Source organism: Butyrivibrio sp. AE3009 (genome assembly GCF_000420845.1).
Lineage (GTDB): Bacteria > Bacillota > Clostridia > Lachnospirales > Lachnospiraceae > Butyrivibrio.
Genome location: NZ_ATVS01000007.1, coordinates 57,672 through 115,342, shown reverse-complemented (window position 1 = coordinate 115,342; position 57,671 = coordinate 57,672). Strand labels below are relative to the sequence as shown.

Sequence of the window (57,671 nt, the reverse complement as noted above, 5' to 3'; positions counted from 1 at the left end):
TAGATGCACATCACAACGCACAAAAGAAATACTCCCGCAAAAATAAATTTGCCCGATATTCCTGCACTGTCTTTTATGCCCTTTGCTTCTTTAGGCTCTCCTCTTCCCCACAGCGTAATGCCGGCAAATGCAATGACTGTGCCAATGAAAAGAGTGATGAACAATATCCTCCAGTCTCCGCCTATTCCAAGATAATATTTAACGAAAAGAGGTGCCACAAAAGCTCCGAGCGCATACATTGCTGTCATGAATCCGATCTTGCGGCCACCTGTCACGGGATAATACTCAGCAAGTGCTGCGATCGCGATAAACTGAAGAGCGCTGGTTGTAAGTCCCAGGAAGAATATTCCTCCTATGAACACAGCCTGCAGAGAGCTGGTAAATACAAAAAGCGCAGCCATCGCCTGAATGCCCATCATTATAAGAAGGCATCGTATCTTGTTGGTTCTGTCAGCCCAGCTTCCAAGTATTATCGGAGCCAGCATGGTAGCCGTCAGCTCCACGGAAGCAAATATTCCCTTGGAACTCTCGGTAAGATCATAGACCTTTCCGATGGTATAGAGGCTTGCCTGGTAGCCTCCCGCCTCAAAGCCGTTGATGAAGATAATGAAAAACAAAAATAGCCACAACAGATCCGGGGTCTTTTTCATTTTGGACATCTCCTCATTATATGAAACTTTTTGATATAATGGTCATGTATACATTTTATCATGTTTTTGACGCAAATAAGTAAAGGAATAGCTGTAATTATGTTTAATATACAAGAAATTAATAGCCTTGATATCCCGGCTCTGGAGGTGTACTCAAAAATCCCCGAAAGGCAGCTTCTGACCATTAATGAACCTGCCCCCGGTATTTTTATCGCCGAGAGCATGAAGGTCCTGGAAAGGGCCCTTGACGCCGGATATGAGCCCATATCTATGCTGGTATGTGACAGCAATCTGGAGGAACTTACAGACGGAAATTCAGACCTGTCCGTCAAGCTCCTGGAAGCTGCCAAAAAGCTTACCGACAGCCTTCCTGTCTACGTAGCGGATGAAAAGACTCTGGACCTTCTCACAGGTTATCACCTAACAGGCGGTTGCCTCTGTGCCATGAAGAGAAAACAAATGCCCGCTCCCGGTGATATCCTCAAGGACGCAAGGCGTATCGTAATCCTTGAGAATGTCATGAATCCCACCAATGTAGGTGCAATCTTCCGTTCTGCGGCAGCTCTTTCCATGGATGCGGTGCTACTTACCCACTCCTGCGCAGATCCCCTGTACAGAAGATGCATAAGGGTCAGCATGGGAAATGTGTTCCTGATCCCCTGGACCTTCATTGATTCCAAGAATATGTACTGGCCCGGACAGGGAATGGAATATCTGCATTCCCTTGGCTATAAAACAGCGGCTATGGCCCTTAGAAAAGAATCCGTCTATATTGACGACGACTCTCTCAAAAAAGAAGAAAAGCTCGCCCTTATAATGGGAAGCGAAGGAGACGGACTCCTATCCGAAACCATTGATAAGAGCGATCACGTGGTAAAAATACCCATGGCCCCCGGCGTTGATTCCCTTAATGTGGCGGCAGCCAGCGCCCTGGCCTTTTGGGAGATATCAAAAAGACCTTCCCCGTAATATACGAGGAAGGTCCTTATTTATTGGTTCCTGCATCAGTTAATTGTAAATCTCAGCAGGTTGTCATTGATGGTATCAACAGCATCCGATACGGAGGAAGCGGCATTTGCAACAAGCTCTGAACTGGAAGCAACGCCCTTGGCAGCCTCAGTAACTTTATCCACATTCTCAGCGATCTCCTGAGTGGATGCGGACTGCTCTTCGGATACGGAAGCCATGTTGGTGGCAACATCGTTAACCTTCTGCATCTCCTGTGCCATATTGATAAGAATATCGTTGGCATCGGAGAGCTGTTTGGTGATCTCTTCGAAGGTGGTAGCTGCCACATTGACAGTCTCCGCACTGTTGTTGATAAGAGTTGTATTGGTCTCGGATTTCTCGGACAGCATCTGTACCTTCTGAGACATATCCTTGATGATCTCACCGATCTGGTTGGTGGCATCAGCAGAGTTCTGAGCCAGGGCTCCAATCTCGGAAGCAACAACCGCAAAGCCTTTTCCTGCTTCTCCGGCTCTTGCAGCCTCGATGGAAGCATTGAGGGACAGAAGGTTGGTCTGTGAGGAAATGGAATTGATAAGGTCTATGATCTGGGTGATCTTGTCCGCAGCCTCATCAACGTTAGTTACCGCATCAGCCATATCCTTCATGGATTCAACGATATCCGTCATGCCGTTGGCAACGTTGGACATATCCTTCTGACCGGAGCCAGCCTTTTTAACCAGATCGTTCATGGAGTTCTCTATCTGCTGTTCCTGCTCCGTTACATTGGAGACAGTCTCTGCAAGGACAGTGGCGTTCTCTGCAACCTCAGTTACGGCTCTCGCCATATTATCAATATTCTCTCTGATCTGTGTCATGCTTACAGACTGATTGTTTGCAGCCTCTTCCAGATCCTCGGCAGTACTCTTGGAGGTCTGGGCATCTCCACGGAGCTTGCCTGACACATCCTTGATCTCAGTTAGGGAGTCACGCATTCCGTCGATAAATTCGCCCATAGCCCGGTTCATATATGCGATCTCGTCATCGCCCTTAGCGGTGATATTGACGGTGAAGTCACCACCTGAGATCTTTTCAATATTGTTGGTAAGAGTAGTTACAGGCTTCTTGATCATCTTGTGCAGTGACTGGGCAATTATGAGGATAACCACTATTACTGACACAACCGTAACTATGAGAAGGACGCCAATAAGTTTCTGAAGAACTGCAAGAACCTCTTTTTGCTTGGCATAGAGAACTACACTCCAGTCAGTTCCGCTGACACCTGAGGTTACTACATACCACTTTTCGCCGCCTGCAACGATGGGTTTTACTATTTCGATCTCATCCTCCCCCTGAGCTGCAACAAACTCGCCTATGGATACGATAAGAGGATTATCGGTAACTTCAGATATGTTCTTGCCGCAAAGACTGGGATCATCTTTAAAGGAAAGGATAAGTCCGCTCTTTGTGATCATCATGGCACCACCTGACTGATATACAGCTACTTCATTCAGTTGTTTCTGTGTGTTTGCCATAAAAAGGTCCGCAGCAAAGCAACCCTCACGTCCATCCTTGAGGTGTACATGTCTGATAACGGTAGCGCAGAGTTCACCGGTAACAGCATCAAAATAGGGCTGATCGTAATAATAGAACCAGGAGTTATCATAACCTACAGCCTCCACATACCAGCCGTGGGAAGTGACATCCTCCATAACATAATCCGGCGAACTGGGATAAATAAAGGTCTCGTCGTTGAGGGCCAGATAAGCTCCCGTAGGAATCAGACCATATCTTCCGACGGTTCCGGCCATATATTCCATTATCTCCTCGTTGCTGGCGAAGTCGTTCTGTTCAACCGCATCGGCAACAGCATTCAGATAATAGAATGTAGATGTAAGCTCCTTGTTCACCTTGGCGGCACTGGCACTTACCTGATTGGTCAGAGATGTATCGATCAGATCCTTGACCATGCCGTAGCCAAAGATTATAACCAAACCCTCGGCAATAAGGATGCTTGCCACCAGAAGTGTGACAAACAGAATCGAAATCCTTACACTTATAGCTTTTGTGGCTCTTTTCTTTCCATTACTTCCTTCATTACTCATTACTGAAATACCCTCCTATTTTAGCAATTCAACGCCTATATATACCAAATTGCATTAATTTAATAACGCCAATGTGAATATTCCCTAACCAGTATATTAAATTTGAATTACTTTTTTATGACTCTATTTCACGAATAATTGACTCATAATCCCTTTTTTCAAAGAAAGCCTTCAACCTCTCGTATTTATCCTGCTCTCCTGCAGGGATAATATAATCGCCAAGGTCCCTGAATATGCCTTCCATACAGACCTCGTTCTCTACCCTTGCGCTGTCAAGGAGAGCCTCATAGGCGCTCTCCAGAATGATCTCATCAGCCTCGGGCTTTTGATCCGATTCAAAATAAGGTGCCAGCTTATCCAGAAATTCCAGATAATCGCTCATCATGCTGTCATGATGCTCTTTTATATATTCTATATCCTTTGCTTTGCCTGCATCCTCCAACAGTCTTGCCTTCTCAGACAGTCCCATGATTCCCACAAGCTTGGCTGAGCTCTTAAGGGCATGAACCTTGATCGTATAGTTCTCATAGTCTTCGCTTTCATAGAAGCCCTTAATGGCAGTGCTGTTCTCCTCGATTGATTCATAGAATATCTTAAGTACAGCCAGGAATGAATCCTCAGAACCGCTGTTGGTCAGCGCGGTCTTTACATCAAGACCCTCAATATCTTCATACCACTTATGTTCAGCTGCAGAAGGTTCCTCATATACCTCCTGAGTTACAGCATCGCTGCCGCTCTCCTCTTCCTCTTCTTCACTTGCGTAAGAGGCATCCGAAAGGCTTCTCGGATCCTTCTCATCCGGTATCATCGACTCGAAGTGATAGGGCTTGTCTCCCTTGTCCATATAGAGAAGGCCAAAGGTTCCGATACCGGAATTAACGGCAATGGCTGCGGAAGCTTTCTGGAACAGAATATGCTTGAATTTGAATCTTGCCTTTACTTCCTCAGCTATCCAGTTGAGTTCCTTATGGCTCATACCTACATATGCAATAAGCAGCATATCAAGATCGGGGTCAGCAGTCTTAGGCAGGATTCTTCTGATATACTTGCGTATGCAGTCTTCCTTTTCACCAAGGAACACCCAGCCCATGCTAAAGACACTCTTCTTAATCTGAAGAAGGGGATGCATATTGAGCGTAGACATGATCTTATGTATCCTCTCGGACATATAGCCGCCCCTGACCATTAATCTCGTCTCGGTTACGAAGAAGCTGCAGTGCATCTTGGTCTTAACGGCCTCCAGTTCTTCGATAATGCGCTCCACAGACTGATTCTGCTGCGCCATCTGGTGAGCCAGCATTACAAGAAAGCCCATGGCACTCGAGAGAACTCCCGAGTCAAAAACGGTTACATTGTCAAACTGCCTTGCCGCCTTGGAAGCATTGTGATACTCCTCGCTCATACTGGGCGTTATGGAAATATGAACGATATGATGAGCCTTCTGAAGCCTTCCTGCAAAGAACTCCTCAAAATCCTTGGTCTTGGGAGGCTCAGACCACACCTTGCCCTCCGACGAATACATATAGTAAAGAAGCTCATCGGTATCGGCTTCCACATTGTCATAGAAGGTTCCCGCATCGGTATGAACCAGGAAGGAAATGATATCAAGCTGCATCTCCCGTACAAGGCTCAGCGGCAGGTCGCACAAACTGCTGGTGGTAATAAGAACCGGCACCTTTCTCCTGTAACCCTTAGAGGTATTGAGCACTTCAGTGGACAGATTGATGGCATTCCTTCTTACGATCTTTTCCTCGGGAAGAAGTGACAGGAGGCTTTCCTCCAGCTGCTTACCGGATACAGGCTTAAGAAGATACCCGTCAAAGCCGCTTCTTGCATACAATTCTTTATTCTCGCCGCCCGCATTGGCTGTAAGTATCACGACAGGAGTATTGTTGTTGATCTCCTCTTTTTGCTTACGAAGCCTTATCATGCAGTCGATACCGTCCATGCCGGGCATCAGATGATCCATGAATATCACATCATAGCGTGTGCTTCCGGTCATATACAGAGCCTGCTCTCCGCTGCCAGCAAGGTCAATCTGAACCTTGGTATCCGCAAGAAGCTTTCTCTCCACCTCAAGGTTCATCTCATTGTCATCCACAATAAGAATTCGTGCCTGAGGTGCGGTAAAGCTGCTCTCATACTTCTGAGTGCCTACGCCATTTCCGAAATTGGAGATACTGATATCGCCGATGGGAGCTTCATTGGTAACTCCCTGCCACAGTGAAACCGTGAAGGTAGCGCCCTGGCTGTACACACTGTTGACGCTTATGGTTCCGTCCATCAGATCCACCAGCTGCTTAACGATGGAAAGGCCCAGCCCCGTTCCTTCGATATGTCTGTTCTTTTCCTCATCCACTCTCTTGAAGGCATCAAAAAGATAGGGCAAAGCCTCCTGTTTGATACCCATTCCGGTATCCGTTACAGAGAAGATCAGATGAGTCTTGTCATCTCCGAATAGCTCCTGCTCCACATGGAGAGTGACAGAACCCTCGCTTGTATACTTAACTGCGTTATTCAAAAGATTGATAAGAATCTGCTTTATTCTTACTTCATCACCGTAGAGCTCAGACGGAATCGAAGGGTCGATATCCACCTCAAATTTCAGACCCTTTTGCTCGGCCCTCAGCCATATCATATTTACGATCTCGGATACGAGAGCGGACATGCTGTAATTAACGGGTACAATGTCCATCTTGCCTGCCTCTATCTTACTGAGGTCAAGGATATCGTTAACAAGGGCAAGGAGCATTCTTCCTGAACCCTGAATATTGGCAGCATCCTTTTTGATCTCATCCGAAGCATCATCCTGGCGCAGTATGATCTCGTTAAGGCCTAGGATTGAATTGATAGGAGTTCTGATCTCATGGCTCATACTGGAGAAGAACTGGTTCTGACTGCGGTTAAGTTCCTCTGCTCTCTCCGCCTGCTGCTGAGCCTTTTTGCTCTCCATGCTGAAGATCAGCTTCTGATACCTTAGCATCGCAAAGGTCGACAGACCTACCAGAATAACCGATACCAAAGAGTCTATCGCAAACATCTGAGGAGAGTGCCTCACCACCAGATTGGGAAAATGGAACCAGATGGCATACTCAGCGATGGTAGTGGCTGTAATACAGAGCATCATTACCAGTCTGAAACCTCCTGTCAGGGACATACCTATAAACATATAGCTGAAGATTACCCAGAAGACACCGCCTCCCTGAGGTCCTCCTCCAAAGAAGAAGATTATCGGAAGAACGATAAATACCAGTTCAACAGCCTGTGCAACAGCTCCCTGCAGCAGTCTGCCCGAATACACACTGTATCCTGTTGCTATTGGAACCGCCACGATCATAACAGCCAGAGCAACAACCTCAACAATGTTCTCACCACCCAGAATATCGAAGATAAAGGCTATGATCATGGCTATATCGCCCAAGGTGGCAAGCATGACCATGGTTCTTTCTTCGTAGCTGATGGAGGGGTCATTTAATTTTTCAGAAAGGAGTCTGAACAGTTTTCTCATGGCATACTCCTTTCCTCATACCTGACATTCTTGGGAGGAAGAATTCTCTTCATGACCCTTTCGAATTCCATGATATCAATGGGCTTGGCGATGAAGCCATCGAAGCCCTCATTCAGGAACATCTCTTTGGCGCCGCTGACAGCATTGGCAGTAAGGGCAACGATAAGGATGTTTCTGTCCTTTTCCCGAGCCATCTGTTTGAGCCTCTTCATGGCCTCAACTCCGTCCATCTCGGGCATCATATGATCCATGAAGATAATGTCGTAGGTCTTATCTCTGAATTTATCCAAAGACTCCTGTCCGCTGGCGGCGGTTTCAGTGATCATGCCATAATCCCTGAAGGTTCCGGTAGCGACAACCAGGTTCATTGGTTCGTCGTCAACAATAAGAGCCCTTACGCCGTCAAACATAGGCCTCTTCTGTCTCTCATCAAATATTGCATTAAGTTCACCGGTACTTCCGTTAAGGACCTTGGTGACGGGAAGTCCATACAAAGGCTTGGGCATAAGAACTATATTACTGCCCTTAGGTGTATTGAAGGTTCTGTTCACTGCAACCGCAACCACTGTATCTCTCGCTGCAACTTCGTCAAAATATGCAGCATTTCGGCGGTATTCCTCTTCGCCCATGAAGATATGGGATACCTCTACCCTGCTCATAAGGTTCCTGATTTCCTCCACAGAATATGCGGAATAGAGATTAATCTTAAGACCGGATGCAAGATTCACTGCCATCTGACGATAGAAATCTCTTACAGCAGAAACCTTGTATTTATTGGGAAGCATATGGAATATAACATTCTTAAAGCGATCTCTGTTGGCGCTGAGGCAGTTAGATGCATTATCAACTTCCTGTGGCACGCAGAGTCTGACAGTGGTGCCTGTCTTGGCATCACTGTTGATAGTAACGAAGCCGTTCATGGCATGGGCAAAGCCATAGACAACACTAAGCCCCAGACCTATGCCGCCGCTTGATCTGTTTCTCTCTTTGTCGGCCTGATAGAGTCCCTGGGAAACGAAGGACATATCATGGCCCGTCATGCCCTTACCGGTATCGGTAACTTCAATGGTAAGATTGACACCGTACTCTCTTTTGGTGGAGCTGATCTTTACGTAGATACCGCCCTTGTTGGTGAATTTCACAGCGTTATCTATAAGGTGACGCAGCATCTTGTGGAGCTTTTTGATGTCACCCTTCATGGAAATGGGCACCTTGGGATCAAGGTCGATGACCATCTCCAGCTTTTCTTTGCCCTCACGGATAATGTAATTGGACAGCACATCATTTACAAGGGAGGTGATCATATATTTGTCTTTTTCGATATATACGTTGCCGTTCTTGATCTCGGTATAATCCTGGATATCCTCTATCTGCCTGGATAGGCGAAGGCCCGCATCCCTGATGGCAAGCACGTCCTCAGTGGTCTCGTTTTTAAGGATCAGGCTGGAGATACCATTGACAACGTTAACGGGAGTTCTGAGTTCGTGGGAAATATTAACTAGAAAGTCGTCCATATCCGAGAGGGAATTCTGCATCATCTTTTCATCCCCCTCTATGACCTCAAGAAGCCTCTTCCTGTCTATCATTATCCATCTGCAGACATAGTGCACGGAGAGGACCATGATGGAATGAAGTACCACCTTGGATATATTCAGCAAATTGAGTTCAACGGTGTGATAATAGGCAGCAAGAATGATCTGGACAAAAAGAACCAGTCCATACTGTATAAGAGTAAAGTTAAGAACAGTCACACTTCCCAAAAGGGAAAGCGCCACCGTCAGAAGCACATTTGCTATAGCAATATCAAAAAAGCAGGAATTGTGGATACCATGGAAGATTGCAGTGGCAAAGCTGAGCATGAGGATCACGTTCTCTCTCATGCTCTCCCGGCCGTACTGCGACAGATGCATTACCCACAGAGTGATCATTCCAAACACAAGGAGCGGTGGAACCCAGAACTCCCACATCTGAAGTGCACTCTCAATGGTAACGCCAACAATGCATATTGTTAGGATTATTATGATCTTTGTATGAATACCGGTGCGGTTCTTCATGATCTCACCTAAAAAACGATACAAAACACACAACTGCGCATAATAAATTATACGTTTTTAAGATAAAATAATCACGATTTCTCCACTTTTTTCATGATTTTCATAATATTTTAATGAAATGATTTACAGCGTAATTGTGCCATTTATCTCGGGCAGAATGATTTTCCCCGCATGAGAAGACACCAACTGTTCGGGTCTGAAGCTGTGAAGCGGAACAAGGACCGCAGGCTCTATCACATCAACGGTGTGACGAAGATAATAAGGCTCCGCATGGCCGCCAAGGCCGCATCTTAAATAGTTTATCCCCAGGTTATCAAGGAGGCTGTAGAACTTGGCAAAGGAAGGATCATAGTCGCCAAGGGGTGCCCCGTCCATATGAAGATACAGGGAAATTACACTGTCCAGCTCAAAGAGCTCATAGACATGCTTGTAGTCCTGCTGAAGCACATACTTCTCAGGGTTTTCCAGCAGCATTTTTCTGATGACAACAGGCCTGTTCTTAAGAAGAGGCGCCTTGAGCTCCCCGCCCTCAGGAAGGTATACGGCGAAGTTATCTTCGGGATAAAAGGCTGCCACATAGTCGGCCTGCTCAGGCTCAAGCACCATGGTTCTTCCGCACTCAGCCAGAACTTCAATGAACCTGTGGATCCTCTCAACATTTCTGTTGTAGTTATTAATAACAAGGAGCTTCTCTTCTTCAAGAGCATGATTTTTGAACTCCTCAAGGAGAGTTGACTCGGTATGGTCTCTTACAGGTCCTTCAAGAGACAGCATGTCCACATCAGCGAAACTGATGGTGACGCCTTCGCTGATCATCAGATCCGCGCCCTTGCATTTCTCGGCAAAGGCTGCGCTTATCTCAGGATGATAGCCGTGGTATCTGTAATCTCCGGTATAGCAGATTTTTTTCCCATCTGCTTCGATCAGAAAACCGCAGGCTCCGATGACATCGTGGTCCACCTGCACACAGGTTACCTTGATATCTCCTACGGTGACAGATGCGTCATAATCTATGGGAAGAACCTTTTCATGCTCTCTTATCTCCAGCTCTCCCATTACTCCCATCTCGTGATATAGCCGTGCAGAATCAGCACTCATATACACAGGAACGCCTTGGTCAAGGGCTCCCAGACCACCCATGTGGTCGATATGCATATGAGAAATGATTATGAATATCTCTTTATCCGTTTCGCCATAGGCCTTAACCCCGAGCTTATGTGCAGTCTCAGGCTCATAGATGCCGTCGATGGCATTAAGTACCCCGAGCCTTACATAGTCATAGGCTTCGTTTCCCGGACGGAGCCTGACCTTATCATCTATTCTGTCCGCATAAGCAAATCCGAAATCAAAGAGGCAGATAGTGGTCTCTGTTTCCACTGCCACAACCGTTCCGCCTATTTCCCTAAGTCCACTTATAAAAGTAAGTTTAGCCATAACACACCTCAAAAAGGAGAAAAAAGGCCGCCCGCCACATGGCAGGCAGCCCCAACTTTCATTTAATTCAATTGATCAGAAATGTATTAATACTGAGCGTTGATTGCTTCAACGATAGTGTCAAGCCACTTCTGAGCGTCTGCCTTGTCATAAACAAGCTGCTCAACAGTTGAAGGAACTGTGCTTCTGATATCATTTGATGCATCAAATGTAGGTGAGAAGAAGAAGTCCTTGGACTGCTCGTAGCAAGCCTTAGCGCAAACGTTCTCATCCATGTATGCCTTGTAAGCATCTGTCTCGTAAGCAGATGTTCTGATAGGAAGGTAACCTGTTCCTACAGCCCACTCTACTACAGCGTCTGTGCTTGTGATGTACTTGAGGTACTCCCAAGCTGCAAGCTGCTTGTTAGAATCCTGTGAGAACATAACGATGTTTGTACCAGCCATGTTAGCTGCCTTAGCAACGTTTCCGGGGATAGGAGCTACTCCAAGATCCCAGCCCTCAGCCTTGATGTAAGAAACACCGGCTGAAGATCCGATGTAAGAAGCGATCATCTGGTTGCTGAGAACATTTGAGAAGTATCCGTCCTCACCAACAAGACGAGCATAGCCATTGTTGTAAAGGTTTGAAAGGTACTCGCAGGTCTCAAGACCCTTCTCATCGTTGAAAAGAGCGCCTGTAGCATCTACGTAGTCACTTCCGTTCTGGTGAAGAGAAGCCTCAACAGCACCTGCAAGATCATCGTAACCGATGAAAGCGATGTTCTTGGAATCCATAACTGTCTTAGCAGCAGCCTCTACATCAGCCCAAGTCTGAGGAACTTCGATTCCGAGCTCATCGAACATTGTCTTGTTGTAGAAAAGAACATAAGTTGACTTGTTGTAAGGAACAGCGTGGATGAAGCCGAACTCTGAGCACTCATCACGATAAGCTGAAACGATGTCATCCCAGTTATCGAAATCAGTTGCTACGAAATCATCAAGCTTAACTACCTTGTCGATGTAAGGTGTAAGCCAGTTGTTGTAAGCCTGAGCAAGATCAGGAAGAGCATCAGCAGCAGCTGAAGCCTGAAGCTTGGTCTGAAGGTCGCCGTATGCACCCTGGTTTACAAGTGTAACCTTGATGCCATACTCGTTGTTTGCATTGAACTCATCTGTGATCTGTGTAAGAACAGTCTCAAGATTGCCGTTCATAGCGTGCCAGAAAGTAATCTCTGTTGCTTCGATTGACTTAGCCTCAGCAGCAGGAGCTTCCTCTGTAGCAGCAGCCTCTGTTGTTGCCTCTGTTGTTGCAGGAGCCTCAGTAGCAGGTGTCTCTGCAGGAGCCTCTGTTGTTGCGGGAGCTGTCTCACCACATCCAACCATCATGGATGCAGCCATAGCCATAGCAAGTACGCCGGCACCAAATTTTTTCAGTTTCATAATACTATTCTCCTTCCTTTCCGCATCGCGGATGTAAAAAAAATATCTTCTAAGGCATAATTGCCCTTAGATCAAAATAACCCCAATATCATCCCTTAAGTCCGCTTCTTGTAACACCTTCGATGATGTACTTTCTAAGGAACAGATAGATGATGATGATAGGCATAACCAGCATACAGGATGCGGCCATGATAAGCTCTGTGGAAGAGCCTGCCTCAGTCTGGAAACGAACAAGTCCGTTGGAAAGAACTCTCATCTCCTGTGAGTTTGTAACAAGCAGTGGCCACAGGAATGCGTTCCAGCTACTGATGATGTTCAGGATCGCAATTGAGAAAATGGCCGATTTGTTCATGGGTACCATGATCTTGATCATATATTTGAAATCAGAGCACTTGTCAACCTTGGCTGCAAGGTAAAGTGACTCAGGTACCTGCATGAAGAAACGTGTCAGCAGATAAATGTAAAAGGCACTTGAGATCCAAGGTACGATCATGGCCTTGTAGGAATCGATCCACTTGAGCTTGATGATAGTCTCATAGTTGGTGATGATAAGCATCTCGCCGGGGATCATCAGTGTTGCAAGGAAAAGAGAGAACACTGTCTTCTTGCCGGGGAAATTAAGTCTTGAAAATGCGAAGGCTGACAGCACTGTAGTTACCAGTACGCCGCAGGTGGTGCACAGTGTAACGATCAGTGTGTTCACAAAATATCTTGCAAAAGGTGCTGCTGCCCAGGCCTCCTTGTAGTTAACCCACTGAGGAGTCTCCGGAAACAGCGCAGGCGGAATTGCAACCAGTTCGCTGGGTGTCTTAAGTGAAGATGAGATCATCCATACGAAGGGCAATATAGTAAAAACAGATCCCAGGATCAGTACTGCAAACTTCAGTACTGTCCCGATAATATTTCCAATATTTCTCTTATTATTCATAGCTATACCCTCTTTTATTTCTTATTGCCACCGGTTACACGAAGCTGAACCCTGGTGAAGATAAGAATAATTATGAACAGGACAACACTGCCTGCAGCAGCAACGCCGTACTTGTAGCTGTTGTAGAACTTATCGTAAATGTAGTAAACGATAGTCATTGCCTTGTTGGCGGGGCCGGCTTTTCCCTGGAACAGTGAGAATACCTCGTTGTACACCTTGAAGGCACCGATCATTCCGATAACGCTGGAATAAACGATCATGGGTGCAAGCTGAGGAACCGTGATCTTGGTAAATACTCTAAACTTGGGTGTAGAGTCAATTCTTGCTGCCCTGTAGAGATCCTCGGGAATAGTCTGAAGACCAGCCAGGAAAATAAGAATATTGAAGGCCATGCTCTTCCAGATAGCGAAAATGATAAGAGCAGGCATAGCATACTGCGGAAGATTAAGCCACTGAATAGGCTCAATTCCGATAAGTCCCAGCATGAAGTTGATGAGACCGTAATTACTGTTGAACATCCATCTCCATACGATACCGATGGCGATTACGCTGGTAACGTAAGGAAGGAAATAGATTGTCTGGAAAAGTGCCTTGGTCTTCTTGCAGCTGTTGATAAGAACCGCAATGATAAGTGAAAGCATGATGGATACAGGCACAACGCACACAACGTAGATTGTGGTGTTCTTAAGTGACATAGCAAAATCAGGATCGGCAAACAGCGCCTTGTAGTTATCAAAGCCGATTGACTTGTAGCTGCCGTTGATAATGCTGTAATCCCCCAAAAAGCTCATAACGATGGCTCTTATAAGAGGATATATTGTGAAGCAGATCATAATGATCATGGACGGAAGGAGATATAAATATCCCTTTGCACTCTTTTTATCCATTATAATAACTCCCTTCCCTTGGATCAGAATCTGCCGATGAGCTTCTCCTGGTCATCAAATACCAGGATATGGCCTTCACGAACAGAAGTCTTAACAGAATCACCTTCTGCTACCTGCATGTAAGAATGAACGAGGATACGTACAACCTTCTCACCAAGCTTGGAGAAAAGAAGGAGGTCACGTCCTGTCATACGAAGGTTGTCCACCTTGAAGGAATTGCCGTTATCATCGATGTAGAAGGACTCAGGTCTGATTCCTGCATGATAATGTCCGTCAGCGAGCTTGGCGCCTGTTCTGAGAACCATACCGCCTGAGGAGATAACGCCGTCATTAACGTCAACTTCGATATTGTTGATCTCGGGTGTTCCGAGGAAGTTTGCTACGAATTCGTTGGCAGGATTGAGGTACATGGTCTGAGGAACCTCATACTGCTGAAGCACACCTTCCTTCATAACTGCAATACGATCGGAGATACTCATAGCCTCTTCCTGGTCGTGGGTTACGAAGATGGTTGTGATCTTAACTTCCTGCTGGATACGTCTGATCTCTTCTCTTGTTGCTACACGAAGCTTAGCATCAAGGTTGGATAAGGGTTCGTCCAGAAGAAGTACCTGGGGTTTCTTGACAAGTGCTCTTGCGATGGCAACTCTCTGCTGCTGACCGCCTGAAAGCTCACTGGGCTTTCTCTTCATGTACTGGTCGATCTTAACGACCTTGGCGATCTCAAGAGCCATCTCCCTTGCAGGAGCCTTCTTGATTCCGCGGTTGATAAGCGGAAATGTGATATTATCCTCTACAGTCATATGAGGATAAAGAGCATAATTCTGAAATACAAGACCGATTTCACGATCCTCGGGAGCAATGGAAGTTACATCCTTGTCGCCGAAATAGATCTTACCCTGTGTAGGGGTAGTAAGACCCGAAAGCATAAAAAGTGTGGTTGACTTACCACAGCCGGAGGGTCCCAGAAGGCCCACCAATTCACCGTCTTTTACAGTAAGATTCATGTGATCTACCGCATTAAGACTACCATAAGTTTTTGTTAGATTTTCAATTCTGATATCCATGCTTTACCTACCCAATCTAATAAAAAAATGTTTCTCCGAAACGCAGACAGCTTTTTATTATACTATAACAAATCGAAATATCAAATGTTTTTTTTTATAAAAATTTAACAATTAAAATAGGACCGGTCTATATGCCGACCGGCCCTTAAAAATTCAATAGTTTCCTTATATATCAAGCAGTTTCGCTCTTCATACCCGTGTAAAGCTGATAATACTTCTGACCCTTGGCAATAAGCTCGTCGTGGGTTCCCTGCTCGATTATCCTTCCCTGTTCCAAAACGATAATACAATCGCTATTTCGTACAGTTGAAAGTCTGTGTGCAATGACGAAGGTGGTTCTGCCCTTCATAAGCTTGTCCATACCGTCCTGAACGATCTTCTCTGTTCTGGTATCGATGGAGGAAGTAGCCTCATCCAGGATAAGAACCGGAGGATCTGCAATGGCCGCCCTTGCAATTGCAAGGAGCTGGCGCTGACCCTGTGACAGATTGGCTCCGTCACCGGTGAGCATGGTGTTGTAGCCGTCAGGGAGCCTCTTGATGAAGCTGTGGGCATTGGCAAGCTTGGCTGCTGCCTTGACCTCTTCGTCTGTGGCATTCAGCTTACCGTAGCGGATATTCTCCATAACCGTGCCGGTAAAAAGATGTGTATCCTGAAGAACGATACCAAGGGACCTTCTAAGGTCTGCCTTCTTGATCTTGTTGACGTTGATATTATCGTACCTGATCTTACCGTCCTGAATGTCGTAGAATCTGTTGATCAGGTTGGTGATCGTGGTCTTACCCGCACCGGTGGAGCCTACAAAAGCAATCTTCTGACCGGGAAGCGCATGGAGCACGATGTCATGAAGAACCATCTTCTCATCCGTATAGCCGAAGTCAACGCCGTTGAAGGTAACATCACCTTCCATGGGCTGGTAGGTGGTTGTATCGCTGGCTTTGTGATAATGCTTCCAGGCCCAGTGTCCTGTGTGGTGGTCTGCCTCAACGATCTCACCGTTCTTCTCCTCAGAATCAACCAGCATTACATAGCCTTCATCGGTCTCAGGCTGCTCATCCAGGAGCTTGAAGATACGCTCTGCTCCGGCAAGAGCCATGATGATCGAGTTGAACTGCATGCTGACCTGGTTGATGGGCATTGAGAAGTTCTTGTTGAAGGTAAGGAAGCTGGCCAGTGCACCGACCGAGAGTCCGAAGGTCACATTTCCCGACAGTGCGATGGCACCGCCCACAATAGCACAGATTACATAGCTGGTATTGCCAAGCTGTGCATTGATGGGACCAAGGGCTCCGGAATAGGCATTGGCCTTGAACGCACTCTTGTACAGCTCCTCGTTGAGCTCATCGAACTTAACGACGGCTTCGCTCTCATGATTGAAGACCTTGACTACCTTCTGTCCTGTCATCATCTCCTCGATATAGCCGTTGAGAGCACCGATATTCTTCTGCTGAGCAACGAAGTTCTTACCGGAAGCCTTGGTGGCCTTGGCTGAACAGAACAACATAACTGCAACCATTACAAGGGTTACGATGGTAAGAGGTATGCTCAGAACCAGCATTGATGCCAGAACGCTGACAATCGTGATTGCTGAGTTCAGCATCTGAGGTATACTCTGACTTATCATCTGACGGAGAGTATCGATATCGTTGGTGTAGATCGACATGATATCTCCGTGGGCATGAGTGTCAAAATACTTGATTGGAAGGCTCTCCATGTGCTCGAAGAGATCCTCACGAAGTCTCTTAAGTGTGCCCTGGTTAATGAAGATCATTGTATAGGACTGAATAAATGCAGCAAGTACGCCTGTTCCGTAGAATATGGCAACTCTCGCCATGGCCTTGAGAAGCTCGCTGTAATCATTGCTTCCCGAATCAAGCATAGGCTTGATATAGCCGTCTATAAGTGTCTTGGTAAAAAGGGTTCCCTGTACGCTTGAAAATACTGTTACAAAGATACAAAGAACAATAATTATCATATGAACGGGATAGAATTTAAACACATATCCCATGATTCTCGCAAAAAGCTTGCCGGGGTTCTCTACCTTGGGACGGGGCATTCCCTGCCTTGGTCTTCCGGGGCCCGGTTTAACCTGTTTTTCTTCTGCCATTTCTTTTCTCCTTTACTCTCAGCCTGCCTGGTCGAAATCTGCATCTCCGGAAGCTCCGGTCTGTGACTCGTATACTTCTCTGTAGATCTCATTGGTCTTAAGAAGCTCCTCATGGGTTCCGAAGCCGTTTACACAGCCGTCGTCCATTACAATGATGCGGTCGCAGTTCTGAACTGAACTGATACGCTGAGCGATAATAAGCTTGGTGGTTCTGGGAATCTCCTCGGCAAAGGCCTTCCTGATCTTGGCATCCGTTGCTGTATCAACAGCGCTGGTGGAATCGTCCAGGATAAGGATCTTGGGCTTTTTGAGAAGGGCTCTTGCGATACATAGACGCTGCCTCTGTCCGCCGGATACATTGGTTCCGCCCTGCTCTATCTCGGTGTTGTAGCCATCCGGCATTCTCTCAATGAATTCGTCGGCGCAGGCCATTCTGCAGGCTCTCTTGCACTCCTCCTCGGTGGCGTTCTTGTCACCCCAACGGAGGTTGTCAAGAATAGTTCCGGAGAAAAGAACGTTTTTCTGAAGTACAACGGATACCTGATCTCGCAGGGTCTCCATGTCATAGTCCCTTACGTCCACACCGCCGACCTTGATGCTGCCCCCCGTAACATCGTAGAGTCTGCTGATAAGGTTAACCAGCGAAGACTTGGCAGAACCGGTTCCTCCGATGATTCCGATGGTCTCTCCCGATTTGATATCAAGGTTAATATCCTTAAGAACAGGCTCCTCGGAGGTTGTATTGTAGGCAAAATCCACATGCTCAAAGGAAATGCTGCCGTCCTTAACTTCCTTGACAGCGCCATCCTTGTTGGTGATGGTGGCCTTCTCCTCGATAACCTCTGCGATACGCTTGCCGCTGGCCTGAGCCATTGTCAGCATTACGAAGATCATACCAAGCATCATGAGATTCATGAGGATGGTCATGCAGTAGGTAAGAAGACTCATAAGTCCGCCGGTGGTAAGCTCATTTGAAACTATCATATGAGCACCGAACCAGCTCACCAGAAGGATACAGATATATACAGTTCCTGACATTACGGGACTTATCATAACAAGGTTCTTCTCCGCCTTAACGAACATGTGATAGATGTTAAGGGCAGCCTTCTTGAACTTGTCATTCTCATATTCTTCACGGACATAGGCCTTGACCACGCGGATTGCGGATACGTTCTCCTGTACGCTCTCATTGAGCTTGTCGTACTTCTCAAATACCTGCTTGAAATACTTGGTGGCCGTGTTCATGATGATCACCATAAGAACCGACAGGAACAGAACTGCCACCAGATAGATGCTGGCAAGTCTGGGACTGATGGTAAAGGCTGCAACCATGGCGATAATAAGGGATGCAGGCGCTCTCATGGCCATTCTGAGGGTCATCATGTAGGCGTTCTGAATATTGGTTACGTCTGTTGTAAGTCTTGTTACAAGACCTGAAGTTGAAAATTTGTCGATATTGGCAAAGGAGAAGGTCTGAATGTTGTCAAACATAGCCTTCCTGAGGTTCTTGGCAAAACCTGTGGATGCCTGTGAACCGTAATAGGCTCCGCCAAGTCCGGCAAAAAGTCCGAGCAAAGCGATGACGATCATCATTGCTCCAACCCTGAAGATGACGCCCATGCTTCCTCCGTTTGGATTGTTAAATCCGATACCGTCATCCACGATCTTGGCCATAAGAATAGGGATTATCATCTCGCAGATAACCTCCAGGACCATGAAAAGGGGCGTAAGGAAGGAGGCAAGCTTGTATTCCTTTACCTGTTTTAAAAGTGTTTTTAGCATAGATTCTCTCCTGAATTGTTATTCACTCTTGTTAAGATCATCGCAGTTCATAGTTTCTTCCCGAAGTTCCTTCATGTTGTCTATGACCTTGTCAAGGAGCCTTCTAAGCTCCGTAACTTCTTCCGTGGTCATGCCCTCGGTCAGGTATGAATCGGTGTATCTTTTTCTCTCCTTGTTGTGCTTCACAAATTTCTCGCCCTTAGGAGTCAGAGCGATATTCCTGTATTTTCTGTTGTCAGGATCAACCACTACCTTCAGCATCTCCTTTTCCTCGAGTCTCTTAAGAAGACCGATGGTGGTGGGATGCTTGATGTGCAGAGCCTTGGATATGTCCTTCTGGGTGACCTTCTGATTCCTCTTCTCCCACACGTAGGATATAAGCATCAGCTGGGAAAAGGTCATATCGTCCTCCTTCAGCTGTCTATTGATAATGGCAGCGAAGGATTCATGGATAAGCTTGAACTTGAAGCTCGTGGGCTCATGCTCTCTGTCTCTGAAGAATTGCCTTGGATCTTCTTCGCAGTTCATGTCTCACCTCTCATTCGTGACAATTATATATATGTAGCATGATACATATTCCATGATAGGTAGCTAACTACATATTGTCAAGTTAAAATTTTCTTAAGCGAATCCTTAGCTGATTTGACAAACACTGCGGCAGCGGTTAGACTTCTGAAATTATAGAAAGGACCTGAATATGATCATATTTTTCGATATAGACGGAACACTATGGGATTACAAGAACTACATACCTGAGAGCGCCAAAGAAGGCATCAGAAGGGCCAGGGCAAAGGGCCACAAATGCTTCATAAATACAGGAAGAGCCAGAGCCTTTGTCACTAATAAAGAGCTCCTTGATATAGGGTGGGACGGCATTGTATCCTCCTGCGGATGCATGATCGAATATGAAGGTAAGACCATCTTCAACCGCCTGATATCCAGGGATGACGCAATCCGGACCATGGAAGCCATGAACAAATACGGCTTCAAGCCAATCCTTGAAGGCCCTGAACATCTCTATATGGAGAAATCCGACTACACCGGAGATATGTACGGCGAAAAGGTAATGCGGGAAATGGGTGAGAGACTTCGCGGAATCAGAAACTCATGGGGAAAATGGGAAATAAACAAGCTCTCCGTCACCTGCAACCCTGAAACCAGTGCGCAGTGCAGCGAAGAGCTATCCGATCTGTATGACTATATGGTTCACACTCCCACTATCTGGGAGATGGTTCCCAAGGGCTATAACAAGGGAACCGGTATCCGCAAGGTCTGCGAACTTCTTAATGTAGATGCAGCGGACACCATTGCCTTCGGCGACAGCATCAACGACAAGGAGATGCTGGAGGAAGCCGGTATCGCAGTTGCCATGGGCCGCTCCAGTGATGAGATCGCTCAGATCGCGGATTTTGTAACTGCCAATCTGGAAGACGACGGCATCCTTATAGGCCTTGAGAAATTTGGCCTTATTTAGAACTCATATATTACCTTTTCAACCTTATAGGTGTGGTAATAAGAATTATCAACATTTAGAAGAACCAGATCGTTTTTACACCAGGCAAAAACCAGCGTTCTTCCTACGACAAAGCTACTTATTGTTTCTTTCTTACGGCTTTCCAAGTTATATTTTACGAGAAAACCGTTTTTGTAATAATACACCGCTCCGTCCCTGTAACCTATTATTCTCTCTTTGTAGGTCTTGCATTTGTATATTATCTTAGAGGAGTGGTCTGCAGGGTTTATGGCAACAATTGCCTCTTTTCTGGCTGCCCTGTCCGCCTGATTGTGATCTGCGAAGTACCCTTCTCTTTTGGACCAGGGATCCTCATGATACATGACCTTGGCATAGATAATACCGTTTTCGTAGGTGCAGTCCTCTGAATAAATGGAGGCCTCATCGTCAACCTTGGATGTAACAACTTCTACCGGAAAAGATTCCCCATTAACAGTACATGTATAATATGGATCCAGATGACTGGAAGAAAGGGTGACCATTCCGTATTCCGGTGTCTCAATCTCTGCTGTAAGGCTGTTCCATACATCATATCCGTAGGTATGATCATGTACCGGCTCGGTAGCTTCCAGTTCTTCGCTACCTATGTGATAGGTATAGATAACGAAGTCATTATCATCATCTCTTACTTTGTATTCAACAGTGTCACCCTTAAGCACCGGATCATACACAAGATAATAATCCTCAGGATCTATAACAGCGATCGTCCTGGTGCTGTCAGTATCAACATCATATAGGCATATCAGCTCTTTTTCATCCGCATATCCCACGTAAGCTACATATCTCTCACTTGCAGTATCGGGACAACCGTTAAAAGAGGATACGTTAAGAGTCGGCCTGTCAAACAATCCAAATACCATTCCCAGGACCACAACTACCCATATTGCAAATCCAAGGCCTATTGTCAGCAGAATCAGTAGAATGGCTATGATGATCTTTTTGGCCTTACTCATTTCTTTCTTTTCCTTAACCATAAAAACGCTTCTCCTTACCGTTTGTCCATAGAATCGATTTCATTCTATCCGATAAGAAGAAGCGTTTAAATTATCTATTCTGCCGATTACAGGTCTTTATTTAGTCCAGATTGCATAAAGAGTTACTGTAGCTTTGTCCTTGGTGGTGAGATTCTTAATGCCGGAAGTGTACTGACCCACAGGCCTTCCGCTTGCGTTAATCACCAGGTTCTTACCTGCCTTGTCGGTGGCAAAGCCTGCAAAGGTATAGCCCTTTCTTGAGAGCCTCTTGCTGCAGAAATCGGAGAAATCTGCTTTCTTTGTAACATCTTCGCCGTAGGCAACCCCGGATGCAAAGAGCATGGTGGTCTGTTTCTTGTTGTTTTTGTCAAGGTATACACCGCCGTTGGTGCTAAGCTTCACATTGTAGGTGATTGGTGTGAACTTAGCGACGAAGTATATGTCACCGGCACTTCCTTTTTTGATGGTTGTGACATTTCCCTTGGTGGAAAGCTTCATCTGGCTGTTAATGTACTTCGCATCCCAGCCGGTGAATTTATAGCCGGTCTTGGTGGGATTGGGGATCTTGACATCTGTGCTGCCATCATAGGCATTTACAGGAGTCTTAAGGGTTCCGCCGTCAAGCGCATAGCCGATGCGGTAAAAGATTGCTTTGCCCCACTGAGCGTACAGATGAACCTGCGCTATTTCCTTGCCGTTTGGATCACTTCCGGTTGACAGCCCGGAGTAATTACTTGCCATGGAGTACTTCTTGCCTTTGCCGTCAGCTCTGGAATTGACTGATACTACGAAGCTGGTAAATTTCCCGCCGTTTTCGGGGTGATAGCCCTCAAAGGAGCCTGCCATGGAGTACATCTCAAATTCTTCTGTATATCTGACCCTGCGGGTGTTGGTGATATCCTTGCTGTCTGAAGAATTGTTCTTGTGCACGATGAGGTCATATACGTTCTCGTTCCAGGTGGCTGTCAGGGTTACGTTGCCGTAATTGCCGCTGCCTGCCTTGATGATGCCGCCGGAGAGTGCCATTTTACCTGCTGACTGCTCTACCTTCCAGCCTGCGAAGGTGTAGCCGGTCTTGGTGGGAACTGCGAGAACGCAGTCCTTGTCTGCTGTGTAGGTCGCAGGAGCCTTCTTCTGAGTGCCGCCCTCAAGTCTGTAGGTGATCTTGTACTTAACAGGTGTCCAATGAGCATAGATCTTGGCGCTGTCAGGATTCTCAGGCTTAAATACAGTGCTTCCGGGCTTAATCTTGCTGCCGCCCTCGGGAAGTGTATACCAGCCGGCGAAATTGTAACCGTTTCTGGAGGCTGTGGTGGTGAACTTGGGATAAGCCTTGCCATAGGTACCCCGGAAGGTTGATGCTCCGCTTAATTTACCGCCGTTTGCATTAACACTAACCGTATAAGTCTTAGCTGTCCACTTAGCGTAGAAGGTGAGCTTGCCGCCCTTACTTGTGTCCACAGACGGGGCTGCCTTGGTGAACTTGGAATCAAGGAACCAACCGTCAAAAGTATGGCCGGTTCTTGTAGGAGCAGAGAGTGAGATGCTCTCGCCCTTTAGATAATTAACAGGGTTCTTATCGCTGTTTGTTCCGCCATTTAAGACATAGGAAATGGGGAAACTCTCGGTGATAATATAATTATTGTCATTTGCGTTCTTTTTTATCCAATCATAGGCATAGCATCCCTTGGGTACAATGACCATGATATCCTTGGACCCTGTGGTGGTGAAGGCCTGATAGCCGATTTCCTTTACCGACGCAGGTATTGTAACCTTGGAAAGAAGTGGACAGTCGCCAAATGCCCAGGCGTCTATCTTGGTAACTCCCGAAGGAATCACGAGATCCTCGATATATGTTCCCCTGAAAGTCTGATATCCTATCTCCTTGAGCTTGTCAGGAAGGCGAAGCTCGTAGAGCCTGCAGTTGGCAAAAGCCTCACTGCCGATACTCTTACACTCGCTTCCGGCCTCAAACTTAAGTGCATCAATACTTCCCTTGCCATCGGAATAAAAGGCGCCTTTACCAATAGTCTTGATCCTCTTAGGGATAGTTACTGTACATCCTGAGAAATCCGCACTGTAAAAAAGATAGTCAGGAATAGCTGTGACATTATCTCCGAAGACTACCTGACTTATGCCGCAGCCATCAAAAGCAAATATCTCACAATCAGTCAGGGTATTTGAATTAAGTGTCACCTTGGCCAGGAACTTGTTATCAGAAAAGGCCCAGGAACCGATATTGTTGACCTTGGATGGAATTACGATCTCAGATATTCTGGTGGAATGAAAAGCCTGATCGTCGATTTCCTTAAGGCTCTCAGGAAGGGTGATCTTGAAAAGACGTGCCTGGCTGAATGCTGAATCCCCGATGGTAGAGAGCTGTGAGCCATCCTCAAATACAACCTCCATGGTTCCGGAAGATTTGGAAGATGCACTGAAGGCACTTCTTCCGATGGTCTTAACGGTTTTGGGAATAGTGATCTTGATATCGCCGAACTTGGCATCATGAAGAAGATATTCGGGAATTACTGTCATATCCTTGGGCAGAGTCACACTGTTAATCGGGCACTCCTGGAACGCATACATTCCTGAGACTGTCATCTTCTTGGTCTCTACCACAACTTTAGTAAGCCTTGTATTATTGGCAAAAGCCCAATTGCCGACTTCGGTAACCGATGCAGGCAGTGTAACACTTGTAAGATGAGCATATTCAAAGGCATTGCTGCCAATCTCTCTTAAGGATGAGGGAAAGTTAATGCTCTCAACCGCGGTCGCATAAAAGGCTTCCTCGCCGATGGAAGTGATGTTACTCTCCAGAGAAACCTCCTTCAGATTAGAGCATTCCCAGAAAGCATATTTGCCGATAGTTGTAATGCTGTCCTTTACCACAACCTTCTTGATACTCTTCAGATAATCTTCCCAGGGACGGGTAGTTGGAAGCATGTCCTCCATAACGCCGCTTCCGGTGAGGGTCAGGGTTCCTGAAGCATCAAGGCTCCATTTGATGTTACTTCCTAATTCGCCGCTTGTTGCCATGAGCTTTGCATCAGCAACATCATCAGCTTCTTCAGATACGAGATCATCCTCTGAAACAAGCTCTTCATAGGAATCTGTATCGTCTTCTACGACTTCTGCTTCAATTTCTGTTTCGATTTCTGTTTCATTCTTTGTTGCATCAGAATCCTCATAATCTGACGCCTCTTCTGAACTCTCATCCGATGCAAAATCCTCTGAGATCATAACCTCAGATGAATCCTCAACAGAGAGTTCTTCCCCATACTGCGTTGCACCCTCATAAGCCTCTGCTGCTTGCGGAACCTGTGCAATCACAATGGACGCAGCAAGGAACAGGCCAAGGGTTCTACGGATAAAACCTTTTTTCATACTATAATTTTGTCCTCCATGTCAGTATTTCTCTCTCCCAGTGTAGGCTATAAGCCCACACTTAGGTATTCTACGACATGGAGGACAATTTTTCCATTATTGTTATTTCGTTTATTCAGTATTTATTCGTGGTTCGGGGTTTATATCAGCCGTCGAACTCGTTAACTTCATGACAGTAGGTGCATACAGCGCTGTCCTTGCTGATATCCGCTGTGATGTTTCTGTGGCAGTGGTGGCAGGCGATCTCCATGGCCTGTGTCTCTATCTCATGTGCTGCCTCAGAGGCCTTCTCGTCTGAATGTGTCATGCTTCCTACAAGTAATACTATAACCGTGAATCCCAATGATAAGATTTTAGTGATCATTCCCATTTCTATATTCTCCCTCTCAAACTTATTGTTTATAAGAAAATGATATCAGGAGAATTATCACAGTTTTATCACAGTAGTTTCACAGGTAGCCGTTAAGCTTCTTTTTGCCTCTTATCAAAGAACTCTGTAAGGCGCTCGATAGGTATTGGCTTGGAATACTTGTAGCCCTGGAGGTATCTGGCGTACATATTGTTACATCTGTTCTCATCGTCTTCATTCTCGATGCCTTCGTAGAGAACGGAGTAGTTCAGGTCTGTGAACATGTGGGCCAGGCTGTGGGAGCTATAACGGTGAAATAAAACGGCAGCCCATTTCTGAGCTGCCGCACATAATACATTTGCAATTTACCTATAAGCCTTAGAAATCCTCGGGACCAACCAATGAGTCCTGAGGCGTAATCTCCCTTTCAATCATCTCCAGTAGGCAGAGCATTCCAAAAAATGCAAACAAGCTGTTTAATAGGACTACGATTATCTTAAAAATAAGTTTCATGGTGCATTCTCCTATGTTTTATTGCCTTTGTCATACTGTTTCTATTACAATGATATAACTTTTTAATGATAAATGATACACTTTTTCTCACATTTAGGTGATTCGGTACAGTCCCCAAGTAAACATCGCTCCCCCGGGAATCCCACATCCTCCGCTATCGCTATCAAAGTGCCTGGCACCAAGGCTCTGTCTCAACCATTATTTCATTTTCTTCAAAGCTTCATTCTCCGCCATGAGCTTCGCTATCGTTGCATCTTTATCTGCTAACTTTGCATCTTTATCTGCTATCTTTGCATCTTTATCTGCGATAGTGGCGTCCTGCTCAGCAATGGTTGCATTTGCAGTATTCAAAGCCGCCTTTGTATCATTAAGTTCATCCTGTAGCTCATCAATCATATACTTCGCCGTATTTCGATCCATAATCCTAAGCTCTTCAGAAAACATTCCCATCACCTTCTCCACATTTAAACACATGTTGTACAGGTCACGATATAGAGGCTCGAAATATGGATATTCCTTGATAAGTTTGATAATATACTCCGGTTCATCACATCCAAGGAATGTTAGCCATGCTTCAAATTCTCCATCTATACTACCTCTATTATGAAGTTTATCGAGATAATTATCAACGGGAATAAAAACTATATTTTGAAGCATGTTAAGCTTTAACCCGGAATCTGACACAGATCTGAAGGTATGAATGAAAGCATTCCTATACTCTTTGAATTCAGATGGGCTGCTTTCCATAAAGACAATTGTATATACAGGACAAATATCCTTGTAACTGAACTTTTTCTTTCGTTCATCACGGACTCGCTTGTATTGTCTAAGAAGCAGGTCCGCACTATAGCAGGATGACCTTTCTCCGGTAAAGGTAAGACCGATCTTTTGAATCTCGATATTTGCAATCGAGCCGTCCTCCAGTTCCACAACGATATCAGTTATCACAAGGGACAGTTCATCACCGATGCGGGAATTGTCGTTGGGAAGCGGGCATTTTACTGTAACTTTCCTCTTTAGGATAATGCTAAGAAGGTCTGAAAGTCTTTCCGGTGTAGTATCAGGATTTAGGATTTCTTTGAAATAACTATCATATAGAAGTTTACAACCTCTGGTTCCACAGCATATATCAAGAAAGCGTTCCTGCTGCTGCGAGGACCATTTCTCAAATATACTTCTGAGTGCGGGAGTGCTGTTGATCTCTGCAAGGATCTGTACTCTGGTCCTGATCATAGGGAAGAATTGTGATAAGTTATTACTTTGCATGCTTTTCCTTTCTGTTGTATGCTTTCATTTTTTTCGAGACAAAACACTCAGCCCATAGGTTTGAAGACGCCCCTAGAAAAATGGTAGCCTTAAGAAAGCACATAATCAGCCAAATATCAGTCATGGCTCGTGCGTTGTGGTGGGTACTGACAATCCCTATGGTCTTATGTTTGGAAGATACTTATCATGCCGAAATGTTATGTAGCGAATTGGACACGCCGTCAACATAATAAGTTACTCACGATGGAGCAGATTACGTAATTAGTTTTTTCACATCCAACATCTATACAATACAGTATTTATGCGGGTTTGTAAACAATTCTTAAGGAATCTTAAGTATTTTGCGGTATTGCGTTATCAGGAATAAAACAGCACCAAAGAAACGTCCAGCATCCGGCATCTCATGCGCTGTTCACATACCGGTCACAATCTTAAGAATTCTTAAGAATTGTACGGTTTCATGATACTTTTGGATACAATATACTTGAGAATGAAATACCCTTCGGCGAGTGAAAATCCGCTTTGCGGCATGAAATTCCCTTCGGGAATGAAATAAATTGCGCCATCATACAGGAAGACAGCTGCCTCTCTCCACACACCGGCCAGCCTAGTTTATCCTCTCCCGGCCGGACGCAATTAATTGTTTTGCTTGGAGAGCGCAGCCTATGCTTGCTGTGAGAGCTATCGCAAATAAAAACGGCAGCCCATTTCTGAACTGCCGGAGATACTATCATTAGATAGTTTCATTCTACTTTAAATATGTGAGTATTACTTTTCTTCTTTCAGTTTTTCATATATTCTCTCTACACTGTAATCAGGAGCAAAATCTATTGCAATATTGTAGATTGGAGCAATGTCTTCAACACTTTCCTCCACTTCATTTGCAATTTCTTCAATGTGTTTCCCTGCTTTTATTTTCTTGCAAATCAGAGTAATAAGATGCTTGTCAATTCCTTGTTTTTCCCCATCTGCTCTAAACAGTTCCATAACCTCTGCTTCGTTGTATTCAGTATCAAGCATACCTTCAACCTCCTGTCTGTGCGAAAAAAGGAAATCTCGAATTACAAAATTTTGGGGCATCTCATCAAGCGCTATGTTGACTGCAGCCTTTATATCGTGTTCTACCAAGTTCTTAAGAACACAAGCCACAAACCAGGCATATTCATTCAGAGTCTTGCAGTTCTTCATAAGCTCTTTATTTCTGCCATAGTTCACGTTTATCATCCTAACCTTAACTTCTACATCTGCAGTTTCCCTGTAATCGGGATTAAAGGAATCACTCAGCCTTAGTATAACCTCATCTTCAGTATAATCTCCGCCATTATAAAACACCACAAGTTTCGGAACAGGGAGCATTATCCTTTTTTGCCCATATTTGTTTAACTTGTGCTTTGCAATATGTCCGGAATACAGTTCTCCTACATACTGAAGCATCCTCAGTGGCATATTATAGTTCAGAGTCGATTGATGTTCATACACGCTCATAATATCAAAAATGATAAATGATGTATCATTCTGCATGCCCATAAAGAGTACATCGCTCAAGGTGTTAAACTCAATCAATGATGGATCCGTGTAGTCTGAGCCATTTACAGCATTGTATAGACTTAGAGTCCATTCCTTGTTTTCAGGATTGCCATAAATAAAATTGAAAAGCCTGTCCTTATACTTTTTGTTGATCCCTGTTGTAGTTGTTGTCAATTTTCGTTCTCCTTTAATTATAATTTTTCAGCATTTCCCTTTCAAGCGCCAAGATTTAGTATCCGGGCATGATTGCGGATCATTGCCGTATTGGGTTATTTCTTAAGTCTTCATAACTTGGGACTTATGGGCGATGAGGCCTTGAAATAATAGATGTTTTGTCAGGTAGTATCCTGACGACTGAAAAAATATAACACAGAAACTTTCGAACACGCAATCGAACAGAATCTTAAGATTTGGAGGCGTTTTCTTAAGAAATTAACGGTATATTGTAGATTTTGGACAGTCCCCAAGCAGACATCCCCCACCCCGGAAATCCTACATTCTCCGCTATCACTCTCAAAATGCCTGGCACCAACAGGCCTCCACTACATGGCTTCTCTCCAATTCCGCTACGCCTCCGTTACGCTTCCTTCCTGCAAGTGCCAGGCACATTATTATTCGCCTTTTCTTCACTGATCTTATCTCTCTTCATACAGGGATTTTATATGAAAAACTCAATGACATTATGCTCAAACAGAAAACTCAGTATCTTATCCTGGGTGATCCAGCCCATAGCAAGCTTACCGAAGTTAAAGAACTCAAGTCTCGTGATGATCATAAGGTAAACATCCATGTACAGTACGCCCTCCACGATTCCCCAGGCAAGGCAGGGGAGAAGGGGTCTTTCGTTGTTTTCCTTATTGTGATATATGACGACTCTGGCAATGAGAAGCACTGCCTTGGCCATTAGATAACAGATAAACATTGCGAGGATCTCGAATACGAAGCCCATGATATATTCCTTGAGCTGCACATATTGATCGGTGGGATTGGTCAGAGCGGTACCGGCTGCTATGGCATCTATCTGGCCGATCAGTTCAATGTATGGAGAAACCATCTCCTCTATAGGGGGCACTGACCTTGGGATTTTTGTGCAGATAATTCATAACTTACTCCAGAAAAAGTCTCTCCGCATCGAGCTTTACTGTTACATCCCCGGCGCCTTCCGTCTCATTCCATTTCTTCATAAGTCGGTCCACGGGAATGTTATAATCCTCAGACGTTGTCTTCATCAGCATTGTAAGGACCTTGTCCTCACCATATTTGGTGATGACGTCACTTCCTCTAAGGCAGGAGGATTCCACCTCAACAAATTTGTCCACATAATCTCCGATGGGACCCTTGTCGCTGCTTAGGGTGAATATAAGAAAATACATGCCAAAGGCATAGTTTCGCTCAAATCTTATAAGGAACCTGTAGAGAGTTGTGAAGCATTCCAGCGGAACCACGCAGGCTCCCTTTTGGCCTGCTCTCTCGCCCAGGATCATTCTAATATCGGTGGTGCTGTGGGACTCATTGTCCTTCTTGTCTGCATCATTCTGCCTGAAGATGCTAAAGCCGTGCTTGCCGTTCTGCTTAACTTCGTAGAGGGCCTGGTCAGCCTTGTTAAACAGCATGGTGTAATCATTGCCCTCGTCGGGGCAGATACAAGCGCCGATGGAGCAGCCAAGGGGGATGTTCATATCCTCTGCCAGACACTCTTTTGCGTAGCTTACGATCTTGCGGTTAAGGAACTCAGTTCTTTCCTTGAGCATTCTCTCGTCTCTGGTATTCTGGCAAAAGGCTATGAATTCGTCGCCGCCGATCCTTCCCACGATATCGGTGGATCTCATGACACTGCGAAGGATCTCTGCGAACTTGATAAGGATCATGTCGCCCTTTTCATGGCCATAGATGTCGTTTACCAGCTTGAAACTATCCAGGTCTATCATCATGAGGATGCCGTTGCCGCTTTTTACGATCTCACCAATCTTCTCTGCACTGGTAGTCTTGTTGTAGAGGCCTGTCATGAGATCATTCTCCGCAGCCTTTCGAAGGCCGCTAAGGCGCTCCATGTTGTCCATGATGTTGTCGATACGCCGAAGGAGTACGTCTGCCTTGAAGGGCTTTCTGATATAGTCAACAGCGCCGTTGGTAAGACTCTTTTCCTCGCTCTCGTCGCTGGATAGGCCTGTCATGAACATGACGGGGATGATAAGGTCATATTTTTCCCTTAATGTCTCCACCATCTGGAAGCCGTCCATTCCGGGCATCATAAGGTCAGAGAGGATCATGTCGGGCTTCTCCTTACGGTACAGCTCTATGGCTGCCTCGCCGGAATCCGCCATGACCACCTCATATTTGCGGGACAGTATGCCCCTGGTCTGCATGCGTACTATCTCGTCATCGTCCACCACAAGAATCTTTTTATCGCTCATTTGCCACCTCAAATATACTTAAGCAGGTCTTTGTAGGACCTGTACTGCGATATCAGTTCGTAGTTGTTGTCTCTGACATAATCTATATTGCCTTCCTTCACGGCTTCCTCAAGGGCCTTGGCCTTGTCGGACAGGTCATAGGCTCCTATCAGCCTTGAAGTGCTCTTAAGTGCATGCACTTTGATGCCATAATTCTCGAAGTCGTCCTTGAAGTAATACCCCTCGATCTCATCGGCCTTCTTATCAATATCCTCAGGTTTCATACCGATGCCGGTGTCACTTACCTTACCCTTTAGCAAAATGGTGTCGGCACCGTCCTCGAATATCAGCTTCTCGGCGGCCTCGCGCTCTGCCTGTTCATCGCTCCAGGAGCCGATGAAACGGACCTTAAGTTTTACATCGGGATTAACTGATTTGGCGCCAAGATAACAGGCGTTGACACCTCTGTCCACCTGGGGAGTGTTGGTTCCTCCCACAAAGCCAAGGACATTGGTCTTGGTCATGGAGCCGGCAATGATACCGGCCAGATATCTCATCTCATAGATTCTTCCGAAATAGGTATATACATTGGACGCGTCACATTCGGTGGACACGGTAAAAAAAACACGTTGGGATAGCTCTCGATTATCTTACGGCAGTTATTACCAAAACCGCCACTGGTAAGGAAAAAACAATTGCAGCCCTTGGACACAAGCTCCGCAACTGCAGGCGCTGTGGCCTCTGCGGTCTCATCCACATGCTCCACGATCTCAAGGGGAAGATCAAGTTCTTTGCATGCTTCGCTGAGGCCTTCGTAATGGATCTCACTCCATCCGTCATCCTCTATGGAATCAATGAAAACTCCGCCGATCTTCACCGGCTTGTCTATTTGCGGTCTGTTGGAAAAAAGAATAAAAAGCACAATGGAAAAAAGCGCTGCCACCAGGATTCCAAAAAAGACCAGCATAGCCGCGACTATTACCCGAACAGTTCTCCGCATATCATCATCCTCATCCTTGAAAGTAATGACAATTAATCATGTATTCTGTATACCTTTAACCGATAATACTCGAAATCATTATAGAATGCTTCTATAAAATGCAGAAAAACTATGAATAAAATAAGTGTAAAATAGAGGTTTTCAGCCGATCTCTTTTTCGTGAAGTTCCTGAATATCATCGAGGGCGGAAAGCATAGGCTTCACATCCTTGCCGCGAAGCTTGCGGTCAACGTAGTTCTTGGTGATCTTCATAACGGTGCCGCTAAGGGTTATAACACCGATAAGGTTGGGGATTGCCATCATTCCGTTGAAGGTATCAGACAGATCCCATGCAAGTGACAGATCCATGGTAGCTCCGATAACTATGAATACAACGAAGATTATCTGATAGCCCTTAACCGCCTTGGTTCCGAAGAGATACTCAAATCCCTTGCTGCCGTACTGGCTCCAGCCCAGAACAGTTGAGAAGGCGAAGAATAAGATTGCAATTGCGATAAAAGCAGAGCCTGCGCCGCCAAATACTGTTGAGAAAGCCTCAGCCACAAGAGCTGTGGAAACGTTCTCTGAAAGGACCTTGCCGGTATCAAGATCAACCAGACCGCTGGACAATACCGCAAAAGCAGTAAGTGTACATACGATGATGGTATCTGCAAATACCTCGAAGATACCCCACATACCCTGAATAACGGGCTCACGAACATTGGAACTTGAATGAACCATAACTGAGGAACCAAGACCTGCCTCGTTGGAGAAAACGCCTCGCTTCATTCCCCACTGAACAGCCATGGCAACACCGCTTCCTACGATACCGCCGCCAACTGCCCTCATTCCGAAGGCTCCTTTTATGATAGCTGCAAAAACTGCGCCGGCCTTATCAAAGTTAACCACAAGAACGATGATTGCTCCTACAACATAGATAACTGCCATGAAAGGTACGAGCTTCTCTGTTACGGAGGCGATTCTCTTAAGTCCGCCAACGATTACAAGACCTGCAAGAGCCATCAGGATGATTCCTGTTACGAAGTATGGAATGTTAAATGCTGAATTCATGTTGACAGCAATGGAATTGATCTGGCTCATATTGCCGATGCCGAAGGATGCAAGAACGCAGAAGACACTGAACAGTACTGCAAGAGCAGCTCCGATCTGTGCACAGCCTCTTTTGGCCCCAAGTCCGTCCTTAAGATAGTACATGGCGCCGCCGCACCACTCATCCTTCTCATTACGTCTTCTATAGTAGATACCGAGGACATTCTCGGAGAAGTTGGTCATCATTCCGAAGAACGCTACGATCCACATCCAGAAAATAGCTCCCGGTCCACCTGCCGCAATAGCTGCCGCAACACCTGCGATATTACCTGTTCCGATAGTTGCTGCCAGCGCCGTGCACAGGCTCTGGAACTGGGAAATCTGCATATCTCCCTTGGCTGTATGCGCTGTTATATGAGAATTGGTAAAAATACTTCCGATGGTGTTCTTCACCCAGTGACCAAAATGACTTACCTGGAAGAACTTGGTCAAACAGGTCATCAAGACTCCCGTTCCACATAAAAGTATCAGCATGGGAAGCCCCCATACAAAACCGTTCACTGCACCATTGATCTGTTCCACCTGAGATAGAAATTCGTTCATAGGCATCTCCTTCCACAACACTTTTTAAGATTGTATACACGAGTACAAATATAATTAGTACCATTTTAAAGTGATAAAGCGGAAAAGTCAAACCAAAATTGGGGTCAGACCCCATTCACAGAATGTTCACAAACTCTTTAGTAAGCATTTAGGTTATGGTTTTAATATAAGATCATCAAGTAAAACAAATTACTTGATCCCCACAACACATACTTTTTTCAATCATTACACATGGCTATTCCAACCCCATACACGGAATAGCCTCCTCCCACAAATAGCCTCGCCCCTCCGAGGATGAAATAAATAGACTTCACATCATAAAAAGAGAGAGCTCATGATCTGAGTTCTCTCTTTTTTGCCGATTACATTAAATTTGCCGAGTACGTTTTAGTTCTTCTCTTCCTTGGGTGTCTGAGGGAAGATGATCTTGTTAACAAAGAAGAATACTACCATGCTGACACCGCCGTTAAGAACTGTGGTTCCGATTTCCTTAAGCCATGCAAGATTCTGAGGAATAGCATAGGTGATGCCGCCCTTCCAGATGCAGTTAAGGGAGTTAACGATACAGGTGATCACACAGAAGGCACAGATGTACCAAAGAGCCTGTTTTCCGATCTTGTCATAGTTCCTGAAAACAAAGTACTTCTGGATAAAGAAGTTGATGAACTCTCCGATCACCATTGCTATCATGTATGCCACAAAGTATGCCGTACCACCCTCATCCGGGCCGTATCCTATGATATACCAGGGGAATGTATGGCCAAACATGGTGATTGGGATTCCGGGAAAACCGAACGCCTTATCACCAAGGAATCCAAATGCGGCGGGAAGGAAAATAAGAAGTAACAGCTTGAATACCGTGATCAGATTACTTACGATCACGAATAAGCCACCCTCTCTTATCCACTGCGCTGCCTTGGGATGTTTTTCTGCAAAACTGCTCCAGAATTTCATTATTTGTTGCCTCCCTTAATCTTAGCTTCATAAGCCTTGTTTTTCCTGCTGTTTCCGAAGAAACCGCCGATAATTGTGCCAAGACCGCCGAAGAAGTGTCCGTTCACGAGCTTGACGATTCCATCAACCATATCCATGCTGACCATACCGCCGCTCATCTTGGCCATCGCCCTGAAGGGCATATTGTAAACAAAAAGAATGTTCAGATCCGGCTTACCGCTTTCATCCGCCTTCTTCTTTTTGTTCGTAAGTACCTTGTAAACAAGCCTTCCAAGACCGCTCTTAGCGTAATAGAGCTGACACAGAGCATCGTTCCTTCCAAGCTTGCCGCTCCACCTTCCATCGGGAATGGATCTTCCAAGGAGCTTCTCGAATTCATCGTCGTTAACGGTCTCAATCTTACCTGAGTAATAGGCCTTAAGAGACTCTTTGACATAAGGAAGTACGTCGGTGGTCGCTTCCTTCCTGATTTCACCTGTAAGTCTGATATCAGCGCTGCTGGCACCTACAAGGATGTCATAGCTGCCACCTTCAACCTCCCACTTATTAGTCTTGACGTTAAAATAGCGGAAAGTCTTATCGTCAAAGGCGATCTCAACCTTCTTGCTCTCCCCTGCTTTAAGGAAAGTCTTGGCAAAGCCCTTGAGCTCCTTGGCAGGTCTGAAAACCTCAGCTCCGGGAAGTGATACATAGAGCTGTGAAACCTCGGCTCCGTCTCTGTCTCCGGTGTTCTTAAGGGTAAAAGCTACGCCGTTTTCACCGACTGTGAGGTCGCTGTATTCAAAGGTTGTATAAGAAAGACCGAATCCAAACGGATATACCACCGGCACTCCGGCTGTATCATAGTATCTGTAGCCAACATAAACGCTTTCTCTGTACTCTGAAGTCCTCTGCTGGCTTGGATAGTATCTGTAAGCGGGAGTATCCTCATATCTTCTGCAAAGGGTCTCCGCCAGCTTACCTGAAGGATTGACGCTTCCGGTAAGAATATCCATAGCAGCTCCTGCTCCTGCCTGTCCGTTTAAGTAGCAGTGGATCATGGCCTTGAGGTAATGATGCCAGGGCATCTCGATGGCTGATCCGGCGCTGATAACACCGATAACGTTGGGATTAACCTGTCCAAGTTCCTGCATGAGAGTTATCTGATTCTGAGGAATTCTCATATGGTTTCTGTCCATTCCCTCAGATTCACTGTCCTCATTAAGTCCGAAGAAGTACAGGACATAATCTGCTCTTGCTGCTATATCCAGAGCTTCCTTCTTGGTCACTGCATCCTCTTCGCCGTTTCTGGAATAGCCTCTGGAGGAGCCAATAACCTGAAGATCGTAATTACCTATGATCTCGGAGATGGTCTCAACCTTGGTGGGATTAACCATGGAGGAGCCTGCACCCTGATATCTGGGAACAAAGGCAAAGTCGCCGATAACCGCTACCTTGGAGCCGGGCTTAAGAGGAAGGATCTTGTCCTCGTTCTTCAAAAGAACTGTACTCTCTGCCGCAGCTCTTCTTGCTATTGCATGATGAGCAGGAATGTCGAATTCATCCTTTTTATCCTTAGCATTAGCTGTAAGAGTATAAACTACGTCAAGAAGCTCGTCGACTCTCTTATCCACATCCTCAATACTGATCTTGCCGCTTTCTACCGCAGCGATAAGCTCTCTTGCGGAGTCAAGGCCGGGATTGGGCATCTCAAGGTTGGAACCTGCAGCAACTCCCAGAGCGTGATCGTTGGATGCACCCCAGTCAGTGATAACTATGCCGTCAAAGCCCCATTCCTCTCTCAAAATATCAGTCAAAAGATGCTTATTCTCATTGGCATAGGTTCCGTTAACCTCGTTATAGGCTGACATGATTGTCTTAGCCTTACCTTCTTTTACAGCAATCTCAAAGCCGGTCAAATAGATTTCTCTTAAAGTACGCTCGTCAACCACGCTGTTCATGGCCATACGACGAAGCTCCTGTGAATTTACCGCAAAGTGCTTAGGGCAGGCATATACGCCTTTGGACTGAATACCTCTTACATAGGCTGCTGCCATTTTGCCTGCAAGATATGGATCTTCAGAAAAATACTCAAAATTACGTCCGCAGAGAGGACTTCTCTTGATATTGAGTCCGGGGCCAAGAAGAACGTTGACGCCTTCGGCCATGGCCTCTTCGCCGAGAGTCTCTCCCAGTGTCTCTCCAAGCTCGGTGTCCCAGCTGTTTGCTATTGTTGCTGCTGTAGGGAAGCATGTGGCGGGAAGGGATGCATTAAGTCCAAGGTGGTCTCCCGCTCCGGCCTGCTTTCTTATGCCGTGAGGTCCGTCAGAGCAAAAAATTGACGGTATTCCAAGACTGTCGAATTCCCAGGTCTGCCACTCTCCTTTTCCCTGTAAAAAAGCAGCCTTCTGTTCAATTGTCATCTTCTCAATGATATTCTGATATTTCACGATTTTTATCCCCATTTGTTTGTTTGAATATCAGAAGGCGTCCGGCCCATTGGACCGGCGCCTTCCGAATAATCAACAGTAATTATTACTCTTGTGAATCTGTATTAGCACTCTCTGCCTGAGCAGCTGCCTGAGCAGCTGCCTGTGCTGCCTCTTCTTTGGCTCTGTTCTTGCCAAAGTTCTTGATGAAGATGCACATAAGGCAGATCATCAGTGCTGCAAATATAACATCAAGTACGATCATAAGTACTTTCCAGGATGCCATTTTTTCTGAAAGATTCTCAGGTGCATAAGCACGGCTGTTTACTACTGTGTAGAGAATGTTCCTGGTAGCTTCTCTCATAGCCTGCTGAGCGCCGTTGGTATCTCTGAACTGTACATTGTTGGTTGCTGTAGGATAGTTAACCAGCATACAGTCTGTACCGTTACGGATAGCCTGGTCAGATGACATGTATCCGTATACTCCGAAGTAGTCGGTAAGAACGAAGCCATTGAAGCCCCACTCATCGCGAAGAACTGTCTTAAGAAGTGATGATGAACCACCTGCCCAACGGTTACCGATGTAGTTGAAGGAGCTCATTACAGCCAGCATATCGGTGTTCTTTACGCACATCTCGAAAGGTCTTAAATAAATCTCACGGATTGCCTGCTCATTGGACCATGTGCAGAGCATATCAATTCTGTTCTGCTCCTGATCGTTGAGGGCAAAATGCTTCATGTAAGCATATACTCCGTTGGACCAGGATCCCTGACAAGCCTGTGATGCAATGATACCTGAAAGGAAGCTGTCCTCTGAATAGTACTCGAAGTTACGTCCTGCAAAAGCAGTTCTGTGGATGTTCATGGCAGGGGCATACCAGCCGGATACGTCCATCTCGTTAGCCATCTTACCGATGAAATCACCGAAAGAATAAGCAAGATCCTTGTTAAAGGTTGCTGCAATAGTTACACCTACAGGGAATCCAAGGGATCCAACACCTGTAAAGTTGTTGTTGATTGATGCAGGGCCGTCACAGTCATTGGTACGTACCTTGCCGATGGAATCAACTGAGTTGGTCTGATATCCGCCAAGGGAGATCAGTGCATTCATGTCATCCAGTGACATGCTGTTAAGGAGCTCATCCCACTTGGGATCGTCCTTGGCAAGACCACGGAGGTCTTTGAGCTTTAAGCTTGTAGCTGCGCCTGTTGTTACTGCTGCGGCATTAGGATCTTCATCAGCTGCTGTAGCCTCAGCTGTCAGGTAGTTACTGTTGTTGTAGAAGGTAGCCTTGGCCTCTGCGTTCATCTCATAGCTTGCAGGAGCCTTGGTTGCCTCTGCATAGTTGGCAAAACCATCTTTTCTTGAGAGATATGTTACATCTCCCTGTGCATAATCAAATACGTTTGTTGCTGTGATCTGATCTGTTGATCTCTTGTTTGATCCGTTGTAGGTTACAGCGGCTCCAACTGAATAGGTCTTGGAATCGATCACTGTGTGTGCATCCTTGTTTACAGAGATGATATAGTCTCCGCTCTCAAGAACATATGCCTTGGCACTCTGATAATCGTAGGATGCCATAAGCTCTGTATCAAAAGAAATTGTGAAGGTCTGTGAAGCGCCGGGCTGAAGGATATCAGTCTTCTCAATAGCGATGAGGTTGGCTGTTGCCTTCTCAATTCCGCCGTTGGTGTAAGGAGGATTGAAGTATACCTGAACAACGTCCTTACCTGCTGCAGAACCTGTGTTGGTTACTGTTACGTCAAAGGAAATCTTGCCGTTTGACTCTGTGATCTCACCCATCTTCTGCTCGAAGGAGGTGTAAGAAAGTCCGTATCCGAAAGGATACTGAACAATGCTGTCATAGTCGATAAGTCCCTCAGCTGCTGCTGTCTCATAGAACTTATATCCAACATAGATGCCCTCGATGTAATCAACGAAGGAAACATCTGCTCTGGACTCGCTGCCTGTCATGAAGTTAGTTGAAATAACAGCGAACTCGTCCATATTTGTGTAATTGAAGTCACCGAAGTTGTTCCACCAGGGTGTCTCTTCCATATCATAAACAAAAGTGTCAATGAGCTTACCTGAAGGATTAACCGCACCTGTCATGATCTCTCCAAGTGCCTTCATTCCAACGTGGCCCATTCCTGCTGCCCAGAGAACTGACTTGATCTGAGGATGATCCTTGACAAAACCAAGCTCAAAAGCATTGGCGCCGTTGTAAAGAACGATAACCTTGTCGAAGTTACTGCAGACAAGATCGATCATCTCTTCTTCTCTGTTGGTAAGCTGGAGATAGTGATCACCTGCATCCCAGTCGTTTCCAGTATTTAATGTGTCATCATAAACACCTGCGGTGTAGGTTGTTCCATCCTGGAAGGATCCGTCAACCACTGCAGTCATGTTGGCAGGAAGATCTGCTCCCTCACCACCTGAACGGCTGATAACAACAAGTGCTGTGTCAGAAAATGCTTTTGCATTTGAAATAAGACTGTCTGTGTAAAGAGAAACATTGGGTTCGGGAAGTGTCCAGTCCTGTGCCCACATTCCAACCTCAGGTCTGTCTGCCTTGTAGTCGGTGTAGAACTTGGACAGCTCCGCATTGGTCTCGATACCTGCCTCCTTGAGGGACTGAAGGATATCGATGGTTGCATAGGCGCTGTTAAGAGCACCGGATCCTGCTCCTCCAAGGATAGGATTGGTGGAAGCCCAGCCGAATACGTTGAGCTTGCTGCCTGATGCAATGGGAAGTGTGTTTGCCTCGTTCTCTACAAGGACAATACCCTCTTCCGCAATCTGTACAGCCAGATCGGTTGTAGCGTCGGATGTCTCTTTTGTGATCGTTCCGCTTCCGCTTACAAGGTCAAGCATTGTGCTCATGGGACCTGTACAGATCATATTTACGCAAATAACAATACCGGTGAGCATAGCAACAAGTGCTGTACCTCTGATGAGCTTCTTGGTGGACTTCTTCATCTTCATTACAGCGATCATTACGACTACTGCAACTGCGATGATGATTCCTATAGCTATCAGATAGGATTTGATGGATGTTATGACGTTCATAACATCGCTCATGTTGATAGTTAACATAAAAGAACCTCCCTCTTTTTAGTGTTCGCAACTGGTCAGGAAGCGAAACTATAAATTTTGCGCACATACATACGCGCCATTACACCTATAGATTATCACGCAAAAAAAATCGTGCCGTTTTTGTCACAAACGGTACGATTTTTGTCATAAACGGTAGAATTATTCTTTTTCCAAAATCATCAATGGTTTCCCTGTGGGATAAGTATCTTAAGCTCAAACCAGTTGTCATTAAGGGCAAAATTCAGGGTTCCATGATACTTCTCCACTGTATATCTGATACTCTTAAGTCCGAAGCCGTGGTTTCCCTTGTCAGCCTTGGTGGTGACGGGATAGCCGTTTTTCATGGTGATGGTATTCTCGCAGTAATTGGATATCTGCACTACGATGAAGTTCTTTTTCTGTGAGATGGCCATGTGTATCAGGCGCTTCTCCGGGTCATCTATGAGAGAGACGCTCTCAATGGCGTTATCAAGGGCATTGCCAAAAATGGTACAGATGTCCGCAACGTGCATGAAATCAAGGACGTCCCCCTCCGCCACGCAGGTTATCTTGATATTGTTGGCCCTGCAGTTCATGGTTTTGCCGGCGATAAGGGTATCAAGAACGCTGTTTCCCGTCTCCAGCTCGGGACTGTAGGATTCCAGCTCTGCTTCCAGGGAATTGAGCCATTCCTCTCTCTTCTCATCGCTCATCTCGGCGCGAAGCCCCGCTATCTGGTGCTTAAGGTCATGATATTTCATGTTGATGAGTTCAAAGGTGGTCTGGTAGTTGCGGTACTTGTCGTACTGGGCCTTGAGCATGGCATGGATGTTCCTTAGCTCTTTTTCCGCAAGAAGCTCGCAGATACGGCTCTGATACACGTAGAGGATCATGATCCCGGCCACGTCCACCAGGGTCCTTATATAGAAGATATCCGCCACAACTCCGGCTGAAAAAGGGGTATTCTTGACGATAAAACTAAGATTACTGAAGGCGAAAACCGCAGCGGCAATGATGATGGCAGCCCACAGCTCTCTGTTATTGATCTCCAGCTGGAAAATGCCCCTTATCATGCTGACTTCCATGTAATGAGCCCAGGTAAAAACAATTCCGTAGACCACTACCAGGAGAAGTAACTGCAGCAGTATAGACTTGTTGTATTTGTAAAAATAGCAGGCCAGCTGCCACTCAAGGGAAGCTGCAAGCTCCGCCAAAAGAAACGCTCTGGCACAGTAATAGCCAATGACATTGACGGTTGCGTCGCAGGTTGCATACATATACACATACATAAAGGCCACCGCCATCCCCATGCAAGGCACCCATAAGTAAACGGGAAGGCTTTTGGTCAGCACCAGAAACATGCTCTGAACTACCAGCGACAGTATCGTAAAGAGGATAAAGTCCTCGTTCTTGACCTTCCTCTTAAGGACCAGGCAATAGCCAAAACAGGCCAGCCACTCCGCAAGGGCTGTATATATTCTTGGTATATCCTGATAAACCAGTTCCATTTACGTCTCCGTATCCTGCCCGACGTATCAACTACATAATCGAGGTCATATAGTCGGTGAGGGCGCTCATAAAATCATTTTTCCTGGCTCTGCTGATAAGAAGCTGCTTGCCTGCAATGAGGCAGCTCCCCTTCTCAACACCGTCCACAAACTTGAGGTTCACAAGATATCCCTTGTTGCTCCTGAAAAAACCATAGGCGGCAAGCTGTTCTTCATAGTCCGAGAGCTTTCCCCGAATATAGAACTCTCCGCTGGTAGTGTAAAAAACAAGGTTGTGACCTTCACTTTCTATATAGAAGATACTGTCCACGTCCACCTTTTTAACACCGGAGGACATTTCTATGGAAATATATTTGACGTCCTTTTTCCTTATCTTACCGATGGCACGGCCAAGCTTCTGGGAAAAAGCGAAATAGCTGACGGGCTTGAGCACATAGTCAAGGGCGTCAACCTGATAGCCTCTGATGGCGTAGTTGGTCATGTTGGTGATGAACATGATGACCACGTCCTGATCAAGCTTTCTGATCTCCTCGGCTGCGATCATTCCGTCCATGAGCTTCATCTCAATGTCCATCAGGATAATGTCAAACTGGCCCTTGTAGCCGTTGGTGATCTCATCTCCGTCGGAGAATCTGGTTATTTTGAAGTAGTTCCCGCTTTCCGCCTGATATTTATTTATGTATTCCGTCAGCTGAGAAGCGTAGGAATCCTCGTCTTCAACAATCGCAAGCTGAATCATGTTTTCTCCCGTTGTCGTTACTGCGTTTATGTATATTTTGTATTGCGCACTATCAATTGTATTATACAACACTTTCTGCCGCTGCATAAATAGGATATAATTAATGCTATCTATTCCCAACATATTTTAAAGGAGACAAATGCAAATGGCAAAAATAGTCAATCCCGATCAGTACGCAGAATCCACAGAGGCCAAGGGCGAGCTTCGCTACACAGAAAGGTGCAGATGGCTCTTCCTTGGTCTTCCCTGGACCTTCACCAAATATGAGATTCGCGATAATGTACTTACCATCATCAAGGGATTTTTTACAGTCAGAGAAAACGACTGTTATATGTACAAGATAAGTGATGTTGAGATCACAAGTACTCTCATGCAGAGAATCGGCGGCATGTCCACCATCATCCTCTATACTTCCGATGTTACTGACCGCACCATCGTCATGAAGAACATCAAGCACGGCCGTGAGATCAAGGACTTCATCCTTCAGGCCTCAGAGAGCGCAAGGCTTCGCAGAAGAACCGTCAGCATGCAGAACATCGGCTTCGGAGCCAGCGATGTTCATGACATTGACGAGATGGACGAAATATAAGTCGTAAGGCTTAGTCCTGAGGGTGCCTCTCCTGTCTGGAGAAGCCGCATCCGCAGTAGTCCTGCCTGTAGAGGTCGAACTGCCTGGAGAGCTCTATTGATCTCTTGTAGCCTTCTTTTTTCTTAAAATCAGAGGGAAGGAAATGAACCTTCTCCTGTCCACAGTCTGAATTAATCTGCGCCGCGGCCTGTTCGCCTACTTCGTTCAGGACGTCGGCGTTTTTTAACGGGCTGATGGTGAGGGTGGTGGTAAAATACTCAAAGCCCTCCGCCGCTGCGATCCTGGCGGTCTCGCCAAGTCGCAGTTCAAAGCATATCCTGCAGCGGTCCCCGCCTTCGGGGCACAGCTCATACCCTTTTACCGTCTCGAAGAATTCCCTGGGCTCGTAGTTACCTTCAAGGATCTGTATCTTGCCGGCCTTGTCGGTGGAATTCATGCCCTCAAAATTGCCGCTGTCGATCTGGCTGTTGTAGGCAGCGATGAGTCTCTTCTCTTCTTCCACACGCTTCCTATACTCTTCGTCCTCGGTGATATTGGGATTGTAGAAAAAGACTGTGATGTCGAAGTATTCACGCAGGTATTCAAGGCAATAAGAAGAACAGGGCGCGCAGCAGGCATGAAGGAGTAGCCTTGGCCTCTGGCTTTTGTTTGCGAAGGATTCTATTTTCTTTTCCAGTTCTTTGGAGTAATTTCTTTTGTTCATAAAAGGTTAATCTCTTTGGGTGTGTCTGTGTGCTCTCCCAGCATCTTCTCCATCCAGACCATGTTGTACCATCGTCCGAACTTGTAGCCGCACTGGTGGAATTCGCCCACCATGGAATAGCCGAGCTTTTCATGGAATCTTACGCTGTCATAGGTAAGATGCTCATCCTCAGCTCCGTTGGGGTAGCCGATGCAGGCGTTGACATTAAGTATTCCCATGTCAGCCAGCCTTTTCTCCAGCTCGTTATAGAGGAGTCTTCCAAGACCGGCTCTCTTTAAGTCTTTGTCCACATAGATGGTGGTCTCAACGCTCCACTGATAGGCCGCTCTCTCCTTAAAGGGGGAAGCGTAGGAATAGCCAAGGAGTCTACCGCTCTCCCTGTCCTCTGCCACAATATAGGGATACTTCTCCAGGGTCTTACGGATGCGGCCCTCAAACTCAGTTACTGAAGGCACATCGTACTCAAAGGTGATGGCGGTATCCTCAACATAGTATCGGTAAATGTCAAGAAGTCCCTCAGCGTCTGAAGGAAGGGCCTCCCTTATGTAGATATCCTTTTTCATAATTATTCATCCTCTCTCATTATAGAGAAAGTTTACTCTCAATCTGCGAGAAATCAACTACTTTTTTCGTGCCGTCCTTGAAGTTAATGGTAACAGGGCCGTAGCCGCCGCAGCCCTGAGGATCGGTGTAAACTATGCTGTCCACAGGGAATATCTCATCCTCAGAGAAGTCCTCAAGGCTCTCCTTGGTAATGGTCTGGGAAAAAAGAAAATATGGCTCGTAGCCGTACTGCTTATCCCTCACAGTCTCTGCATAAATGACTATTGACCTTCGGCTGTCGGGGTTGGTACCCTCGCTGTTTATTATCTTAATATCGCTCCAGCCGTCCATGATGGTAAAGGCCAGCTGTTTTTCCTTTCCGGTGTGGTCATATCCTTTCAGGATAACCGCCTTGTAGCCATCCATCTCCCTGTGGATGATCTCGGTACCGTTGTCGGGAAAGCCAAAGCTTCCAAGGGTGAGCCTTAAGGGCCTTCTGTACATTCTTATCTTATCGGCTCTGAAGATTCCGCAGGGCACTGCGAAGTCAGCCAGATTCATCACTGTGCGCCAGTGGTCCTCGGTCTCCATCTCGTAGTCAAAGACCTGCCTTCTGTAGAGAACGCCGTCTGATTCTCCGTGCCAGAGGGTTACGTTACCCTTGTGATATTTTTTCTCCGGAAGAAATTCAAGGACATACTGCTGGGATTCCACGTCCGGAGCGGGCTTACTCTCCCAGGGGAACTTGGTGCTGTATACCAATTTGCTGTAGTTCCACATGCCGTGCTCATCATCCTTGGCCTTCATAACCTTGGCGGTTCTTAGCTCTGTTATCCCGTTGGCTTCGTGATTTGCAAAACAAAGTCCGGGGCCATCAAGGGTTGTGACCTTTGTTTCATTCTTTTTCAGCTGCTCGAAGGTGCCGCCGCTCTCTCTCGCGGTCCAGAAGGGATGGTCCTTTGGAAAATGCAGGCACAAAAGGGCCTTGGCCAGCCACATGGGTGACTCAGCACAGGAATAGCCCTGAAGGAGAGGTGCAAAAGGGCCGTAGAAGCCAAGGGTTGGCACTCCTTCCCAGAGAAAATCGTCCCTTGTAAGGAACTGAAGAAGGGATCCGGAGCAGATCCTTCTGGCCAGGCCCGGATCTATGGAGGATTCTCTCATAAGGAGATTCCCGTCAAAAGCGCCGGTGGCGGCGTTTCTGTATATGCCGCTTCTGCCCCACATATTGGTAAAGCCGTCCCTGTCAAAAAAGTCAGGATAGGTCTTCATAAGTTCGTTGGAGTTTTCTTCGAATCTTGACGCGATATAGGGCTCTTTTTCATAACCGTACCAGTTGTTCCAGATGGCGGTGTACATGTTGAAGGCCCAGCAGGAATAGTAGTCAAAGCACTGTCCGTCCCTGTACCAGCCATCTCCCACATAGTAGCCGAGGATGTTCTGGGCGTGGTCTCTCATGATATCCTCGTCAATGGGATATCCATTCATGTACAGAAAAGCCATATCCAGCATGTTAAAAAGGCGCCAGTTCTGGGGCACGGTATTGGAATGTGCAAAGTCGGTGAGAAAAGCTGCTATTCTATCCTTCTCTTCCTTGGTGTAGGTATCCCAGATCTCATCCCTTGACAGCCACAGGCAGATAACAAGGGCTGCGGTCTCCACGGTCTGCTGATAGCAGGCATTGGGATTGTTCGAAGCATCAAGCTTTCTCATATCCGAATAATTAAGTACATAATTCTTTTCCCCGGGAGTTACGGCGCAGAGAACCTGCTTTTTATAATAATCTCGAATATTAATCCCGTTTAAGGTAAGCTGCGGCTCTATATGGATAAGAGGCGCTGCGATAAAAAAGCTTCTGGCAAGGCCTTCGAAGTACTCGGCCTTGATGCGCCACATGGGAGCATCCTTGGAAGGGTAAGTGATCTTGGTCTCATACCTTGGCATAACCACGGGAGCTTCGATATTTTCTATATTTTTAAATATTCCCGAAAGAAGATATTTTGCAGCATCTATCCAGGTATCTCTTGTAAGACCTGTAAAAGGGCTGAGCTCAAAGTCCAGGTGTTTGGGTTCAAACTTCATTCTGTCTCTCTCCATAAAGTCCATATTGTGATTACTTTTTGCGTATTACCAGATAAACAGTTCCTTATCCGTCAATTTCCAGATGGCTTCAATGTAATAGTAGTCACCGTAGATAATCGGGAATTCATGGTCCTTATCATGATAGGAAGCGGAGCACCTTGTTAGAAGCTCATCATGCTCCGGATCATAGTCGCAGTCCTTTTCATCAAGGGCTGAAAGCATCTTCTCTGCGGCGGCTCTGTATGCGGCAGCCTTGGAAGGATCTTTTTCCTTAAGCTCTTTTTCAAGAGTAAGAAGTCCGCAGGATGCGATGGCTGCTGCCGTGGAGTCGATGTAATGAGGCTCTGCGGGCTGGTCGAAGTCAACGGGGATAAGGCCGTCTTCAGGGATTCGGCTGCAGAATCTGTCTGCAACCTGCATGGCGGTTTCAAGATAATGCTCATCGCCTGTATGTATGAAACTCAGCGTAAAGCCGTACAGAGCCCAGGTCTGGCCCCTGGTCCAGGAAGAACCCTCGCCATAGCCCTGTCCGCCGTATTCTCTGTCAAATTCTCCGGTCACGGGATCAAAGCCTACAATATGCCTCACGGATCCATCTTCCCTTATAAACCATTCCATGGCTGTATCCGCATGTGCTACTGCGATGTCTTTGAATCTGGGATCCTTAAGAACATCAGATGCCCAGTACAAAAGAGGCAGGTTCATCATGCAGTCGATAATTGCCCAGCCTGTTGTATCCCTGTCATCGCCCCAGTCGTTCCAGGCTCTGATGAAGTTGCCTTTCAAATTAAACCTGCCTGCAAGGCTTGCCGCAGCAAGAAGTCCTCTGTTTTTGGACTCTTTACTACCGGACAATCTGTAATTTGCGACAGCCGTTGGAAGCCAGCGAAAGCCGGCATCATGGTCCATTCCGTTATAATCCATGAATGCGGCATCCATCTTAACTTCAAGCTTTTCCGCGCACTCACGAAACAGCTCATTGCCTGTGGCGTGATAGAGCTGCCACATCATTCCGCCGTAGAAGCCGTTAGTCCACCAGCAGATATCCTTTTTATCCGATTTATCGTCAAAAACATGTCCGGCTGCGGTGTATGGAATCTTACCTCTGCTTCTTGCAGCCACCTTCTCCTCTTTTCTGATAATCTTGTCAGCTATCCTGCTCCAATCAGTACTCATAAGAAATTCTCCTGTTTTATTCATAGACTATACTTCTTTAATACTACTATTGTTTCGGGATCAATAGTATGCAAATCTTTAATTATTATTTGTATATTTATTAAAAAAAAGAAAAAATCAAATAAAATTTACCCCCCCAATTTAAATCTGATAAAATATATACTGTAAACCGTTTGTCAAGTCATAATCCACGGAGCTGCAGCCTTGAAAACGCAAGCCAAAGAAAAGGTAACCGATCAGTACTTCATCGACAATCTTGACAGAGCCATCAAAGAGGAATGGATAAAGGCTTATCATCAGCCACTTATCCGCTCCGCCAGCGGCCTTGTATCCGATGAGGAAGCCTTCGCCAGATGGGAAGATCCCGAAAAAGGAACCTTTAGCCCAGCTGACTTTCTTCCTGTGCTCGAAAGAGAAAAACTCACCCACAAACTTGATCTGTATATGGTTGAAATGGTCCTTAATAAGATGAAGGGCCAGGGCGAACGCGGTCTTTTCATAGTTCCTGAGTCCATCAATCTCGCCGCTTCGGATTTTGAGTGCTGCGACATGGTGGAGGAAATCGTAAAAAGAGTTGATGCTTCCGGGCTCTCGAGAGATAAACTGTCTGTGGAGCTCTCGGAGAGAACTGTTTCGAGAGATATTGGGTTCATGAAGACTCAGGTTGAACGCTTCCAGTCCCAGGGTATTAAGGTGTGGATGGACGACTACGGAAGCGGTTATTCATCACTGCTTATCCTGCTCGAGATCAAATTCAACCTTTTAAAGATTGATAAAATATTCGTAGATAAGATCCTGGATGGCGTTGACGGTCAGATTATTCTTACAGAACTTGTTAAGACAGCCCTCTCCCTTGGTATAGACACCGTTGCCGAAGGTGTGGAAGTCAAAGAACAGGCAGACTTTTTGAAGGAGATCGGCTGCACTAAGCTTCAGGGTTTTTACTACACCACTCCGCTTTCCCTTGCTCAGATCATCAAAAGGAACGAGGAAGGCATTCAGATAGGCTTTGAGAATCCCGCAGAGAGTGAATACTACGAGCAGCTTGGCAAGATAAGCCTCTATGATCTTTCTTTTTCCAAGAGCGAAAGCGACGGGTTAAAAGACTATTTTGACACCTTACCGATGATCATCATTTCCATGGACGATGAACAGATAAAAATAATTCGAAGCAACAAAAGCTTCAAGGAATTTGAAGCCGCTGCTCTTCCGGGTATGAGAAAGAGCTCTTCCTTTGAGTTTTCATCCATAAAACCCGGCCCCGGATACTATACCTTAACACAGATAAGGCAGTGCGCAAAGAACGGAAACCGGCTTATTGTCGATGACCGTCTTCCGGACGGAAGAAGTCTGCAGCTTTTTATCAGAAGGATCGCTCAGAATCCCGTTACCGGATGCAGCGCCATCGCTATTGCTATTTTGTCAATTTCAGATAAGATTTCCGAAGACAACCTTACCTACAATTACATTGCCAGAACTCTGTCTTCTGATTACATATCCCTGTACTTTGTTGATTTGGATACAGAAGAATTCTCCCAATACATATCTGACGGTACACGCCGAGATATAACATTAAAATCGAAAGGAACAAACTTCTTTGACCTGACCAGGCCGGACTTCGATGTCACTATGCAGGAAGAAGATAAGTCGCAGTTCATCAAGGATTTTACCAAAGAAAAAATCATGAATGCCCTTAATAATAACGGCATCTTTTCCCTTGTTACCAGAGTATTAATAGGCGATTCTCTCTCCTATGTCAGCCTGAAGATTGTCCGAGTCGGCAGCGATGAAAAGCATATCATCATGGGCGTCAGCGATGTAGATGAGCTGATCAAAAACCGCGAGATAATCAGCCTTGCAAAGGAAGAACAGCTGGTCTATTCAAGAATCGGCGCTCTCTCCGGTGATTATATTTATATCTACACCGTAGATCCGGAAACCGGCCATTACACCAGATTTACTCCGGCAGGTATCATAACGGATATGGGAATGGAGGATGAAGGTGATGACTTCTTTAACGAAGTAATAAAGAACAGTTCGAAAGGAATTTATCATGAAGACTATAACAGCTTCCTGTCAGCCTTTACCAAAGAAAACATCATAAAAACCATCGCGACAAGAGGCATATTTGAACACAGCCACAGACTCAACATCCAGGGCAGACCAAACTATGTGATCGCGCGTGCCGTTTGGGTCAGCGAAGATGATCATGAAAAACTTATTTTCGGTGTCATCGATGTGGATGAGCGCGTTCGCCGTGAACAGGAATATGAGAAACACCTTTTTGCTGTGGAAAACAAAGCAATTCTGGACGAACTCACCGGTGTAAAAAACAAGCATGCCTATGCTGACACGGAAGAAACTCTTAACGCTCAGATATCCGCAAATAAAGTGTCACCTTTTGCAATTGCAGTATTTGATATTAATGGCCTGAAGCAGGTAAACGACACCTTAGGTCATCAGGCCGGAGATGAATTTATCAAAAGCGGCTGCAGCATAATCTGTAACTTTTTCAAGCACAGCCCGGTATTTCGTGTGGGCGGCGATGAATTCGCGGTTATTGTACAGGGCAGCGACTACAACAATATCGACTCCATAATGAAGCGCTTTGAGGCCAACAACCTGAAAAACAAAGAAAGAGGAACGGTGGTCATCGCAGCCGGTGTATCCAGATTTAACGCCGATACAACTGTGTCGGAGGTTTTCTCGCGGGCTGACATAGAAATGTACGAAAACAAGAGAAAGCTCAAAGAAGCCTAAACTCGTAATCAGTCGCTGTCTCGTCCATTTCCAGCAAAATGCGATACACACTGCCCTTCCAGGCTGCGGACAATCTGGCATCGGTTATGGGATATTCGCTTATCCGCACTTTTTTGACGCCTCCCGTAACCCGGATACTTCCAAGGTCTCCCACATCTATATTTACTGCTTTGCCAAAGGAATCCCCGGAAATAACAGGCTTCATATAAGTCATGATACTCATATACACCGGCAGCTGTCCGGTGTATTTGTCTGTTACGATAACTCCCGTTCCCTTGCACAGAGCAATGGTCCTCTCATAGGAAAAATCCAAGTCTCCTATCTTATCTCCCACCGCATAGGCGCTGCTGATATCCATCTTGAGAGAACTAACTTCTTTACCATTGCTGCCGGTTACATTAGTGCACAGTATGCAGTTAACATCCGTTGCGCAGTACTCTTTGCCGTCTCTTTCCATGATGATATCAGGGTTATTAGCATCCGCAGCAGGGTCTGTGCCCAGCACATCTCCAACCTCTCTCATCGCAAAAGTAGGAAGGTTGTGGAACTGGGACTGCATTGTCCACAGTTCGTAGCGTTTGTCTGAAAAGGTCTTGGCCGTATAGGTCCCAACGCCAAGATCAATGACAAAGGGCCTGCCATTCTTGTACACAGTAAAGGAGCCCACATCATTGTGATTGTGGGAGTCTGCGTTATCTCCCGCCCTGGCTGCAAGAGTAAACACTTTGTCCCTGGCGATCATCAGTCCCATGCTGTCAAAGTAGCAGTCCTTAGGAAGCTCATCGCTTGTAGCAAAACTCTCCATCTCACCGGCAGCAAAGGCCTGCATCACATGGTAAAAGAGATTGATCTCACCGGATATAAGCCTGTCCTTCCTTGGTGCTGTTCTGTAATCCTCCGCAGCAAAAGAAGCAAGTACATCATCTCCAACAGCCCTGCCAAAGAGAAACTCCCTCGCGCAGCGCCTTCCTGCCAGAGGGCTGCAGTCTGCGAAATTGACATAGTATCCCTCTCCCACATACATCTTTACAATGAAGCCGGCGATATTCTTAATCTTGTTTTCCTTGTATATAGCTGAGAATTCAGGGCTTTTTAATGAACAGTCCATAAGCTCAAGACATCCGAAGAGGCACAGTCCCGCATGGGAATAATACTGGGCTCCCTCGTTGCAGCCACCGTCCTCTCCGTATTCATCAAGGAAATAGTCGCAGGATTCAGCAGCTTTTTCCAGGAACTGCTGTCTCTCTTTTACGGTAAAAAAGTCCTCTTCTCTTGTAAGTGCACATATAAGAACATTCTGGGTAATCCAGGGAGTCCAGTTGCACATGGTCTGCTGCCCATCTCCCATCCACCAGAAATGCTGACGAAGATAGGGCTCAAAGATGCGCTCTTTAAGCCTCTCATTGACATAAATTCCGATATGAGGGCTTATCTTATCAAATACAGGGCGAAGAAGATACTCTATAAAGGCCACCTCAGCGCCGCTCTCTGCCTGAAACAGGTCTATGATCTGCCTGGTGACATCGGGAAGTATCTCCTGCTCTGCGTCTCTCTCATAGCTGGTATGGGGCGGAAGACACCAGGTGGTCTCCTCCAATATTAGGTAGAGTCCGTCCAGAATATCATCAAGGAACCGCCCCTTATTCTCAACGCACTCTGCCATTACGAGCTTATTTAGTTTCCTTCTTCTGGGAAAATACTTATCCTCGAACCTTACTCTGTTACCGGTTCTTTTGAAAGTCATAAAATCCGAGATCAGAAGCTCGGTCCAGGGCTCCTTAAGAGCCTCTTCACCCTCTTCTATAAGCTCTTTTTTGACCCGGTGCGGGAGTCCTTCCCAGGCAGTTCTGTCTGAAATATCGGGATATCTGTCGTAGATGCCGCAGTTTCCCGCCCTTCCCAGATATTCTTTTGTTAAGCTCTCATGAACGGAATTCGTAGCTGTTCCCATACTTTTTTACCCCAAAGAATATGATCTGAAACCTTATAACAAAAGATGCATCCACAAGATGCTCACTAAAAAGCACCACGGATGCATCGAAAGGTACAATATTATCTTGTAGAAAGAAAAACGTTCTCTCTTGCTGCAACTTCATCATCGGGATAGTCATGCCTGTAGGTCTCCATCAGAGAGGAGGCAAGTCCGAACTCTCCCATATATTCATAAGCGGTTATCTCATTGAGCATAAGGGCCTGCTCCACATCCTTATCACCAAGGGCAAGTCCCGACTGGAAGGAAGCAACAGCTCCCTCGTAATCGCCCTGCTTGATCTGACACATGCCAAGCTGGTTGTAGACAAGGGCGGAATCCGGATTCTCGCTTATATAGGTCTTGTATACGCTGATGGCGTAGTTGTAGTCGCCCTGTTTCTCTCCGGTCTGGCCAAGAAGAAGGACCACAGGCTCTTTCTCCTGATCTCTCTCGTTCCTGGCGGCCTCAAGATAGCTCTGGGCCTCGGCATTATTTCCAAGGTAATAGGAAATCTGCCCCTTCTCGTAGTTGGTCATGAAGTTCTGACCGTTGTCCATGGCGGTCTGAAGAAGGGCTGTGGCCTCATCTCCGTAGCCGTGCTCATCAAGAGCTCTGTAGATCATGATGATCATGGAATAATCCTTGGGACTTAAGGTAATGGCTCTGGTGAAATCCGAATAGGCATTGTCATGGTCGCCAGATGCCAGAAGTGCCACACCTCTGAGGTAATAAGCACTGCTATCCTTACTTCGAAGTCCAAGAATGGCATCATAGACCTCCTTGGCCTTACTGTATTCACCCATGTTAAAAAAGGCCTCCGCCAGGTAGTAGTTGGTGTCAAAATCCATGTCATCAACTATTCCCTCATCGGCTGCAAGGGATGCCAGCAGCTCAGTGGCAGCCTGCTCATACTCGCCGGTCTTAAGAAGTGCGATGCCCCTTCCTCTGTGCAATAGGCATTCGTCCTCCCCGTTATTCTCGGCACTGGCAAAGCTCTCAAGAGCATTCTCATATTCATGGCTCTCTATATAGGCAAAACCGGAGTCTATATTGCGCCTTCCAACGAGACTCCCACATCCCGACAGAAGGACAGACGCCAGCAAACAAGCGCAAATAAGTCGTTGCTTCATAACCCTTCCCCCAACGATAGTGCATTACTTAAGGTAAGCTACAACCTCCACTTCACAGAGAACGTTTCTGGGAAGCTGCTTAACTGCAACGCAGCTTCTGGCAGGCTTGCCTGTGAAATACTTCTCATATACTGCATTGAAAGGAGCGAAATCACTCATCTCAGCAAGGAAGCAGGTAGTCTTAACCACGTGCTCATAGTCTGTTCCTGCAGCACGGAGGATCTCTCCGATATTTCTGCAAACTCTGTCTGCCTGATCGGTAATAGTTGTTGTATCGATCTCACCATCCTCAGGATTGATGGGAATCTGTCCTGACGCATAGAGAAAATCTCCTGCGATAATAGCCTGTGAATAAGGTCCGATCGCTGCCGGTGCCTTGTCTGTAGAAATGTACTGCATAATAGACCTCCTTATATGTAAAAAATAATCAAGTATTATCCTGTGAATCCTCTCCGAACAATGCGGTTACGTAGTAGCCTCTGGCGTTCTCTTCAACCTTGGTGACTACGCCCTTCCTCTCCAGCATTCTCTCGCGGAAAGGGAAATTTCCCGACATTGCAAGGGACGGGTCGATGGTATAGTAATAGTTACTGGGAAGCACTCCCTCTGTAACCGTAACAGGGTCTCCCTCATGAAGAAGTCCCGGTCTTTCCATCTTAAAAATCATTTCTCTAGACATTTTACCACCCCTTTTTCAGAAAGTAATATCTTGTTTTTTTCTTCAAATTGTGAATCAGTCTTTTACAATGGCATGGAGTCTTAAGTAGTCATACCAGAGCTGATAGGATGAGGCTTTGAGGTGAATATCGTCGAAGGAAAGGCTTCCATCAAGGTTGCCGTTACCGTCATCCACCGCCTCGTTCATGTCAATGTAAAAAATGTTCTGATTGTCCGCAAGCTGCGACAGAGCTGCATTTCTTCTGTCAACGTTGACATTGTTGAAATTCTTGTCGCTGTTACTCTTTCTCTCTGTAACATGCATGATGCCCTGAATGTAAATTATGGCATCGGGCTGAAGCTCACGGATTCTGTTCACCACTTCCATGTAATGCTCAACGAAATACTCATCGGTACCTGTGCCGATCTCATTAAGTCCAAGGCTGATATATATCTTGCCAAACTGCTGATTGGAAAGGGCCTCCTCAACTCCGATGGTACCCTCGGGAGTCTTGATGAACTCTTTCTTCATCACAGTGTAAATGGAGAGAGACACCTTGGCATAGAAGGTGGCATGCTCATCCAGCTCCTGACAATACTCGGACAGGCCAACGGTCCTTGAATCTCCGATGAAAAGCGCATCATCGAAGTACTCCGGAGTAACCTCCTGAGGCTCATAGATCTTCTCTTCCACAAGTTCTACGTCATTAGCTGATACATCGCCAGCGGATATATCAACCTCCGGCTCTTCCACCGTCTCTTCTATCACTACCTCCTCAGGCTCTTCCTGAGGACCTTCGACAACAGTATCCTCCTGCATCTGTTTCAGGAGTTCATCAATAGAACCGGGCACTTCAGGTGAGGGCTGCTCTGCCTCAGGCACATAGTTCCAGGGAAATACCCCTTCCGTAGCGCCCCGTATGGGAAGTACCATAATTGGTGCCTTCTTCGGGTCGTACCCTTCCTTATAGTCCGCATAAACAGTGTTTGCAAACACTACTGCGACAGTCGTTATGAAGATTGAACTTACCACGATGGCAATAAACATCGGGCAGGTCTTGAAAAACTTCATGTCTCTTACACTTTCTTTTAATACAAGGATTAAAACCTAAAATACATAAACGGATTGCCTGCTGCGTTGGCCAGGCTGTATACGCAGGCCCAGAACAGCACAAATACTGCAATTGTCACCACAATATTTCTTCTGTGGTTCTCAAATATCTCATAGACCTTGGGAATCAGAAGCACCAGGCCTACAGCTATAAGAATGCCGTAAATACCGACATTTTTGGCAAAATCATTGGGGTTAACTGATATTCCCGCTCCGAAGAAAGGGAATAGTCTTGTAAAGTAAGTTGCCAGCATCTGTGAATCCGGAATCGCGAAGATAACCCAGGTAAGAGGTATAAGCACCAGCACATTGATCTTGCCGATGAGCCATCTGAGAACCCCGGGGAGCTTCTGAACAATGTATTTCTCACAGACAATGATAAGAAAAATGATCATTCCCCAGAGAATAAAGTTCAGGGTAACGCCGTGCCAGAAGCCGGTTATAAGCCATACGATAAGCAGATTGAAAACAGTGCGAAGGCTTCCCTTCCTGCTGCCTCCAAGCGGGATGTATACATAATCCCTAAACCAGGAGCCAAGAGATGCATGCCATCTTCTGTAGAACTCCGATACGCTAAGGGATGCATAGGGGTGATCGAAGTTGGTGATAAAAGGAAATCCCAGCATAACACCAATTCCCGCTGCCATCAGCGAATATCCCCAGAAATCCATGTACAGCTCAAGTGAATAGGTAACGGCGCCGAGCCATGCCAGCGGCGTTGAAATACTCTCATAACCGATGGTCCCGATGTCATTCCAGAGCATCGCAAGATGATCTGCCAGAAGCACCTTCATTCCAAGTCCCACTGTAAAGAACTTAAGACCGTCCTCGATTCTTTCAAAAATCTCGAGAATGGTCCTGTTTTCTTTGTGTCTTTCAAAATCCGAAAAACGCATTATGGGGCCTGATACCACCTGCGGAAACATGGTAAAGTAGGCAGCGGTGTCAATAAACTTAGGCGTATTCTTAACTTTTCCCTGATAGAGGTCTGCCTGAAATGAAATCATCTTGAATACAAAGAAGCTGATTCCTATAGGCATGAATGAACTGTCAACAAACTGAGACAGGAGCTTGAATTCCACCAGCATTACAACGTCCAGGAATACGACGAAGGCAAGCAGGAACTTATTCTGCCCACTGCCGTGGAGAGCTCTTGCAAAAAAGTAGTTGACTAACACAGCCCCCAGAAGAACCGGGAGCATCCTAAGATCCCCAAAGCCGTAGAAAACCAGACTCCCCAAAAGGAGAGTGGCTTTTCTGAACTCTATGGGGGTCAGATAATACACTATTAGAAAAACAGGCAAAAACCTGAATATAAAAGTTAAATCTGAAAAATTGATCATTTAGTTCCCCGAATTGTTAATCTCTGCCAACTTGGTTTCGGCGGCCTGAGCACTCTGAGTACCCGGGAAATCGGTGATAACCTTATCATAGATCTCCTTGGCCTTATCCGTATCGCCCTGGGCGTTATAGGAGTTGCCAAGATAATACAGGGTATTAACATTTGTATTGTCATACTGATATGCCTTGGAAAGATTGGCTACAGCAGTATCATAATCTTCAGCTTTGTAGGCTTCATAGCCTGTGTTGTAATAGGATGTGGCAAGCTGAGGTCCAACCAGTGACATAAGGCTGTTGTACAGAGACATAAACTCAGCAGAAACATTCTCATCGATGGCATCAAGATCAAGATGCTCCAGAGCCCCTGCCATTCCCTCGATATCGGAGGGATCATTAATGTAAAGGGCTGTGGCCTCCATAAGGCTGTTCATTGCAGCGGAAGTACTGTCTACGCCTTCATAGCCGGTAACCTGAGACTGAAGCTCCTCAACCTGTTTCTGGAGGTTACCGATCTGCTGCTCATAATCCACCAGCTGAGCCGACTTGGAATCGGACTCCTCGCTGATCTGAGTGATCTTGGCCTGGTTGTTGCTGTTGATACTCTGAATTCTCTGAGGCAGGATCAAAAAGCATGCTGCCGCCACACCAAGCACCATTCCAAGGACGATTCCCCAGATGGAGCTGGATCTGGCTATTGCCGATTTCTTAACCGGCTGAATGATCATCTCATTGCCGCTGTTGTATCTGATGGAGCCGTCATTGTCCGCAGCCACATCGGAAACCAGCTTGCCGCTCTCGCCGGGAAGCAGCATACTGTCAGCTTCCTTGAGATATCTTCTTGCCATCAGATTGCCCGTATCAAGCTCAAGAGCCTTCTGGGACTCGATCTTGGCTCTGTCCCACTTGCCGTTTTTAAGGCACAAAAGGGCAAGCAAAAGATGTGCCTTAACCAGTCTCTTGTTGAGCTGGAGCACCTTCTTAAGCTGAATCTCCGCCAGATCGTAGCTGCTTTGATGACAGTAGTTAAGCGCAATATTAAATTTCTTGATGGTCTGATTGATGTTGTCCAGAAGAGATGGTGAATTTCTGACATCATCAATATAGTTGTCAGCCAGATTGTTATCGGACTGAAGGTTCTTACTTATAACCCACTCGGCAAGGGCTGCTACCACTTCGCCGGTGTCGTAATATATAAGGCCGAGAAGATTCCTGGCATTTATATTGTTTTTATCAAGTTTAAGGCTCTGACGAAGGGACTCGACAGCGCCTGTCATATCTCTAACGCCTGCTTTCTCAAGGCCTTCATTGTAGAATCTGTTGGAAAGACTCTTGATCTTCTTGTAGGTTCCTACCCTGGCTCCGCAGCCCGGGCAGGTGCTATCCTTGGTAAGCTCGGCTCCGCAATAATAACACTTCATGTTATCTTACCCTCTTTGCCGTATCTGCTTCCTGACTTGCTTCCTTGAGAAGCTTAACAATG

Annotated in this window: 45 protein-coding genes (2 of these 45 cut by a window edge); 4 read left to right on the top strand and 41 right to left on the bottom strand. The window is 46.1% G+C overall.

Features of this window, described 5'->3' with window-relative positions; all coding sequences use genetic code 11:
• Positions 1–650, bottom strand: the 5' portion of a protein-coding gene (locus tag G588_RS0105740; protein ID WP_022777803.1) for an MFS transporter. Its footprint begins 508 nt before the window's first position; the window shows 650 of its 1,158 coding nt (coding positions 1–650); it begins with the start codon at positions 648–650; the stop codon falls past the left edge of the window.
• Positions 651–749: 99 nt separating this feature from the next.
• Between G588_RS0105740 and G588_RS0105735 the strand changes: the two genes are divergently transcribed.
• On the top strand, positions 750–1,619 hold the full coding sequence (locus tag G588_RS0105735) for a TrmH family RNA methyltransferase (RefSeq protein ID WP_022777802.1): 870 nt from the start codon (positions 750–752) through the stop codon (positions 1,617–1,619).
• 35 nt (positions 1,620–1,654) lie between these two features.
• On the opposite strand, the gene G588_RS0105730 is transcribed toward G588_RS0105735, so the two are convergent.
• The 11 genes from G588_RS0105730 to G588_RS0105680 form a co-directional block, all read right to left on the bottom strand.
• A complete protein-coding gene (locus G588_RS0105730; RefSeq protein ID WP_022777801.1) occupies positions 1,655–3,703 on the bottom strand; it encodes a methyl-accepting chemotaxis protein in 2,049 nt (682 codons plus the stop codon).
• A gap of 115 nt (positions 3,704–3,818) precedes the next feature.
• Positions 3,819–7,211 carry a DegV family protein gene (locus G588_RS19350; RefSeq protein ID WP_022777800.1) on the bottom strand — a complete coding sequence of 1,131 codons (3,393 nt, stop codon included), beginning with the start codon at positions 7,209–7,211 and terminating at the stop codon, positions 3,819–3,821.
• A complete protein-coding gene (locus G588_RS0105720) occupies positions 7,208–9,289 on the bottom strand; it encodes a hybrid sensor histidine kinase/response regulator (RefSeq protein ID WP_155830749.1) in 2,082 nt (693 codons plus the stop codon). The genes G588_RS19350 and G588_RS0105720 overlap by 4 nt, the downstream gene beginning before the upstream one ends.
• Before the next feature lie 99 nt (positions 9,290–9,388).
• A complete protein-coding gene (locus G588_RS0105715) occupies positions 9,389–10,699 on the bottom strand; it encodes an MBL fold metallo-hydrolase (RefSeq protein ID WP_022777798.1) in 1,311 nt (436 codons plus the stop codon).
• Between the two features lie 86 nt (positions 10,700–10,785).
• Complete coding sequence (locus tag G588_RS19345; RefSeq protein WP_022777797.1) at positions 10,786–12,120, bottom strand: ABC transporter substrate-binding protein; 1,335 nt, start codon at positions 12,118–12,120, stop codon at positions 10,786–10,788.
• Positions 12,121–12,208: 88 nt separating this feature from the next.
• Positions 12,209–13,048: a carbohydrate ABC transporter permease gene (locus G588_RS0105705; protein ID WP_022777796.1), complete on the bottom strand. Its 840-nt coding sequence runs from the start codon at positions 13,046–13,048 to the stop codon at positions 12,209–12,211.
• A 14-nt stretch (positions 13,049–13,062) separates the two neighbouring features.
• Positions 13,063–13,935 carry a carbohydrate ABC transporter permease gene (locus G588_RS0105700; protein ID WP_022777795.1) on the bottom strand — a complete coding sequence of 291 codons (873 nt, stop codon included), beginning with the start codon at positions 13,933–13,935 and terminating at the stop codon, positions 13,063–13,065.
• Positions 13,936–13,958: 23 nt separating this feature from the next.
• Positions 13,959–14,942 carry an ABC transporter ATP-binding protein gene (locus G588_RS0105695; RefSeq protein WP_330361406.1) on the bottom strand — a complete coding sequence of 328 codons (984 nt, stop codon included), beginning with the start codon at positions 14,940–14,942 and terminating at the stop codon, positions 13,959–13,961.
• Between the two features lie 232 nt (positions 14,943–15,174).
• Positions 15,175–17,109, bottom strand: a complete 1,935-nt coding sequence (locus G588_RS0105690) for an ABC transporter ATP-binding protein (protein WP_022777793.1) — start codon at positions 17,107–17,109, stop codon at positions 15,175–15,177.
• Positions 17,110–17,127: 18 nt separating this feature from the next.
• On the bottom strand, positions 17,128–18,891 hold the full coding sequence (locus G588_RS0105685) for an ABC transporter ATP-binding protein (RefSeq protein WP_022777792.1): 1,764 nt from the start codon (positions 18,889–18,891) through the stop codon (positions 17,128–17,130).
• Positions 18,892–18,909: 18 nt separating this feature from the next.
• On the bottom strand, positions 18,910–19,419 hold the full coding sequence (locus tag G588_RS0105680) for a MarR family winged helix-turn-helix transcriptional regulator (RefSeq protein WP_022777791.1): 510 nt from the start codon (positions 19,417–19,419) through the stop codon (positions 18,910–18,912).
• Positions 19,420–19,588: 169 nt separating this feature from the next.
• On the opposite strand from G588_RS0105680, the gene G588_RS0105675 reads away from it, so the two are divergent.
• Positions 19,589–20,365 (top strand): Cof-type HAD-IIB family hydrolase, encoded by a 777-nt coding sequence (locus G588_RS0105675; protein WP_022777790.1) that lies wholly within the window; start codon positions 19,589–19,591, stop codon positions 20,363–20,365.
• Here G588_RS0105675 and G588_RS0105670 read toward each other — a convergent pair.
• From G588_RS0105670 to G588_RS0105585, 17 genes are all read right to left on the bottom strand, one after another.
• The gene (locus G588_RS0105670; protein WP_022777789.1) at positions 20,362–21,378 is read right to left on the bottom strand and encodes a hypothetical protein; all 1,017 of its coding nucleotides are present in this window, start codon (positions 21,376–21,378) and stop codon (positions 20,362–20,364) included. The genes G588_RS0105675 and G588_RS0105670 overlap by 4 nt on opposite strands.
• Positions 21,379–21,474: 96 nt before the next feature.
• Positions 21,475–24,762: a leucine-rich repeat protein gene (locus tag G588_RS0105665; RefSeq protein WP_022777788.1), complete on the bottom strand. Its 3,288-nt coding sequence runs from the start codon at positions 24,760–24,762 to the stop codon at positions 21,475–21,477.
• Between the two features lie 145 nt (positions 24,763–24,907).
• Positions 24,908–25,126 (bottom strand): hypothetical protein, encoded by a 219-nt coding sequence (locus G588_RS0105660; RefSeq protein WP_196804949.1) that lies wholly within the window; start codon positions 25,124–25,126, stop codon positions 24,908–24,910.
• 98 nt (positions 25,127–25,224) lie between these two features.
• Positions 25,225–25,395 (bottom strand): hypothetical protein, encoded by a 171-nt coding sequence (locus tag G588_RS22410; RefSeq protein ID WP_022777786.1) that lies wholly within the window; start codon positions 25,393–25,395, stop codon positions 25,225–25,227.
• A gap of 94 nt (positions 25,396–25,489) precedes the next feature.
• Entirely contained in the window at positions 25,490–25,624 is a 135-nt protein-coding gene (locus tag G588_RS23250) for a hypothetical protein (protein WP_022777785.1), read from the bottom strand.
• Positions 25,625–25,822: 198 nt separating this feature from the next.
• Positions 25,823–26,857, bottom strand: a complete 1,035-nt coding sequence (locus tag G588_RS0105645; protein WP_242830342.1) for a PD-(D/E)XK nuclease family transposase — start codon at positions 26,855–26,857, stop codon at positions 25,823–25,825.
• 801 nt (positions 26,858–27,658) lie between these two features.
• Positions 27,659–28,591 carry an Rpn family recombination-promoting nuclease/putative transposase gene (locus G588_RS19340; protein ID WP_022777783.1) on the bottom strand — a complete coding sequence of 311 codons (933 nt, stop codon included), beginning with the start codon at positions 28,589–28,591 and terminating at the stop codon, positions 27,659–27,661.
• Between the two features lie 484 nt (positions 28,592–29,075).
• Positions 29,076–29,489 (bottom strand): hypothetical protein, encoded by a 414-nt coding sequence (locus G588_RS0105630; RefSeq protein WP_196804948.1) that lies wholly within the window; start codon positions 29,487–29,489, stop codon positions 29,076–29,078.
• Positions 29,490–29,523: 34 nt separating this feature from the next.
• Complete coding sequence (locus G588_RS0105625; RefSeq protein ID WP_022777780.1) at positions 29,524–30,831, bottom strand: GGDEF domain-containing response regulator; 1,308 nt, start codon at positions 30,829–30,831, stop codon at positions 29,524–29,526.
• An 8-nt stretch (positions 30,832–30,839) separates the two neighbouring features.
• Complete coding sequence (locus G588_RS0105620) at positions 30,840–31,367, bottom strand: BMP family ABC transporter substrate-binding protein (RefSeq protein ID WP_026668606.1); 528 nt, start codon at positions 31,365–31,367, stop codon at positions 30,840–30,842.
• The gene (locus G588_RS0105615) at positions 31,364–31,810 is read right to left on the bottom strand and encodes a BMP family ABC transporter substrate-binding protein (protein WP_155830748.1); all 447 of its coding nucleotides are present in this window, start codon (positions 31,808–31,810) and stop codon (positions 31,364–31,366) included. Before G588_RS0105615 ends, G588_RS0105620 begins: the two co-directional genes overlap by 4 nt.
• A 141-nt stretch (positions 31,811–31,951) precedes the next feature.
• The gene (locus G588_RS0105610) at positions 31,952–33,442 is read right to left on the bottom strand and encodes an alanine/glycine:cation symporter family protein (RefSeq protein ID WP_022777779.1); all 1,491 of its coding nucleotides are present in this window, start codon (positions 33,440–33,442) and stop codon (positions 31,952–31,954) included.
• A gap of 387 nt (positions 33,443–33,829) precedes the next feature.
• Complete coding sequence (locus G588_RS0105605; RefSeq protein WP_022777778.1) at positions 33,830–34,396, bottom strand: GtrA family protein; 567 nt, start codon at positions 34,394–34,396, stop codon at positions 33,830–33,832.
• Positions 34,396–36,825 carry a glycoside hydrolase family 3 C-terminal domain-containing protein gene (locus G588_RS0105600; protein WP_022777777.1) on the bottom strand — a complete coding sequence of 810 codons (2,430 nt, stop codon included), beginning with the start codon at positions 36,823–36,825 and terminating at the stop codon, positions 34,396–34,398. Before G588_RS0105600 ends, G588_RS0105605 begins: the two co-directional genes overlap by 1 nt.
• Before the next feature lie 85 nt (positions 36,826–36,910).
• Entirely contained in the window at positions 36,911–39,901 is a 2,991-nt protein-coding gene (locus G588_RS0105595; protein WP_022777776.1) for a beta-glucosidase, read from the bottom strand.
• Between the two features lie 179 nt (positions 39,902–40,080).
• Positions 40,081–41,388, bottom strand: coding sequence for an ATP-binding protein (locus tag G588_RS0105590; RefSeq protein ID WP_022777775.1), 1,308 nt, complete (start codon positions 41,386–41,388; stop codon positions 40,081–40,083).
• Positions 41,389–41,419: 31 nt separating this feature from the next.
• Entirely contained in the window at positions 41,420–42,127 is a 708-nt protein-coding gene (locus tag G588_RS0105585; RefSeq protein ID WP_022777774.1) for a LytR/AlgR family response regulator transcription factor, read from the bottom strand.
• 145 nt (positions 42,128–42,272) lie between these two features.
• Between G588_RS0105585 and G588_RS19335 the strand changes: the two genes are divergently transcribed.
• Positions 42,273–42,716 carry a PH domain-containing protein gene (locus G588_RS19335; protein ID WP_022777773.1) on the top strand — a complete coding sequence of 148 codons (444 nt, stop codon included), beginning with the start codon at positions 42,273–42,275 and terminating at the stop codon, positions 42,714–42,716.
• A gap of 10 nt (positions 42,717–42,726) precedes the next feature.
• Here the strand turns inward: G588_RS19335 and G588_RS0105575 are convergent, their stop codons facing one another.
• The 4 genes from G588_RS0105575 to G588_RS0105560 are packed head-to-tail and all read right to left on the bottom strand — an operon-like array spanning position 42,727 to position 47,220.
• Positions 42,727–43,419, bottom strand: a complete 693-nt coding sequence (locus tag G588_RS0105575) for an epoxyqueuosine reductase QueH (protein WP_022777772.1) — start codon at positions 43,417–43,419, stop codon at positions 42,727–42,729.
• Positions 43,416–43,982: a GNAT family N-acetyltransferase gene (locus G588_RS0105570; RefSeq protein ID WP_022777771.1), complete on the bottom strand. Its 567-nt coding sequence runs from the start codon at positions 43,980–43,982 to the stop codon at positions 43,416–43,418. Before G588_RS0105570 ends, G588_RS0105575 begins: the two co-directional genes overlap by 4 nt.
• 19 nt (positions 43,983–44,001) lie before the next feature.
• Positions 44,002–46,059: a DUF2264 domain-containing protein gene (locus tag G588_RS0105565; RefSeq protein ID WP_242830341.1), complete on the bottom strand. Its 2,058-nt coding sequence runs from the start codon at positions 46,057–46,059 to the stop codon at positions 44,002–44,004.
• A gap of 30 nt (positions 46,060–46,089) precedes the next feature.
• Positions 46,090–47,220: a glycoside hydrolase family 88 protein gene (locus tag G588_RS0105560; RefSeq protein ID WP_022777769.1), complete on the bottom strand. Its 1,131-nt coding sequence runs from the start codon at positions 47,218–47,220 to the stop codon at positions 46,090–46,092.
• A gap of 204 nt (positions 47,221–47,424) precedes the next feature.
• Here G588_RS0105560 and G588_RS21315 point away from each other — a divergent pair, with 204 nt between their 5' ends.
• Entirely contained in the window at positions 47,425–49,980 is a 2,556-nt protein-coding gene (locus G588_RS21315; protein WP_051139908.1) for a bifunctional diguanylate cyclase/phosphodiesterase, read from the top strand.
• Here the strand turns inward: G588_RS21315 and G588_RS19325 are convergent.
• The 8 genes from G588_RS19325 to G588_RS22695 all read right to left on the bottom strand — a co-directional run.
• Complete coding sequence (locus tag G588_RS19325; protein ID WP_022777768.1) at positions 49,967–51,931, bottom strand: heparinase II/III domain-containing protein; 1,965 nt, start codon at positions 51,929–51,931, stop codon at positions 49,967–49,969. The genes G588_RS21315 and G588_RS19325 overlap by 14 nt on opposite strands.
• A gap of 101 nt (positions 51,932–52,032) precedes the next feature.
• Positions 52,033–53,082 carry a tetratricopeptide repeat protein gene (locus G588_RS0105545; RefSeq protein ID WP_081644271.1) on the bottom strand — a complete coding sequence of 350 codons (1,050 nt, stop codon included), beginning with the start codon at positions 53,080–53,082 and terminating at the stop codon, positions 52,033–52,035.
• 24 nt (positions 53,083–53,106) lie between these two features.
• Positions 53,107–53,481 carry a RidA family protein gene (locus G588_RS0105540; RefSeq protein WP_022777766.1) on the bottom strand — a complete coding sequence of 125 codons (375 nt, stop codon included), beginning with the start codon at positions 53,479–53,481 and terminating at the stop codon, positions 53,107–53,109.
• A 28-nt stretch (positions 53,482–53,509) separates the two neighbouring features.
• Positions 53,510–53,761: a hypothetical protein gene (locus tag G588_RS0105535; protein ID WP_022777765.1), complete on the bottom strand. Its 252-nt coding sequence runs from the start codon at positions 53,759–53,761 to the stop codon at positions 53,510–53,512.
• Positions 53,762–53,815: 54 nt separating this feature from the next.
• Positions 53,816–54,811 (bottom strand): GDSL-type esterase/lipase family protein, encoded by a 996-nt coding sequence (locus G588_RS21310; RefSeq protein WP_022777764.1) that lies wholly within the window; start codon positions 54,809–54,811, stop codon positions 53,816–53,818.
• 29 nt (positions 54,812–54,840) lie between these two features.
• A complete protein-coding gene (locus tag G588_RS0105525; protein ID WP_022777763.1) occupies positions 54,841–56,193 on the bottom strand; it encodes an MBOAT family O-acyltransferase in 1,353 nt (450 codons plus the stop codon).
• Positions 56,194–57,609, bottom strand: coding sequence for a tetratricopeptide repeat protein (locus tag G588_RS0105520; protein WP_022777762.1), 1,416 nt, complete (start codon positions 57,607–57,609; stop codon positions 56,194–56,196). It lies immediately after the preceding gene.
• 1 nt (position 57,610) lies between these two features.
• Positions 57,611–57,671 carry the final stretch of a hypothetical protein gene (locus tag G588_RS22695; RefSeq protein WP_022777761.1) on the bottom strand. It continues 104 nt past the right edge of the window, so only the last 61 of its 165 coding nucleotides appear in the window; its start codon lies off the right edge, out of view; the stop codon is at positions 57,611–57,613.

Bases quoted from the DNA above. Each gene is read 5' to 3' on its own strand.
- G588_RS0105705 (WP_022777796.1), bottom strand. From the start codon at position 13,048: ATGAATAATAAGAGAAATATTGGAAATATTATCGGGACAGTACTGAAG.
- G588_RS0105525 (WP_022777763.1), bottom strand. From the start codon at position 56,193: ATGATCAATTTTTCAGATTTAACTTTTATATTCAGGTTTTTGCCTGTT.
- G588_RS19345 (WP_022777797.1), bottom strand. From the start codon at position 12,120: ATGAAACTGAAAAAATTTGGTGCCGGCGTACTTGCTATGGCTATGGCT.
- G588_RS0105620 (WP_026668606.1), bottom strand. From the start codon at position 31,367: ATGAGATATCTGGCCGGTATCATTGCCGGCTCCATGACCAAGACCAAT.
- G588_RS0105520 (WP_022777762.1), bottom strand. From the start codon at position 57,609: ATGAAGTGTTATTATTGCGGAGCCGAGCTTACCAAGGATAGCACCTGC.
- G588_RS0105605 (WP_022777778.1), bottom strand. From the start codon at position 34,396: ATGAAATTCTGGAGCAGTTTTGCAGAAAAACATCCCAAGGCAGCGCAG.
- G588_RS0105695 (WP_330361406.1), bottom strand. From the start codon at position 14,942: ATGAATCTTACTGTAAAAGACGGTGAATTGGTGGGCCTTCTGGGACCC.
- G588_RS0105540 (WP_022777766.1), bottom strand. From the start codon at position 53,481: ATGCAGTACATTTCTACAGACAAGGCACCGGCAGCGATCGGACCTTAT.
- G588_RS21310 (WP_022777764.1), bottom strand. From the start codon at position 54,811: ATGAAGTTTTTCAAGACCTGCCCGATGTTTATTGCCATCGTGGTAAGT.
- G588_RS19325 (WP_022777768.1), bottom strand. From the start codon at position 51,931: ATGGGAACAGCTACGAATTCCGTTCATGAGAGCTTAACAAAAGAATAT.
- G588_RS0105595 (WP_022777776.1), bottom strand. From the start codon at position 39,901: ATGTTAACTATCAACATGAGCGATGTTATGAACGTCATAACATCCATC.
- G588_RS0105585 (WP_022777774.1), bottom strand. From the start codon at position 42,127: ATGATTCAGCTTGCGATTGTTGAAGACGAGGATTCCTACGCTTCTCAG.
- G588_RS0105560 (WP_022777769.1), bottom strand. From the start codon at position 47,220: ATGAGTACTGATTGGAGCAGGATAGCTGACAAGATTATCAGAAAAGAG.
- G588_RS0105565 (WP_242830341.1), bottom strand. From the start codon at position 46,059: ATGGAGAGAGACAGAATGAAGTTTGAACCCAAACACCTGGACTTTGAG.
- G588_RS23250 (WP_022777785.1), bottom strand. From the start codon at position 25,624: ATGAAACTTATTTTTAAGATAATCGTAGTCCTATTAAACAGCTTGTTT.
- G588_RS0105590 (WP_022777775.1), bottom strand. From the start codon at position 41,388: ATGGAACTGGTTTATCAGGATATACCAAGAATATATACAGCCCTTGCG.
- G588_RS0105680 (WP_022777791.1), bottom strand. From the start codon at position 19,419: ATGAACTGCGAAGAAGATCCAAGGCAATTCTTCAGAGACAGAGAGCAT.
- G588_RS0105535 (WP_022777765.1), bottom strand. From the start codon at position 53,761: ATGTCTAGAGAAATGATTTTTAAGATGGAAAGACCGGGACTTCTTCAT.
- G588_RS0105625 (WP_022777780.1), bottom strand. From the start codon at position 30,831: ATGAGCGATAAAAAGATTCTTGTGGTGGACGATGACGAGATAGTACGC.
- G588_RS0105570 (WP_022777771.1), bottom strand. From the start codon at position 43,982: ATGAAAAAGGATATCTACATAAGGGAGGCCCTTCCTTCAGACGCTGAG.
- G588_RS0105665 (WP_022777788.1), bottom strand. From the start codon at position 24,762: ATGAAAAAAGGTTTTATCCGTAGAACCCTTGGCCTGTTCCTTGCTGCG.
- G588_RS19350 (WP_022777800.1), bottom strand. From the start codon at position 7,211: ATGAGAAAACTGTTCAGACTCCTTTCTGAAAAATTAAATGACCCCTCC.
- G588_RS0105645 (WP_242830342.1), bottom strand. From the start codon at position 26,857: ATGATCAGGACCAGAGTACAGATCCTTGCAGAGATCAACAGCACTCCC.
- G588_RS0105690 (WP_022777793.1), bottom strand. From the start codon at position 17,109: ATGGCAGAAGAAAAACAGGTTAAACCGGGCCCCGGAAGACCAAGGCAG.
- G588_RS0105715 (WP_022777798.1), bottom strand. From the start codon at position 10,699: ATGGCTAAACTTACTTTTATAAGTGGACTTAGGGAAATAGGCGGAACG.
- G588_RS0105730 (WP_022777801.1), bottom strand. From the start codon at position 3,703: ATGAGTAATGAAGGAAGTAATGGAAAGAAAAGAGCCACAAAAGCTATA.
- G588_RS0105615 (WP_155830748.1), bottom strand. From the start codon at position 31,810: ATGCGGAGAACTGTTCGGGTAATAGTCGCGGCTATGCTGGTCTTTTTT.
- G588_RS0105660 (WP_196804949.1), bottom strand. From the start codon at position 25,126: ATGATCACTAAAATCTTATCATTGGGATTCACGGTTATAGTATTACTT.
- G588_RS0105545 (WP_081644271.1), bottom strand. From the start codon at position 53,082: ATGAAGCAACGACTTATTTGCGCTTGTTTGCTGGCGTCTGTCCTTCTG.
- G588_RS0105700 (WP_022777795.1), bottom strand. From the start codon at position 13,935: ATGGATAAAAAGAGTGCAAAGGGATATTTATATCTCCTTCCGTCCATG.
- G588_RS0105670 (WP_022777789.1), bottom strand. From the start codon at position 21,378: ATGGTTAAGGAAAAGAAAGAAATGAGTAAGGCCAAAAAGATCATCATA.
- G588_RS22410 (WP_022777786.1), bottom strand. From the start codon at position 25,395: ATGTTCACAGACCTGAACTACTCCGTTCTCTACGAAGGCATCGAGAAT.
- G588_RS0105675 (WP_022777790.1), top strand. From the start codon at position 19,589: ATGATCATATTTTTCGATATAGACGGAACACTATGGGATTACAAGAAC.
- G588_RS0105685 (WP_022777792.1), bottom strand. From the start codon at position 18,891: ATGCTAAAAACACTTTTAAAACAGGTAAAGGAATACAAGCTTGCCTCC.
- G588_RS0105575 (WP_022777772.1), bottom strand. From the start codon at position 43,419: ATGAACAAAAGAAATTACTCCAAAGAACTGGAAAAGAAAATAGAATCC.
- G588_RS0105610 (WP_022777779.1), bottom strand. From the start codon at position 33,442: ATGAACGAATTTCTATCTCAGGTGGAACAGATCAATGGTGCAGTGAAC.
- G588_RS19335 (WP_022777773.1), top strand. From the start codon at position 42,273: ATGGCAAAAATAGTCAATCCCGATCAGTACGCAGAATCCACAGAGGCC.
- G588_RS0105735 (WP_022777802.1), top strand. From the start codon at position 750: ATGTTTAATATACAAGAAATTAATAGCCTTGATATCCCGGCTCTGGAG.